Raw genomic sequence first — 56746 nt, forward strand, 5'->3', positions numbered from 1 at the left:
CAGAGCCAATGATCCCAAACGCATGTTCAATACCATGCATCTGCAAAACCTTAACAAAGGCCTCTTCCGTCGTCATCTTCATAGGGGTGTTCTCCAAGCAAGAGTGAGAAAACCGGGCACCGGGACCCGGGGGTTGATATGGTTTTGGCGTAAGGGTGCGACCTGCGTTAGGGCCAGACGCGTCTGCGGAATATGTCCAGTGCGATCTCAGGCAGACCGGATAGCATCCGCGATCAGTTCGACGCCGGGGCCTATGCGGTTGGTCGAAATTGAAGAGTACCCGAGGCGGTAGAAGTTCTGCGGCCTGTCGGGCCCCGAGAAAAACGGAGCACCCGGTTCGATATGAACACCCTGGTTCTGCAGCTTTAGCGCAAGCTGCGTTGTGTTGACGTGCTCGGGGGCCGACATCCACATTGATGAGCCGCCCATTACGCCCCGTCCAGCCACTGTGAGCCCGCTTTCTTCGATGGCTTTGTCCATCGCATCGCGCCGCTCTTGCAGGGCTTTCGACATACGTCGGATCTGCGCGTCGTAATGGCCCAATGACAGAAAATACGCTGCCGTGCGCTGAATATGACCCGGAGGGTGGCGCAGGACCAACGAGCGAAGAGCACGTGCTTCGCGGATGAAAGGCTCGGATCCGACCATGTATCCAAGCCGCAATCCCGGAAACAGCGACTTGGAAAAACTGCCGACGTAAATCACGCGCCCATCCCGATCCATGGACTTGAGTGCAGGTGAAGGTGCGCTGCGAAAGGCCATTTCGAATTCATAGTCGTCCTCGACAACCATTGCATCCAGATCGCGTGCCCGATCCAGTAGCTTGTTGCGGCGGTCGATCGGCATCGTCGCGGTTGTCGGGCTTTGATGGCTGGGGGTGGTAAAGATGACATCTGCTTCGTCGGGGATCGCTTCTGGTGGCAAGCCGTCGCGATCGACGCTCAGGGGGGTCACAGCGCAGTCCCAGTGGTTCAAAAGGCTTCGCAGCGCGTAGTAGCAGGGATCTTCGATTACGGCCGTGCGTTTGTGTGTCAGCAAGATGCGTGAGGCCAGCCAAAGCGCGTTCTGCGCGCCCAGGGTGATCAAGATCTCTTCGGGGCGGGCGACGATACCACGGCGCGGCAGGGTGTGGCGCGCGATGAATTCGATTAGCAACGGATCATCCTGATCCACGTAATCCCCTGTCAGCGAATCGAAGTCTTTGTGCCCCAATGCGCGAACCGCGCATAATCTCCAGTTGGCGTGATCAAACAGGGTTCGGTCGGCCTGACCGTAGATGAACGGATAGCGGTATTCGCGCCAATTGCTGGGTTTCGGCAGGACGTCGCTGTCCAGAAAGCGGCGCGCCAATGCCCTGTCCCAGTCGACAGATTCCGTGCCGCGCTGCACGGGCGAGTATTTGGGCGGAACCGGTGCGTTTTGCGAGACGTAATATCCTGACCGGCCCTTTGCCGTCAGATAATCATTTGCCAGCAACTCGGTATAGGCAAGCGTCACCGTGATGCGGCTGACACCCAGATGTGCGGCCAGCTTTCGCGAGGATGGCAGTTTTTCCCCCACGTGAAAGCGACCGGACAGAATGCCCTCGGCAATCATCTGCTGGATCTGGGCCTGCAACGTGCCCTGACCGTTGAGCTCAAGAAAGAATGTTTCGACCGATATCCCCATGCCTGCTTATAGGCTGGACTTAAGGCAGGGGCAATCTGGACTTACAGTGTCATGGAAAATTTTCCCAAGGTGGGTTGACCAGGGTCCTTTGTGAAACTACAAAACTAGAAATCTAGTTTAATGGAGGCAACTCATGTGGGAAACTGCTGCTGCCGGATTTTCCGCCATGGGTTCGGAAGCCCGGCTGAAAGTCCTCAAGACGCTAGTGCGGGCTGGTGAGGCCGGTCTGACCGTTGGCGAAATCCAGAACCGGACGGGGATTGCCCCGTCGACTTTGGCGCACCACCTGCGGTTTCTTGCAGCCGGAGGTGTGGTCGAGCAGGAAAAGATCGGTCGCACCACGATCAACCGGGCCTGTTATGACGAATTGAAGACGCTGGCGCAGTTCATTCTTAGCGAATGCTGCGCTGACGCGGTTGGAAAGGCGGCCAACGATGGCTGAATTGACGCAATCGCCCCGGCTGACCGCCAAAGGTGCACTTGAGATGATCAAGACACCCTGGGCATTGATTGTCGCCATTCTTGTGGCGGTGGCCGTTCTCGACCCCGGCAACATGCGCGAGGTTGCGAGTTTTGCAGTCAGGGCCTTGGCGCATACAGGACAATACATCCTGTTTGCCGTGCTTCTGTTGTCATATCTCAAGGCAACCGGGGCCGAGGTGATGGTGGCGCGCGCCTTTGAAGGGCGCGAGACCCGGATGATCTTTCTGGCCGCCCTGTTCGGCGGACTTGCACCATTTTGTTCTTGCGAAGTCATTCCCTTTATTGCGGGCTTGCTTGCACTCGGAGCGCCGCTGTCGGCCGTGATGGCGTTCTGGCTCAGCTCGCCATTGATCGACCCGCCGACGCTTTTGATTACGGCTGCTGCGCTGGGATGGCCCTTTGCCATCGGTAAAGCGGTTGCAGCCGTTGCGCTTGGCCTGTTCGGCGGGTTCGCGGTTCGGTTACTGATGCAGCAGGGGGCATTTGCCCAGCCCTTGCGCGAATACAAACCTGCCGGGTGTTGCGGATGTGGTCCGAAAGCGGATGACAAGCCGGTCTGGAAGTTCTGGCAAGAGCCCGAGCGTCGCGTTCGGTTTCGTTCGGAGTTCGTACACAACGGGCTGTTCCTGCTGAAGTGGCTGGCACTGGCCTATGTGCTCGAAGCTTTGTTGGTCAACTATGTGCCTGCGGACCTGATCGCTGGCGTCGTTGGCGGAGAAGGCGTGCTGCCGATCATCGTTGCCGCGCTGGTGGGGATGCCGGCCTATCTGAACTCTTACGTCGCGCCGCCGCTGCTGGCGGGTCTGATCGATCAGGGCATGACCGCGGGGGCTGCGATGTCGTTCATGGTTGCGGGTGCCGTCAGTTCCATACCGGCGATGGCCGCAGTCTGGTCATTGGTCAAACCGCGCGTGTTTGCGACTTACCTGAGCCTTGGTGTGGGGGGCGCAATAATCGCAGGCATCATCTTTCAGGTGGTATGAACGAAAAAGCCGCCCGGTGTCAGCATCGGGCGGCCTTGTTTTGTCTGAAATTTCGATCAACCGGATTCGCAGAGACGGGGCAGTTTGAACCGATACCGGGCTTCGCCGCTTTTGACGTAGATGCGTTTTTCCACGCAGGCCGTCGTTCCAACGGTTTGTGAAATCTGCGACTCGGTCGACGTAATCGACGTGGCCGATCCATCGGGCAGGCGAACCGAGGCTACGACGCCGTTCTTCAAGTCCCCGTTCACCGGGGTTGCGGACAGAACCGGTACGATCAGGAAAGCCTCGTGTTCGTGTTCGCCTTCGTCCCCCAGCAGAAACAAGGTGGTGACGATGGCGATCATGACAACACCACCCGCCAGACCCAGCCCCCATGTCCTGAGAAAGGCGTAGATCGTTACGGCGCGGTGCGGGCCGAAAATCGCAGAAAGAATGCTCAGCATGACAAGTCCGTCAAAAAAGCCCCAGCCGTTCCGACCGGGGCTGATTGTCTGTTACAGACGAGGATCATCCTCGTCTTCATCATCCGCCCCGCCTTTGGGCAGGTTGAAGAAACTGTCGGCGTCGATGATAGGCTCGTCGTCTTTTTCATCCGACCGATCATCGGACAGCGAGAAGGTTTCCAGACCTTCGATCGCGGTCGGGATTTTCGGCGCAGCGTCCATTTCCAGCGATTGCTCGGTCGAAACCAGCTTGCGACGCTCGTCATCGCTCATCACGCCGCCTTCGGCTGCTTTCTTGGCAGCGGCCTTCTGCACGATCGCATCCAGTTCGGACTGTTTGCACAGGCCCAAAGCAACCGGGTCGATCGGCTGCATGTTTGAGATGTTCCAGTGCGTGCGCTCGCGGATCGACTGGATGGTCGGCTTGGTGGTGCCAACCAGCTTGGCGATCTGGCCGTCGCTGAGTTCGGGGTGGAACTTGACCAGCCACAGGATCGAGTTCGGACGGTCCTGACGCTTGGACAGCGGGGTATACCGCGGGCCACGGCGCTTTTCTTCGCCGGATGCCGCCGGATTGAACTTGAGCTTCAGCTTGTGCAGCGGGTTTTTCTGCGCGGCGTCGATCTCATCCTGTGTCAGCTGGTTGTTTGCGATCGGGTCAAAGCCCTTTACGCCTGCGGCCACATCGCCATCGGCGATGCCCTGCACTTCCAGTTCGTGCATTCCTACGAAATCCGCGATCTGCTTAAAGCTGATCGTGGTGTTGTCCACCAGCCATACGGCGGTTGCCTTGGCCATAAGCGGTTTTGCCATCAGCCCGTCTCCTATACATACATCTTTCCCGTCGCCGGAATTCGGCGGCCCCTTGGTCTTGGGGCAGGTTTCCGTTGTCGGGGAACTTGGCCCGTATATAGTCGCCACGCAGCAAGAAGGGAAGAGGCGAATGCGCTGGGTCGTATTGTGGGTCTTCAGCGCGATGACAGCGCTGGCCGAAGGTGAAAAAGCAGGTGAGTTCGACTATTACGTCCTGTCGCTTAGCTGGTCGCCCAATTGGTGCGCCCGTGAAGGGGACGCGCGCGGGTCAGACCAATGTGACGACCGGCACGACCACGGATGGATCCTGCACGGGCTCTGGCCGCAATTTCATCAGGGCTGGCCATCCTTCTGCCGCTCGCCCGAGGCGCCGCCAACACGCCGCATGACGCGGGAAATGGAAGATATTCAGGGTAGTGCGGGCCTTGCATGGCATCAGTGGAAGAAACACGGCACCTGTTCGGGGCTATCTGCGCCCGACTATTTCGCCCTGTCCCGGCGTGCCTATGATGCTGTCGAACGCCCGCAGGTCTTCCGCAAACTGGACGCATCCGTCAAACTGCCGGCTTCGGTGGTCGAGGATGCGTTTTTGAAAGCCAATCCAGAGCTGGAGCGCGATATGATCACGGTCACCTGCAAACAGGGCTATATCGAAGAGGTCCGCCTATGCCTGTCGCGCGACCTTGATCCGGTGCCATGCGGCCGCGATGTGATCCGCGACTGCACTGCCAAGGACGCGCTGTTCGATCCGATTCGTTAAAGCTTTTTGTTCTGGCAGTCCCGCGCATAGTCCAGCGCCTTGGCGGTGCCTTTCAGATCAATCGCCATCACCACCTCGCCTGCGGGATTGTAAACCGTCATCGTCTTGTTCTGGGCAATCGCGGTGACGAAATTCCGGTCGGTAAAAAACACCGTCGCACCGGGCACTTTGCGTTCATTGAACCCGATAGCGGTTGCGTCAAAGCTCTTGCCGTCCAGTTCGAACCGGATGGGATAGCTTTTCCCCTGTTCAATATTGCCCCAGGCCTTGTTGTAAACGGCAAAATACCCGCGATTGTCCAACGCGTCATAGCCCAGCCGCACGACCGAGAGGTCCTGATAGACCGTCTGGATCAGGCACCCGTTCCCAAGCGCGGGGTCCATCATAATGTTCCAGCCTTCGACGAAGCCCTTGTCGACCAGTTCCTGCGACAGGGCAGCGGTTGCGGTGAAGGCGGCGAAGGTAAAGGCGAGAAGGCGGGTCAAGTTAAGCACTCCCAACTAAAAAATGTGGTTGGCTGTATCTAACTGTAACTCGGTTTCAGGCAAACAGTATTCTCTGAAACCTAGTCCAGATGCTTCAGCAGTCTCAAAGTACGACAGTTTTGCGCGGCAACTATGCTACAGTGATTGCGTTCAAGAATGTGAGAAACGCTATGACTGCCAACAAAGCGCAGGCGGATTACTGGAGTTCAGCTCCGGGACTTCAGTGGATCAGGTTCGAAGAAGAACTGGACGCTGTTTTTGAAGCGGTGGACCAAGAACTCATCCGGCGAGCGGGTGATATCCATGATGCGGATGTACTTGATGTTGGTTGCGGAACCGGCGCCACGAGCCGTGCTTTTGCGAAAAAGCTGACCCCAAATGGAACACTGACGGCGCTGGATATTTCCAAACCGCTCTTGGAGCACGCTCAAAAGAAAGCTGGAAAACTTACTGTAAAATCAAAGTATTTTTTGATGGACGCGCAACAAGGTGCGATCCCAAGCGCGCCATTTGATCTTGTGATTTCGCGCTTTGGCGTCATGTTCTTTTCCGATCCGAACGCTGCGTTTGCCAATATACGAAAGCACATGCGGGCGCGGGGGCGTTTGATTGTAGCGGCTTGGGCTCCAATGGCAATAAACCCTTGGTTCGATGCTCCGTGCAAAGCGGCAGTTTCACGTTTGGGTCCACCTGATCCTGCTGATCCCAACGCACCGGGACCGCTGGGTTTTCAGGATATCGATTACGTTGTCGATGTGTTGAAAAAAGCAGGATTCAGAAATGTGACAGGAGAAGTTTCGGCGATCACACTAAAACATCAAGGACCGCTCAAAAAAGTTGCTGACTTGGCTTCCAACATAGGACCAGCAGCGCGAATTCTAAAAAAGTATTGTGGAACGGATGCGGATGTCGCGGCAATACAAGAAGCCGTTATGGAAAAATTCAGGGTATTCGAGAAGCCGGAGGGCGTGGGTATTCCCGCAAAGTTAAACTTTTTTGAAGCAGTTAACCCTGGATAAGCTTACAAAAGACAGCCAGGAGACAGACACGTACAGCTGGTGTAACACCCCACGTCAGTCTACAATTCCTTACGCGCCCTGAGCGCCGCCGTGATCGTCCCGTCATCCAGATAATCCAACTCTCCGCCGATGGGCACGCCTTGCGCCAGTGAGGTCAGGCGCACCTGGCCTTCCAGCTGATCCGCGATGTAATGGGCGGTGGTCTGGCCGTCGACGGTGGCGTTCAGGGCAAGGATCACTTCGGTGATCCCTTCGGCCAGGACCCGATCCCTGAGGCGGGGAATGCGCAGCTCGTCCGGGCCGACCCCGTCCAGTGCAGACAGCGTGCCACCCAGCACGTGATAGCGGCCCTTGAAGACCCCTGACCGCTCCATCGCCCAGAGGTCGGCGACGTCTTCGACCACGCAGAGTTCGCCGGTCGCTCGGGCCTCGCTATTGCATATGTCACAGATATCCGTGGTGCCCACATTGCCGCAATTCAGGCATTCGCGGGCGGTGACGGCCACTTGCTGCATGGCGTCTGACAGGGGCGTCAGCAGCAGAGCGCGTTTGCGGATCAGGTGCAGCACCGCGCGGCGGGCCGAGCGCGGGCCCAGCCCCGGCAGTTTGGCCATCAGGTCGATCAGATTGTCGATTTCGCTGTTCGTGCCCATGGCCTGTCCTGCTTTGCGCCGGAGGAAGCCTCCGGCGGGAGTATTTGGGAAAAGATGAAGCTCAGAACGGTAGCTTGATGTCTTTGGGCAGGCCCATGCTTTCGGTCAGCTTGCCCATCTCTTCCTGTGAACGTTCGGCGGCTTTGGCCTGAGCGTCCTTGATGGCAGCCAGGATCAGGTCTTCGACCACTTCCTTGTCATCGCCGTTGAAGATGGACGGGTCGATGTCCAGCCCCTTGAGTTCACCCTTGGCTGTGGCCGTTGCCTTGACCAGCCCTGCACCGGATTCGCCGACAACCATCATGTTGTTCAGCTCTTCCTGCATTTCGGTCATCTTGGTTTGCAGGTCTTGTGCGGATTTCATCATCTTGGCCATGTCGCCCAGTCCGCCAAGCCCGCCGAGTCCTTTCAGCATCAGTCGTCTCCTGTGTTTCTGTTTGGTTCTAAATACGGACCGCAGGCAGGTGGCACAAGAGGTCTCCCGCCTGTCCAGATCAGAGCGTCGCGGACCGATCATTTATGCGCCTGCAATCCCTCCCTCAGTTGCATGGTGGAGGGGCGTGAGTATGCCGGTTTCTTGAAACTTGGACCCGCGGGCTCAGGGGCTAGTCCTCTTCGAACGGGTCCCATTCCTCTTCGACTTCGGGAAGGGCTTCGGTCACAACCTTGGCGGCGCGCTGTTCAGGTGTTTCGATCCGAATGATCTTTGCCTTGGGGAATTGCGTCAGCACGGCCTGAACCAGCGGGTGTTCTTCGGCCTCGGCTTTCAGGGCCAGTTCGGCCCGGTCCCGCACTTCCGCGATGGTCGCGGCATCCCCGTCCGAGACAATGGAGACGGCCCACCGATTGCCGGTCCAGCGTTGCAGGGCAGAGCCCAATCGCGACGCCAGATCCGACGGTGCCTGAGGTGTCTGGGTGAATTCGATCCGGCCAGGCTGGTACGACACAAGGCGCACGCCGCTTTCCACCTCGACAAGCAGTTTCACATCGCGGTTTGTGCGGATCAGTTCCACCACATGCCCGAAGGTTGGATAGCGGGCCAGGGCCGTCTGTGCATCCTGCGCCAGCGCGGCAACCGGTGCGCCACCCGCGCCGCGCGGGGGCGATGTATAGGCAGGCGGCGGGGTCGCGTTGGATTGCGTTGCCACAGTGGCCTGCCGGGACAGTGACATGCCCCCGCCCGGCCCGCCGGGAGGCGAAGGTGGGACGTCTTGCAGCCGTTTGATCAGCTCTTCGGGGCTGGGCAAATCGGCGACATGCGTCAGTCGGATAACAGCCATTTCGGCGGCCATCATCGCGTTGGGCGCGGCAGAGACTTCCTCCAGCGCCTTCAGCAGCATTTGCCACATCCGGGTCAGAACCCGCATCGGCAAGGCCTCGGCCATGTGCTGGCCCCGTGTGCGTTCGTCGGGGGAAACTGTCGGGTCTTCGGCCGCGTCAGGTGTGATCTTTACGACAGACACCCAATGCGTGATTTCGGCCAGATCGCGCAGCACGGCCAGAGGATCTGCACCTTCCGCATATTGACCGCTCAGTTCAGTGAGCGCCCCTGCCGCGTCACCACGCAGGATCATGTCCATCAGGTCCAGAACCCGTCCACGATCGGCCAGACCCAGCATCGCACGGACCTGATCCGCCGTCGTCTCACCGGCTCCGTGCGAGATTGCCTGATCCAGCAGTGAGGTCGCGTCGCGGGCCGATCCTTCTGCGGCGCGGGTGATCAACGCCAGCGCATCGTCGGCGATCTGCGCGCTCTCCGCCCCGGCGATCTTGCGCAGCAGGCCGATCATGTCTTCGGGCTCGATCCGGCGCAGGTCAAAGCGCTGACACCGCGACAGAACCGTGACCGGCACTTTGCGAATCTCGGTGGTCGCGAAGATGAATTTCACATGTGCGGGCGGTTCCTCGAGCGTCTTGAGCAGCGCGTTGAATGCGCTGGTCGAGAGCATGTGAACCTCGTCGATGATGTAGATCTTGTAGCGTGCACTGGCGGCGCGATAGCGGACACTGTCGATGATCTCGCGGATATCGTTGACGCCGGTACGGCTGGCCGCATCCATTTCCATCACATCGACATGGCGACCTTCCATGATTGCGACGCAATGCTCGCACTGACCGCAAGGCTCGGTTGTCGGCCCTCCGGTTCCATCCGGCCCGATGCAGTTCATGCCTTTGGCGATGATCCGCGCCGTGGTGGTTTTTCCCGTTCCGCGAATGCCGGTCATGATAAAGGCCTGCGCAATCCGGTCGGCCTCGAAGGCGTTTTTTAGGGTGCGCACCATAGCATCTTGACCCACCAGGTCGGCAAAGGTTTCCGGGCGGTATTTGCGGGCGAGAACCTGATAGGCGGGGCTGGGCGTGTCTGTCATGTCTTCTCGCTCGGATTCGGTGCTTCGGCACAGCGTAGTGGCGGCGGCAGTCCGCGTCCACTGTGGGGCGCGATGATTTTTTGTTTCAGAAACGGGCTGGTTTCCAACTAAACTGGTCCAGCGGATTTAATGACTCATTTCTTAAAGAGTATCTTGGGGGAGGACGCACTTCATGTCGCAGCTGGTCATTTTTGCTCTGCAGGTCGGAGGCGGAACGCTTGCCCTTACTTCAATGCCCGGGCGTGGCGGGGATTACGTCGGCGATCTGGATATGATTGCGGCTTGGAAACCGGGCCTTGTGATTTCAATGACGACGGATGTTGAAATGCTTCAGGATGGCGCGCAGCACTTTGGCAGCGACATCCAAAGCCGTGCCAGCCGGTGGGTTCACCTGCCGATCGAAGATTTTGGAGCACCGACGCAGGCGGTTCAGAAGGCCTGGCCAGAGGTCAGCGCCACGGCCCGACATGCGCTGTCGGGCGGTGGCCGGGTTCTTGTGCATTGCCGTGGGGGGTGCGGCAGATCCGGGATGATTGTTCTGCGACTGATGGTTGAATGCGGTGAACGCGCCAGCGACGCACTGGACCGCCTGCGGGCCGTGCGCCCCTGCGCTGTCGAAACCGATGCGCAGCTGGCCTGGGCGTCCCGGATCACCCCGGCACAGGTGGAAGTGGGATCAAGCTGACAGCTGCTGGGGTGCGTAGCCGGTTTTCCGGGGCCGGATCGTTGAAACCTCGATCATGGCGCAAGGCGGGTTCGCGACAATGCCCGAGGGCAGCGTGCTGAATGTAGGTCCGAAGATCAAATCGGCATAGGCATCAAGGTCCCGAATTGCCGTATCAGGGTGCGCCCCGCAGAAAACGCGAACGCTGTCGGATCGCGCTCGGATCGTTGCCATGCACCCTTCCGCGCAATGTGACAGCGCGCTGTTGCCTTCAAATTCGAAATCTTCGCTGGTGGCCGAAACCGCCTGCGCCATGGCTTCGGAAATCGAGCGGGCCAGTCGCGCCAAAGCCGGGCAGGTATTGCCCGTCCGCTGGCACACAGTTGCGCTGTATTCGTGTGACTTTGTCTTCCAGATCATCCTGCGCCCTCCGCGCGTGGTGGGCTGGATATTGGGGCAGGTGGGACAGCATCTCGCTGTCAGGACCTGCCCGGACACCCCGCCCGAGTTTCGGTTTCAGTTCCGATGGCAGGTCTCCTGACTTGCGGGTCATTGCTCTGCCGACCTTCCCAGCCCGTGGGCCAGTGGTATTTCGGCATTACTTACCGCTTACAGTTGCGGGGGCAGTCGCGGACTTGGTTGATATCTGTGTGACCAGACAAACCGCACCGTGTTCCCTTTTCATCCCGACCTCTTGTGGGGGCCGGAAACCATCACACAACCGCTAGCGCCTGATCGCGTTCCGAGTCAAGCCGATCTTTAGGCCGGACGTTTGGTCATGCTGGATGCGGTTTACCTTCCGGCTTAGTGTCGTCGGCATCGAAGGCAGGCAAACCGATTTTTTCAGCGAAAGCCGGGGATCATGTTGGATACGGAACAGACAGTGTTGATCGAAGATTTCCGCTTTCCGTCCGGGTCTGTGACCTTGTCGGCGCGGCTGTACCGGCCAGTGGGTGAGCCGGACACGGTTATCGTGCTGAACAGTGCCACGGGTGTGCCGCGTGACTATTATCAACACTTCGCACGATGGCTTGCTACCGAGCGGGGGATAGCTTGCCTGACCTATGACTATCGGGACTACGGGCTTTCTTTGGTCGGCCGCCTGAAAGACGCAACTGCAACTATGGCGGATTGGGCGTTGATCGATATGCCTGCGGCGCGGGCCGAGATGCGCAGGCGGTTTCCTAAGGCGCAGCAGTGGACCATCGGCCATTCGGTCGGTGCGATGCTGGGGCCAGTGCAGCCGGATATCGACCAGATCGACCGCATGATCGGTGTGTGTTCGGGGCTGGTGACTTTGAAAGATCACCCATGGCCCTATCGGGGGTTGGCAGGGCTGTTCTGGTATGGCCATGCACCGTTGATGGTACGGGCGCTTGGGTATCTGCCCGGCAAAGCAATCGGGTTTGGTTCGGACCTGCCCGCCTCGGTCTACTGGCAATGGCGCAAATGGTGTACAGCTCCTCTTAGCTACGTTCCCGAGATCGGGCAGAATTTGCCTGATGCGCATTGGGGCAGTTCTGGAACACCTGTGGATCTGTTCACCTTCGAAGATGACCAGATGGCTCCGCCCGAGGCAGTTTGGCGCCTTGCCGATCTGTACGGCCCCGAGGCCAGACGCCACCTTCTGAAGCCTGCCGAATTCGGACTGCCGGAAATAGGCCATATCGGAGCATTTGCCCGTCGCAATGCAGCGGTCTGGCCGCGCCTGATCGCCTGATCAGACGCGACGCAGGTTTTCCTAACACCTTGCGGTTATGGCCGTTTGCGAAGCTTCTTGTCCTGCATGACACCGCGCACCATCTTGCCGAACGCCTTGTCCCGCGCCCGCGATTGGGCAACGGTTTCCGAGTTTCGCTGATCTTCGCGCCGCAGCTTGCGCCAACGGTCCAGCCGGGTCGGGTCAAGTACGCCTTCGCCGATTGCGTTCTGCACGGCACAGCCGGGCTCGGTCTCGTGCTGACAATCCGAAAAGCGACAGCTTTGGCCAAGCTCCGTGATGTCCGAGAACACGTTGTCGATCCCGTCCTGAGCGTCCAGCAAACGCAATGCGCGCATTCCCGGCGTGTCGATCAGCCAGCCACCGTTACCCATCCTGTGCAACGCGCGCACCGTTGTCGTGTGTCTGCCCCGCGCGTCGTCTTCGCGAATTCCAGACGTGGCGAGGTTTTGATCCGTCATGGCGTTACTGAGCGTCGTTTTACCCACGCCCGACGACCCGACCAGCGCGCCGGTCTGGCCTTTGGGGCACCATGCCAGAACCTTTTCGACATCTGCCGGGTCCAGCGCATTGACCGCCAGCACCGACAGAAAAGGGTCCAGAGATTGCACTTGTCCCGAGAAACTGCCGGGGTCATCCGACTGGTCAGCTTTCGTCAGGACAACGACCGGATAACATCCGGCCTGATGCGCCAGCGCCAGATAACGTTCCAGTCGGGGAAGGTTGAAGTCCGCATTGCACGAGCTGACGATGAACAAAACATCGACATTGGCGGCAATCAGTTGGGTTGCGGCACCTGTACCGGCAGCTCTGCGTTGCAGCAGGCTGCGCCGGTCCAGAAGGTGGCGCACGCGGTATTCGGCGTCCGCAAGAACCCAATCCCCGACGGCATATGAACCGGTCGGATTATCCGGTGTCAGCAAAGGGATTTCACCATTCGGGCTCAGCCCGATCAGACGGTCCCGATGAACCGATGCGATACGAAAGGGCGTGTCAGAAGGAAAAGCCGCGTGTTGCGCGGCAAAGTGAGAGGACCATCCCAGGTCCGAAAGCGTATAAGACATTTATCTGCCTGTTTTCAGAAACAGCAATGCCAACGGATGGCAATCGCGCATCCGCAGGTCGTGTGTTCAGGCAGTCCGGTGATTCCGGTGAATCAGAACCAGTCTGCCCGAAGGGTTTTCACTACAATCATAAAGCCCTCCTGCGGCTGTGGTTCACGAAGTGAGAGGTTGGACATCGACCCAAGCGGGGCTCGTTGTGGCTGCTTCCTTCCGGACCTGACCAGGTTGGCGAGGCGCTCGCCCGCGCCAACCTCTCGAGTCCGGATATAGGGAAGGCATCGGGAAAAGACAACCCATCAGAGCGTCAGGCGAATGCGTTCAAATCCCCTGCCATCCGAGCCCAGCGACACGGGATCGAACCTGTGCAACTCATCCAGATATTTCAGGGCACCCGGACCTGTACGAAGAATTGTTGTCACGCCCCGTTGCGGCATCAGCGAGAACGGGTAGGGCTGCGTGGCGATTGGATCGGGCGGAAGGTGCTGCGCCAGGTAATCCTGCACAAGGTCCTTGATGCTCAGCGGTGGCAGGCTGATCAGATCAGACGTTGTCGCATGCGGAAAATGCCCGCCTCCGCTGGCGCGGTAATTGTTCAGCGCCATAACGAACATCTGCTCCGGTCGTACGGGACGGCCTGCATATGTCAGATCGCTGATCCGCTTTTGGTCGGGGCGGATTATTTTCCCCTGCGCATCGTAACGAGGCGGCCGCGTGGGATCGATCTGATAAGACAGTCCAAACACGATGTCGAAATTGTATCCGGCCCGTTCAGGGTTGATCAGCTCGGGTTCGGAACCGGGCTTTAACTGGTTGAATACGCTGGCCGACATCTCCAACCAGTCCAGCAAATGCGCGCCGCTGATCCGGATTGCACGCAACTCGTTGGGAAACACATGCAGATCCGCGACATGGCGCAAACATATTTCTCCGGCGGGTACCTCGGTATAATGGCGCGGGCCTGAGCGTCCGCCGGATTTGGCGGGCGAAACAACCGACAAAATCGGCAGATCGGCCAGGTCTGGTCCCTGCAAAAACGGGCGCAGTGCGGCGGCTTGCGCCGCAGCTACGAGGGTCAGCCCGCGATCCGGCGCACAGCAACTGAAATAGCTGTGCAATGTATCCGGGATATGTGCCACCGGTGCGGCAACGGATTGACGGGTCATACGATGTGCCACCTCACACAAGCCCGCAATTTCACTGTCTTCCCCGACGGCTGTGCCGTTGCTGATAACCGGTCGCAGTTCGACGCGGTAATCCCGGATTTGCACTTTGCCGTCCGGCCCGGCGGTCACGGCCAAATCGATAACCCCCAGGTAAGAGCCCGCTGATCCCGGCATGACAACGGGTGTTCCATGTACCAGCCCCGTCAGGTGATCGACCATCGGGGTATTGGCATGGCCCTCTCCTGGAAGTGTCAGGTGAGTGTGCCCGGCCACAATGGCATCGATGCCTTTGATCGCGGCCAAGGGTATCACGGCGTTTTCCATCCCTGCCACCGGTTCGTTGCCCCCAAGGCCGGAATGAGCAAGCGCCACGATGATATCACACCCCTCGTCGCGCAATGTCTGCGTCAGGGACTTTGCCGCAACCAGGATATCCTCGACGACGATATCGTCATCCAGATTATGCGCCTCCCAACAGGCCGTTTGCGGCGGAAGAACCGAGAAGATGCCGATGCGAACGGGAATGTCTTCACCGTTCAAAGATACAGTGCGGTCCAGAACGGTGTATCGCTGCCAGAGCTGTGGGCCGCGCGTGCGATACAGGTTGCTGCAAACGACCGGACAGGGGGCTTGCGTCAGGATGTTGCCCAATGACACCAGCCCGAACCCGAAATCATGGTTGCCCAGCCCGATCGCGTCATAATCCAGGGCTTCGAACGCCTTCATCATCGGATGGGCAGTGCCACTCTTTGCCGCCCAATCGCCCATTGGGGTTCCCTGCAACGAATCCCCGTTGTCAAACATCAGCACCAGCGCGTCCTTGGCCTCTTGTCGGGCAGCGCGGATCAGGCTGGCAGTGCGCGTTAATCCAACCGTCTGGTCTGGCGTGTCAGTGTAATAGTCAAAACCGGTGAGGTTCATATGCAGGTCGGTTGTGGCCAGAATGCGAATTTTCCCAATGTCACCAATGGGCTGTACCTGCGTCGAGGAGGGGATCTTCACTTTGAGTATTCTGCTATTGAATGTGTGTATTGATTAAATCCATCAAAATTCACTCTAGATGATTTTTCCGAGGCCACCATGCGGCTTTTCAGCGGCAGGGTGGTGGATTTTCTATCCCTGAATAGCCATTGCAACACGGGCTGAGACGTGGCAGCCCTGTGCGCAAGATCAAAAGGAAATCCAATGAAAAACGCAGAGCAGGTAACCTTCGGCGGTTCGGGCCTTGACCGGGCGGCGCAGTATCGCGGAGATGCGGACAAGCTGACCGAGGCGATGCACAACCCGGCCGCCCGCTGTATCTTGCTGTGGCGTGGAAAACTGCTGGTACAGGGTGAGGGGCTGGACCAGCTTGCCATGATCCCAATGACGCATCCGCTGATCAGCAATGGTCCCGGCGGCGTCATTGAATCCCCGGTGTTTTTGGGTCTGAGCGCCGACAGCGCCCCCGTGTTTGCCGTTGATATTTCCGCATGGACAGCCGAGGGGCTGGATCTGACCAGTCTGGGCGCCTTCGTGGACAAGTCCGAACAACAACACCCGGATTTACCGCAAGGCCACGTGTTTGCCGAACTGCGCCGGATCATGACACGGCTGTCGGCGCGCGACGCGGAACTGGCGGCCACGTCTAAGGCAATAATCGGCTGGCATGAAACACATCGCTATTGCGCCCGATGCGGTGCCGCCAGCGAGGTGTCGCAAGGGGGATGGCAGCGCAGTTGCCTGTCCTGTGGCGGGCAACACTTTCCGCGCACCGATCCGGTTGTGATCATGTTGATCACGCATGGTGACAGCGTGCTGATGGGCCGGTCTCCGGGCTGGCCTGACGGGATGTTCTCTTTGCTGGCGGGATTTGTTGAGCCCGGCGAAACGCTTGAGGCAGCAGTGCGCCGCGAAGTGATGGAAGAGGCGGGCGTGCCGGTGGGTGCGGTTTCGTACCTGTCCAGCCAGCCCTGGCCGTTCCCGGCCTCATTGATGTTTGGATGTGCGGGTGAGGCGCTGTCACGCGACATCGTGATCGACCCGGTCGAGATAGAAGAGGCGATGTGGGTCAGCAAATCTGAAATGATGCAGGCCTTTGCCGGTGATCATCCTAGGCTATTGCCAGCGCGCAAAGGGGCAATCGCTCATTTTCTGCTTCAGAACTGGCTTGCAGATACTCTGGACTGAGGGAACATTGGCTCAGCAATAAAACAGCAAAGGTCGTTATGCAGTTTTCAGCGCGCGAAGATATCGAGGCCCCCATCCAATCAGTGTTCGACATGGTGTCGGATTTCGAACGATTCGAGCGTATGGCAATGCGCCGTGGCATCGATGTGCGCCGTTTGGGCGGTGGCGCGGCGGTGACTGCCGGAACCGAGTGGAATACGGAGTTCAAACTGCGCGGAAAGCCGCGTCAGATGTCGGTGGTGATGACGGATTTTGACAGGCCTTCGCAAATGCGATTTGACGCTGCCAGCAAGGGTATCACCGGGTTCACGACCGTGGATTTTCTGGCCCTGTCCCCGCGCCGGACGCGCCTGAGCGTTGAAATGTCACTCGCCGCCAAGTCCCTTCCGGCACGGTTGCTGTTGCAATCCATGAAACTGGGGCAATCCAGATTTCGCAAGCAGTTCCAGGTGCGTCTCAGCGAATTCGCGCGCGAGTTGGAGCAGAGGCACCTGCATGGCGGGTAAGACACAAGATCGCGCACCAGGTGCGAGGGGGTCGGATCACCTGAGTTTCAAGTTTGCATCCGAATGCGATGCCGAAGGGATCGCTGGCGTCCTTCACGATCTGGTCTTGGCTGGCAAGCGGCGCAAAGCCCACGATGTCGATTTTGCCTTAAGGCACTATATTCGCCACCCGGATCAATTGCGGTGTACAATCGCCACGGACCCGAATGGTCACGTGCTTGGGTTCCAATCCCTGAAATATGCGGTCGAAAACAACCCCTACGGCGTGTCAGTGGGGTGGGGCGTGATTGGAACCCATATCCGACCATCAGCCGCCCGGCTTGGGATCGGGCGTGCACTTTTCGCGCACACTCTGGACGCGGCCCTTGCGCATGGTCTCCCTGCTATTGATGCAACAATTGGTGCAGGCAATACCGAAGGTCTGGCCTATTACGAAGCCATGGGTTTCCGGACGTACCGCACACAAGATGGGTCTGTGTCAAAGGTCTACCGGATTAACCGCTAGAGAGCGACCATTCCAGGCGTAGCGGCGCGAAGAGTGAACGGGCCACCGGCATTGCCAAACAGCTTCGAAAAAACGGGCAACAACGAAACAAACCCAAAGGAATGCCGTCGCGAACCGTGATTATCCACGCGGATGTGCTGCCGGATAGACGCCCAGAACCTCGACATTTGTCGTGAAATGCTCAAGCTCGTCCATGGCCAGCTGCACGTTGCGGTCTTCGGGATGCCCGACAATATCCGCGTAAAACTGCGTCGCAGTGAAGGAGCCGTCGACCATATAGCTTTCCAGCTTGGTCATGTTGATCCCGTTGGTGGCAAAGCCGCCCATCGCTTTGTAAAGCGCGGCAGGGATGTTGCGCACCTGAAACACAAAGCTGGTGATCATCCCGTGATCGCCCCGGCGGGACAAATCCGTTTCGCGCGACATGACAAGAAAGCGGGTCGTGTTGTCGTCATTATCCTCGATATGGCGGGCCAGAACGTTCAGGTTATAAATCTCACCGGCCAGCTCGCTGGCCAGCGCGGCTGAATGCGGATTGCCTTCTTCGGCCACTTCGCGGGCGGCGCGGGCGTTATCGGGGCTGACGCGGCCGCGAATGCCGTGTTCCTTCAGGAAACCCGCACATTGCGGCAGCAGTACCAGATGCGAATGCGCCTCGGTTATGTCTTCCAGTTTTGCACCCGGCACGGCAAGAAGGTTGATATGAACCCGGACAAAGGCCTCATCGATGATATGCAGCCCGCTGTGGGGTAACAGCCGGTGAATATCGGCCACCCGCCCATAGGTCGTGTTCTCGACCGGAAGCATTGCCAGATCCGCAGCACCCGAGCGGACCGATTCGATCACATCCTCGAAAGTGCGGCAGGGCAGGGCTTCCATATCTGGCCGAGCGTTGCGGCAGGCCTCGTGACTGTAGGCGCCGGGTTCCCCCTGAAAAGCAATGCGATTGGTCATTTGGTCGATTCCATGCAACAAGTTCGCGATTTGGTCGTTTCGTCGCGGTGTCTATACCTTGCCTCTCGCAAGGGGAAGCCTTAGACAGCTGCCCAGACAGCTGAAATGGACTCGCGATCAATGTTCGACACGATGACAGTAACCAAGGCCGCCGCAGGCCTGTTCGGCACATTCCTGGTGCTGCTTCTGGCCAAGTGGGGGGCGGATGTCCTCTATTCTTCCGGTGGCCATGGCTCGGCTGAGGCCGCCTACATTATCGAAACCGAAAGCTCAGGCGAAAGCGCCGACGGTGAAGAAGTGGTCTTTGAAGACCTGCTGGCCGCCGCAGACGTCGAGAGCGGCGCAAAAGTGTTCCGCAAATGCACCGCGTGCCACAAGCTGGAAGACGGCGCAAACGGCACCGGCCCTTACCTGTACGGTGTGGTTAATCGCCCCGTCGCCTCGGCCAACGGCTTCACCGGTTACTCGGCCGGTATGCAGGCGCATGGCGGCAACTGGACACCCGAAGCGCTGGATGCCTTCCTGACCAAGCCCGGCGGCTATATCTCGGGCACATCGATGAGCTTTGCCGGCCTGAAAAAGCCGCAGGATCGCGCCGACGTGATTGCCTATCTGCAGACAATCGGCAACTGATTGCCTGACCGATCAGAACCATTCAAAGCCGCTGCCGCAACGCAGCGGCTTTTTTGTCTGAAGAAACCTTCACAAAGTGCTCACGCATTCTAAACTTGAATCTGCACGTGCTGGCACTTTAGCTAGCGGTTACGACATTGACGGTGACAATGACCGAGAGGATGAGCAATATGATATCCCTGATGCCTGCTGCACGTGATCTTGAGGTAAGGCCATGGGTTGGCATTTTGGGGCTCTGCGCCGCTCTGATTGCTCCGCATGCAGCACAGGCGCTGGATGAAGGCGTCACCCGCAGTCACGGGTATTCGTATTTCGGAAATCTGGATTACCCGGCGGATTATTCGCATCTGAATTATGTGAATCCCAACGCCCCCAAGGGTGGCGAGCTTTCGCTGGCAGCCTCTGGAACGTTCGATTCTCTCAACCCCTATTCACGCAAAGGGCGCGCCGGTGCGCTGACCACATTGCAATATGACCGTCTGTTTGAAAGTACCGAAGACAGTGTCGGGCAGTATTACGGCGTAGTTGCGGAAAGTCTGGAATATGACGAAGGGCGCAATTTCGTCATTTTCCATTTGCGCCCCGAAGCAACTTTTTGGGATGGCACGCCTGTCACGGCGGAAGATGTTGTCTACAGCCACCGTTTGTTCATCGAACAGGGCCTGCCGTCTTATGCGCAGGCCGTTGGCCGTATGGTGACAGGAGCCGAGGCGTTGGATGACCATACCGTAAAATTTACCTTCAATCCCGAAGTCACCCGCCGCAGCCTGATCGAAACCGTCGGCTCAACTCCTGTTTTCTCAAAAGCATGGTTCGAGGCGGATGAGACACGGCGGCTGGATGAACCGCGGCTGGAAGTGGCGGTGGGCTCTGGCCCCTACAAGCTCGACAGCTACGACATCAATCGCCGCATCGTTTACAAACGCCGGGACGATTATTGGGGCAAGGACCTGCCTTTCAATGTCGGGCGCAACAACTTCGATACAATCCGGGTTGAGTATTTCGCCGATCAGACGGCAGCGTTCGAGGGTTTTAAGGCGGGTGAATACACATTCCGGATCGAAAGTGACCCTAAGCTTTGGGCGACCGGGTATGATTTCCCAAAGCTGGATGAAGGCACAGTTATTCGGGATGAGATCGCGGATGGCAGCCCGCCGACACCTTCGGGCTTTGTCTTCAACCTTGGAAAGCCGCAATTTGCCGACAAGAATGTCCGCAAGGCCCTGGCCCTGGCCTTCAATTTCGAATGGACGAACGAGTCATTGTTGTTCGGCCTTAACACGCCGCGGAATTCTTTCACGCAAGGAACCCCGATCGAGGCGCAAGGCCTGCCCGAAGGGACGGAGCTGGCGTTCCTGCAGGCGCTTGGCGACGTCGTTCCCGAAGATGTCCTGACGGAACCCGCTGTTGTGGCGCACGAATCAAACCCTGCACGCCTGAATGACCGAAAAAACCTGCGCAAAGCTGCCAACATGCTGGACGAGGCAGGCTGGTCCGTCGGTGAAGGCAATATTCGTCGCAATGTCGAAGGGCAGACTTTGAAGGTGAATATTCCATATCCTTCAAACCTGCCGACCTCGACTGCAACGATGATCGAAACCTATGTCCAGAACCTGCAATCCATCGGGGTGGATGCCTCGACCGAGAAAGTGGATCCGGCGCAATACACGTTGCGCAGCCGCGAGCGGGATTATGACATGGTCTATTCCACGCGCTACGGATCGTTCTTGTCTACCGGGGGCGGTCTGAGCCAGATGTACGGATCGGAAGAAGCGGCCTTTAGCCTGTTCAATCCGGCAGGTCTGGCCAGTCCCTTGGTCGACGCAATCATCGAAGCGTCCTTTGAGACTGACAATCAGGCCGATCAGGACACGGCGTTGATGGCTTTGGATCGCGCCTTGCGGTACGAGTTTTTCGTAATCCCCGTGGGATACATCGCAGAATACTGGACAGCATATTACGATATGTACGAATACCCGGAAAACCTGCCGCCCTATTCGCTGGGTTATCTTGATCTGTGGTGGATCAATCCGGAAAAACAGGCTGCGTTGAAAGCGAAAGGCGCGCTGCGATAACATGGGCGCCTATATACTAAGACGCTTATTGCTGATCATTCCGACCCTTCTGGGTATCATGATCGTCAACTTCACGCTGGTCCAGTTCGTACCTGGCGGGCCGGTCGAACAGATCATCGCGCAAATCGAAGGTCAGGGTGACGTGTTCGCCGGGTTCGCCGGTGGGGGCGACGCCGGAGCGGGTTCCGAACCGGCGGGCGGTGTCTTCGACGACAAATATGTCGGCGCACGCGGCCTTCCGCCCGAGTTTATTGCTGAGCTGGAAAAAGAATTCGGCTTCGACAAGCCCCCGCTTGAACGGTTCCTGATCATGATGGGCAACTATCTGACGTTTGATTTCGGCGAGAGTTATTTCCGCTCGATCAGTGTGATCGACCTGGTGCTAGAAAAGATGCCGGTCTCGATCTCGCTGGGGCTGTGGTCGACCCTGATTGCCTATCTGGTCTCGATCCCGCTGGGTATTCGAAAGGCGGTCAAGGATGGATCGCAATTCGATACCTGGACAAGCGGGGCGATTATTGTGGCCTATGCTATTCCGGGCTTTCTGTTTGCGATCCTGCTGCTGGTGCTTTTTGCTGGCGGGTCATACTGGCAAATCTTCCCGCTGCGCGGCCTGACGTCGGACAATTGGGATAGCCTGAGTTTCTTTGGCAAGATCACGGATTATTTCTGGCACATAGCACTGCCGACGATTGCGCTGACGATATCTGCCTTTGCGACGCTGACCCTGCTGACCAAGAACTCGTTTCTGGATGAGATCAAGAAACAGTATGTCATGACCGCCCGTGCCAAAGGGCTGAGCGAGCGCAAGGTTCTCTATGGTCATGTCTTCCGCAACGCGATGCTGATCGTGATTGCAGGGTTCCCGGCCGTGTTCATCGGGGTGTTTTTTGGCGGGTCGATCATCATCGAGACGATCTTCTCGCTGGATGGTTTGGGCCGATTGGGGTTCGAGGCCGCCGTGGCCCGCGATTACCCGGTGATCTTCGGCACGCTGTTCATCTTCGGTCTGATGGGGCTGGTCGTTGGCATCATCAGCGACCTGATGTATGTGCTGGTCGACCCGCGCATCGATTTTGAAAAGCGGGAGGGGTAAATGGCTTTTTCCCCGCTAAACCAGCGCCGCTGGAGCAATTTCCGCCGCAACAGACGGGCCTTCTGGTCGCTGATCATCTTCGCGGTATTGTTCGGCCTGTCGTTGTTTGCCGAGTTCATCGCCAACGACAAACCCATCCTTGTAAAGTATCGGGGAGAGTACTTTACGCCGGTTTTCAACTTCTATGCCGAAACCGAATTTGGCGGTGATTTCCAGACCGAAGCGATCTATCGCGACCCCGAGGTTCAGTGCCTTATCGACAGCGGTGGATTGGAAGACTGTTTCGACGATCCCGAAGGCATCATCGAACAGATCGACGCCGGTACATTCCAGGCCGAGGGTTTTGAACGCGGCTGGTCGCTCTGGCCGTTGATCCCCTATTCCTTCAATACCTCGGTGGATCGGCCCGGCGCGGCGCCCCTGCCGCCCAACGGCCAGAACCTGCTGGGTACCGATGATACCAAGCGCGACGTGCTGGCCCGCGTGATTTACGGCTTTCGCCTTTCGATCCTGTTCACGCTGCTTGTGACGGGCGCGGCAAGCCTTATCGGGATTTTCGCGGGCGCCATACAAGGGTTCTTTGGTGGGTGGCTGGACCTGATCTTTCAGCGGATCATCGAGATCTGGTCCGCAACCCCGTCGCTTTATGTCATCATCATCATGTTTGCGGTGCTGGGGCGAAGTTTCTGGTTGCTGGTCGCGCTGATGATCCTGTTCAGCTGGACCGGGCTGGTTGGTGTGGTGCGCGCCGAGTTCCTGCGGGCGCGGAACCTTGAATATGTGCGCGCCGCGCGGGCGCTGGGCGTGGGCAACATGACGATCATGTTCCGCCATATGCTGCCCAATGCGATGGTGGCCACGCTGACCTTCATGCCGTTCATCGTCACCGGAACCATCGGCGGGCTGGCTTCGCTGGATTATCTGGGCTTTGGCCTGCCATCCTCGGCCCCCTCGCTGGGAGAGCTGACCTTGCAGGCCAAGCAGAACCTGCAGGCCCCATGGCTGGCCTTCACCGCCTTCTTCACCTTTGCCATCATGCTGTCGCTGCTGGTCTTCATATTCGAAGGCGTGCGCGATGCGTTTGATCCCAGAAAGACCTTCTCATGAGCTTGCTGGATGTGAAAAACCTCAAGGTCTCGTTCCGTCAGGATGGGCAGATCAACGCGGCGGTCAAAGGCGTGTCCTTCACCGTGGACCGCGGGGAAACCGTCGCGCTGGTGGGTGAATCCGGATCAGGAAAATCCGTGACGGCGTTATCGACCGTTTCCCTGCTGGGCGACAGCGCGTTGGTCGAAGGCTCGGTCACCTATGACGGGCAAGAGATGATTGGCGCCTCGGAACAACGTCTGATGGATGTGCGGGGCAACGACATCAGCTTTATCTTTCAAGAGCCGATGACATCGCTGAACCCTTTGCACACGATCCAGAAACAGATGGCTGAATCGCTGGCCCTGCATCAGGGTGTGGCTGGTGATGTGGCACGGGACAGGATTGTCGAATTGCTGACCAAGGTCGGTATCCGCGATCCTCAAGACCGGCTGGACAGCTATCCGCATCAGTTGTCGGGCGGTCAGCGGCAGCGGGTGATGATCGCCATGGCCCTTGCCAACAAACCGGACATCCTGATCGCGGATGAGCCGACAACGGCACTGGATGTGACCATTCAGGCGCAGATCCTCGAGCTGCTGGCTGAATTGCAGAAATCGGAAAACATGGGGATGCTGTTTATCACTCATGATCTGGGCATCGTGCGCCGCATCGCCGACCGGGTCTGTGTGATGAAAGACGGCGAGATTGTCGAGACCGGCGTGACGGCCGAGATATTCGAAAACCCGCAGCACCCCTATACCCGCAAACTACTGGCGGCAGAACCGTCGGGTCAGCCTGAACCCGTTGCCACAGATGCGGAAGAGGTCGCACGCACCGACCACCTTAAGGTCTGGTTCCCGATCCAGCGCGGGTTTCTGAAGCGTACGGTTGGATATGTGAAAGCGGTGAACGACGCGACCCTCAGCGTGCGCGCGGGTGAGACGTTGGGGATTGTTGGCGAAAGCGGGTCGGGCAAGACCACACTGGCACTGGCCATAATGCGGCTGATTGCGTCCGAGGGTGGCATCACCTTTCGCGATCAGGACGTGCGCAAATGGTCCACGCGGGAACTGCGCCGGTTGCGCAAGGACATGCAGATCGTGTTTCAGGACCCGTTTGGCAGCCTCAGCCCGCGGATGACCTGCCAGCAGATCATTGCGGAAGGTCTGGCCATTCACAAAGTCGACCCGGACCGCGCGCCACGCGAACTTGTGGCCGAGGTGATGACCGAAGTGGGGCTTGATCCGGCAACGATGGATCGATACCCGCACGAGTTTTCCGGCGGTCAGCGTCAGCGCATCGCCATTGCCCGCGCGATGGTTCTGCGGCCCAAACTGCTGGTCTTGGACGAGCCAACCAGCGCGCTGGATATGACCGTTCAGGTTCAGATCGTCGATCTGCTGCGCAATCTGCAACAGAAATACGGGCTGGCCTATCTGTTCATCAGCCATGACCTGAAAGTGGTCCGGGCCATGTCGCATAACGTGATTGTCATGCGAAACGGCGATGTGGTCGAAATGGGCACGGCCGAGGATTTGTTCGAAAATGCCCAGACCGACTATACCCGCGAATTGATCGCAGCGGCGGGCTGAGAACAGCCCGCCCGGTGTCGCGCGTCAGGCGCTGGCCTTTTCCCGCGCCGATGACTGGGGCACAGGCCCGCGCAGTTCCTCGTAGTGATCAAAGCTCAGCTTGACCCACCCGGTCCCGCGCGTGGCGCTGGCAAGGGTTCGGTGCAGCTCGTCCTCGGCAACGGCGGGCAATTGGGCATTGAATATCTCCCAGCCCGTTGCATTCGGGTTGCCCTCAAATCCCAGAACCTGCCCCTGAAGGGTGCTGATCGTTGGTACGAGATCGCCCACAAAAGCCGAGGGCAGGTGTATCTCGGCGCTCAGGATCGGTTGCAGGACGACAGGTTTGGCCTGTGGCAATGCCTCTCGCACGGCGTTCTTGCCTGCGGTCCGGAAGGCATAATCCGAACTGTCCACATTGTGGTGTTTGCCATCGCTCAGGGTCACTTTGACATCAACTACGGGAAAGCCTTCGGGGCCTTGTTCCAATGCGTCCTTGGCCCCGTGTTCCACAGACGGGATGTAGTTCTTGGGAACGGCACCGCCCTTGACCACCTCATCGAACTGGAACCCCGATCCGCGCGGCAAAGGCGCGACCGAAATCACCACATCTGCAAATTGCCCCGCGCCGCCGGACTGTTTGCGATGGCGATGGCGATGCTCAACCGTTGCGCGGATGGTTTCGCGATAGGCGGTTTCCACCTGTTCCGCCTCGATCTCGATCCCGAAATCCTCGGCCAGCTTGGCGGTCACGCGGCGCATATGCTGCGGACCTTGCGAGCCGAGGATCGAATGGCCGCTCATCTCATCCTGTTGCAGGTGCAGGCCCGGATCGATTTCGGCCAGACGGCTCAGGGCGTTTGACAGGCGCACATCGTCCCGCTCATGCGCGGGCGAGACGACCTGACGATGCGCAACCGGATGAGAGGACGCCCATTCCGGCAGTTCCGTCGCAGAGGAACTGTCATAAATGTATCCGGGGTTGAGGTGATCGGATTTGACCGCCAGTCCGATCTGCCCGGCCTCCAGCGTGGCGATCTGGGTCTTGGCGTCCAGTGTTGTCAGGTTGCCGACGGTTTCACCGCCCAACGCCTCATGCGCTTTTACCCCGTCCCCAAGGCCGCGCAGAACGATGATCTTTCCGATATGCTTTTTGACATCCGCAAATCCCGCGATGGCACGGGCGCTTTCGGCGGCCTCGTCCCGTCCGGCGGCGATATCAAACTCGGGGGCCTCATGACGCAGCGCTTTCATCAGGCGCGTCAGCCCGTTGCCGTGGCTTGCGGCGCCCAGACAGGCGGGGATCAACTGATGATTCTGCAAAACCTGCGCGGCCAGCTCATAAACCTCATCGCTTGGGGGCTGTTTGTCTTCGATCAGCTGTTCCAGCAGGTGGTCATCGAAATCGGAAAGTGTTTCAAGCAACTCGGTCCGGGCTTCCTGCTCGCGATCCTCGACAGATTTAGGCAGCTCTATCAGGGCCGACGGCTGGCCCTCCTGATACTTCCACGCCCGCTCCGAGATCAGATCGACCGCGCCGATGATCGTGTCCCCCTCGCGGATCGGGACCTGACGCAGGGCGATGTGATGTGTGCAATAGGTTTGCAGCGCCGCGATGATGTCGCGGATGCGGCCATTGGGGTTGTCCATGCGGTTGATGAAAAGAAAACAGGGAATGCCCGCCTCTTCCACCAGCCGAAGATAAGGCGCGCACAGCACGGCGGCATTTGGATCGGGCGGTACCACGATAACGGCTGCATCCGAGATTGCCATGGCAGGCCCGACATAAGCGAGGGAATCGCCACCCCCATCCACATCGATCGCGCACCAGGGCTCGTCCAGGTAAGAAAAACCGTGCAAGTGCACGGTTCCGGAAACATCGAATGTGGTCGGGCGCCCGTCGAGGCGGCTGATGGCCTCGACCAGGGTAGATTTGCCCGACTGGCTGGGCCCGAGGACGGTGAATACGCGCATGAGTGTTGTCCCTCTTTCAGGTTGCAGAATGGCTGCACGAAAAGGGCCGTCCGACGCAGTCGCGTCAGCTAGGACTGTCTGTAATTTGCCCGCCTCAGGCCGCAGGGCGAAACATCACCCCACAGCTTGAGTGTGGAAAAAACCGCAGGCGTGCGTCAAGCCCCCGATGTGTTTTGTACTCAACGGGCTGAATGTTGCCCGAAAAAAAGGTCAGATCGCCGAGCTGTGCCCGGCTTTGCTGAGGTCGTATGCGTCGAAGCTGCGGGCAACCATCCGGGTCAGCGCCCTCGCCTCGGGGGGGATGAACAGCCCTTCCTCGCTGATTTGCAGCAGCCCGTCGAATGAGGCGTTGGCGGCACGATACATCTCATTCAGCGCTGCGGCCGAGATATCGTGATCGCGCAGGATTTCAGCCGAATCGATCCGGAAATCGCACATCAGCGCTTCGATCAGACGGGCGCGCAGAATATCCTGACCTTTGAACAGGTGCCCGCGGGATGTCGAAAACTGCCCGTTGCGGATGGCTTTTGTATGGGCGGATGTGGCCGGGGCATTCTGCGCATAGCCTTGTGGAAAGCGCGAGATCGAGCTGGCCCCGACACCGATCAACACATCGGCCTGATCGTCGGTATAACCCTGGAAGTTCCGCTTCAGACGACCCGCGCGCAGGGCCTGGGTCAGCCCGTCATCCTGCGTGGCAAAATGGTCGATGCCGATCTCGGCGTAGTTGTCCCACAGGAACAGGCGGCGGGCGGTGTCGAACAGTTCCAGCCGTTGTTCGGGCGTTGGCAGTGCGTCCGACGGGATCAGCTGCTGCCGTTTGGCCATCCACGGCACATGGGCGTACCCATAAAGCGCCACGCGGTCCGGGCTGAGCGACAAAAGCTTCTGCACGCTTTCCGTCATCCGGGCCTTGGTCTGATGGGGCAGCCCGTAAAGGATATCCGCGTTCAGGCTGGCAATGCCACGTGCGCGGATCATGTCGATCGCGTCGCGCGTTGTATCGTAGCTTTGAATGCGGCCAATGGTTTTCTGGATTTCATCGTCGAAATCCTGCACTCCAATCGAGGCGCGGTTCATGCCTGCCTCTGCCAGCGCATCCAGACGCGCCTCGTCAATCTCGTTCGGATCGATTTCAACCGAAAACTCGGCGTCCGGCCCCATGGGGACGATCCCCAGAATGTGCTGTGCCAGATCGCGCATCAGCTGGGCATTCAGCAACGTTGGCGTACCGCCGCCCCAGTGCAGGCGCGACAGGACCACACCCGCGGGCAGGCGCGCCGCCAGCAGGTCCAGCTCGGCTTTCAGAACATCCACATAGGCAATCACCGGATTGTCGGTTTGTGTGCCTTGCGTTCTGCAGGCGCAAAACCAGCACAGCCTGCGGCAGAACGGGACGTGGATATAAAGGGATATGGCGCTGCCGGGTTTGATTCCCGAAATCCAGTCGCCAAACATGTCCGCCCCCACGTCATTGTTGAAATGGGGCGCTGTGGGATAGCTTGTGTAACGCGGTACTTTCGCGTCAAAAAGTCCAAGCTTTGCCAATTGTGGTTTCACTATCATGACGATACCCTTAGGGGGCAGGCGACTTAGGTGCTTTGACGGAGATCAAGTGGAAACGCAGATGACAATAAAAGCACAGTTCGATCACTCAAATTGCGAAGACTGCCCGATACGACATCGCGCGGTCTGTGCCCGCTGTGACGCGGACGAGCTGGAAGCGCTTGACGGCATTAAATATTACCGCAGTTTCGAGGCGGGTCAGACCATCATCTGGTCGGGTGACCAGATGAATTTCGTCGGCTCGGTCGTATCGGGGATCGCTTCGCTGACGCAAACCATGGAAGACGGGCGCACCCAGATGGTCGGCCTGCTTCTGCCCAGCGATTTCGTCGGTCGCCCGGGGCGCGACGTTGCGCCTTACGATGTGCAGGCGACAACGGATGTCGTGATGTGCTGTTTCCGCAAGAAACCATTCGAAGAGCTGATGGACGAAACGCCTCACATCGCGCATCGCCTGCTGCAGATGACATTGGACGAGCTTGACGCCGCCCGCGAATGGATGCTGGTTCTGGGTCGCAAGACAGCGCGCGAAAAGATTGCCAGCCTGATTTCGATCATTGCCCGGCGGGATGCGTCGATTGGTCAAAAGGGCCTGTCAGGACCGATCGTGTTCGATCTGCCCCTGACCCGAGAAGCCATGGCGGATTATCTGGGACTTACGCTTGAGACGGTCAGCCGCCAGATTTCAGCTCTGAAAAAGGACGGTTTGATCTTACTGGAAGGCAAACGTCACGTGACCATCCCCGATCTTGGGCGACTCATGGAAGAAGCAGGCGACGATTCCGATGGCGGGTTTCTGGTCTGACCAGTCTTTCGTTCGGCAGAGTTCGCTTACCGCGACCAGCCGGTCGGTTCACGTACTAACATAGGAGTGTGGCATGGGGTTCAGCAGTCTGTTGGCAATGCTGTTCATTGGCGCAATCGCCGGATGGCTTTCGGGAAAGATCATGGAAGGCCGTGGGTTCGGCCTGATCGGCAACATCATCGTCGGCATCGTAGGCGCGTTCCTGTCGGGCATGATCTTTCCGGCGCTTGGTTTTTCCGTTGGAGGGGGCCTGTTCTCGTCGATCCTTTTCGCGACAATTGGGGCGGTGATCCTGTTGTTCCTGATCGGCCTCATCCGCCGGGGGTGAAAAAAGCCGCCTGTCGAGGCGGCTTTTTAACTTGATTGGGTCAGTGCGCCAGGAACACCGGAACCGAGGATTGTTCCAGCATGTTCCGGGTCGCCCCTCCCAGAATGGCTTCGCGAAAGCGGGAATGGCCATAAGCGCCCATCACGATCATGTCCGATTCGGTATCCGTCGCGTGGCGATTAAGGATATCCGAGACTCGGGTCATGGTCTTGCTGAGCACGTCGATCTCGCATTTGACACCATGACGGGCCAGCATCTGGGACAGCATCCCACCCGGGTCTGACCGGTCCGGCCCATGCTGTGGCGGGTCGATGACCACAATACGGACGATCTCGGCCTGTTTGAGGAAGGGCAGGGCCCGCCGGATGGCGCACATGGCCTCGACGCTTTCGTTCCAGGCGATCATGATGTTGCCCGGGGCTTTCAACGGCGCGCCGCTGTCGGGAACTACAAGAACCGGGCAATGTCCTTCGAACATGGCCGCTTCGATAATGGGTTCGGCCTCGGCCCCGCGACCTTCACCATACGGATGTGGCAGGATCACAAGGTCGGAAAACCGGGCCCGGTGCGCGACGTGGCGCCCGATATCGGCAATTTGTGCAACGCCGTGTTCGGCGGACCAACGCACACCGGATTTGCCGAGATAGTCATTGGCAAAGGCCAGCAAATCCTTTGCCTCGGCATTGGCCCGGTTCAGCGTTTCCTGAACGATCAAAGCATTGGCACCCGCATAATAGTAACCTGTCTGACTGCGATCGACGCCCAGACACAGGACTTCGGCATGGGCATCCTGAGCCTCGGCCAGGGCCACAATCTGCGCCAAAGCAGCCTGTGCAGTCTGCGTTTCGGTCATGACTGTGAGAAGAGATTTGTACGCCATTTTGACCTCATGTTTCGGGCAATTGGTCTCATGTGACCTGTTAGCCCTTTTCTACTACCATGCGTGTCATAGAAAACGCTGGACTGTCTTGATACAGATCAAAGCAATGAAGGTGGCCGTGCTTCAGAACGGCAGCCAGTCAAATGGGTTTCGCGCGTCACAAGAATCAAAAACGTGCGGAGCATGGCAAAGGGACGCAATATGTCGAATTACATCAAGCTGATCGTGCTTGGTCTGATCGCGCTGTTTGCAGCGATCGGAACCAATTATGCACGCGATTTGGCGTATCAGGTACATGCGCTGCTGGTGATGCTCATCGCCGGTGGCCTGTTCATCTGGACGCTTCGAAACACTGACGAGCCAGATATTCAGATCGACCGCTCGGGCGAATACATGGATGGCGTGATCCGCTATGGCGTGATCGCAACCGCCTTTTGGGGCGTGATTGGGTTCCTTGCAGGGACCTTTATCGCGTTTCAGCTGGCGTTTCCGGTGCTGAACTTCGAATGGGCGCAGGGTTATCTGAACTTTGGTCGTCTGCGTCCGTTGCACACCTCGGCAGTCATTTTTGCCTTTGGCGGCAACGCACTGATCGCAACCTCGTTCTACGTGGTTCAGCGTACCAGCGCGGCGCGGCTTTGGGGCGGCAACCTCGCGTGGTTCGTGTTCTGGGGCTATCAGCTGTTCATCGTGCTGGCCGCGACCGGCTATGTGCTGGGCGGAACGCAGTCCAAGGAATATGCCGAACCTGAATGGTATGTCGATCTGTGGCTGACCATTGTCTGGGTCGCCTATCTGGCTGTCTACCTGGGTACGATCATCAAGCGGAAAGAACCCCACATCTATGTGGCCAACTGGTTCTATCTGGCCTTTATCGTCACCGTCGCCATGCTGCATCTGGTCAACAACATGACCATCCCGGTCAGCATCTGGGGTTCGAAATCGGTCATCGTCTGGTCGGGCGTGCAGGATGCCATGATCCAGTGGTGGTATGGCCACAACGCTGTGGGCTTCTTCCTGACCGCGGGTTTCCTTGGCATGATGTACTATTTCATCCCGAAACAGGCCGAACGCCCGGTGTTTTCGTACAAGCTGTCGATCATCCACTTCTGGGCGCTGATCTTCCTGTATATCTGGGCCGGTCCACACCACCTGCACTATACCGCGCTGCCTGACTGGGCGTCGACGCTGGGCATGGTGTTCTCGGTGATCCTGTGGATGCCGTCCTGGGGTGGTATGATCAACGGTCTGATGACCCTGTCGGGGGCCTGGGACAAGCTGCGCACCGATCCGATCATCCGCATGATGGTCATCTCGGTCGGCTTCTACGGCATGTCCACCTTTGAAGGTCCGATGATGTCGATCCGTGCTGTGAACAGTCTCAGCCACTACACCGACTGGACCATTGGTCACGTGCATTCTGGCGCGCTGGGCTGGAACGGCATGATCACCTTTGGTGCACTGTACTTCCTGGTGCCTGTCCTGTGGAAACGCGAGCGTCTGTACTCGCTGCAAATGGTAAGCTGGCACTTCTGGCTCGCCACGATCGGCATCGTGCTTTATGCCGCGTCGATGTGGGTCACCGGTATCATGGAAGGCCTGATGTGGCGTGAAGTGGATGCAAACGGCTTCCTGGTGAACTCGTTCGCTGACACCGTGGCCGCCAAGTTCCCGATGTATGTGGTGCGTGCTCTGGGTGGCGTGATGTTCGTCGCTGGCGCCGTGATCATGTGCTACAACCTGTGGATGACTGTGCGGAAAGCGCCGGCCAAAGAGGCCAGCCTGACCGTCGCGGTCCCGGCTGAATAGAGGGAGGGCCGGAGCAATGGCAATTCTCGACAAACATAAGATCCTCGAGACCAACGCGACCCTCCTGCTGATCTTCAGCTTTCTGGTCGTGACCATCGGTGGCCTGGTGCAGATCACCCCGCTGTTCTATCTTGAGAACACCATCGAGAAGGTGGAGGGCATGCGCCCTTACACCCCTCTCGAAATGGCAGGGCGTGAGATCTACATCCGCGAAGGCTGCTATGTCTGCCACAGCCAGATGATCCGCCCGATGCGGGACGAGGTCGAGCGCTATGGCCACTACTCGCTGGCGGCTGAATCGATGTATGACCACCCGTTCCAGTGGGGATCAAAGCGTACCGGACCTGATCTGGCGCGTGTCGGTGGCCGCTATTCTGATCAGTGGCAGATGGACCACCTGCGCGACCCTCAGTCTGTGGTGCCTGAATCGGTGATGCCGAAATACGGCTTCCTCGAACATCGCAAGATCGACGGCAAGTATATCGGTGACATCATGGCGACCAATGCGGTTGTCGGCACCCCATATACCGAGGAGATGCTGGAAAACGCGGTTGCCGATTTCAGCGCGCAGGCCGATCCTGACAGTGACTACGACGGTCTGCTGGAGCGGTACGGTGACAAGGTCAACGTGCGCAACTTCGATGGTCAGCCTGAACTGACCGAAGCCGATGCGCTGATCGCCTATCTGCAAATGCTGGGTACGCTGGTCGATTTCTCGACCTTTACCCCGGATGCAAGCCGTTAACAGGAGGGTGTGATGGAAGAATACACACTTCTTCGACAGTTCGCGGATAGCTGGATGCTGCTTGTGTTGTTTGTCTTCTTCGTTGGCATCGTGATCTGGGTTTTCCGCCCCGGTGCCAGCAAGGAATACAAGGACACCGCCAACATCCCCTTCCGGCACCAAGACAAACCCGCCACACCCAAGGAGGCGCGGCAATGAGCAAGACACCTGATAAACAGCCGGGCGATCCTAATACAACCGGGCACAGCTGGGACGGAATCGAGGAATTCGACAACCCCATGCCGCGCTGGTGGCTATGGACCTTCTACGCCACCATCTTCTGGGGCGTGATCTATACGATCATGTTTCCGGCCTGGCCCCTGGTCCATGGCGCGACAGCCGGTGTGCTGGGATGGTCAACCCGTGAAAACGTACAGCAGGACATGGTTGCCTTCGAAGAGGCAAACGCGCCCTGGAACGCCAAGCTGGTGGAAACTTCGCTGGAAGACATCTCTAAGGATGCAGAGCTTCAGCAATATGCCGTGAACTCGGGCGGTGCGGTGTTCCGGACCTGGTGCGCACAATGCCATGGTTCGGGTGCGCAGGGTGCGCCGGGTTTCCCGAACCTGCTGGATGATGCCTGGCTGTGGGGCGGAACGCTGGACGACATCGTCTACACCGTCAGCTACGGTGTCCGGAACGAAGAAAGCGACGATGCGCGCTATTCCGAGATGCCGGCATTTGGCGAAATCCTCGAACACGACGAAATCACGCAGGTGGTCCAGTACGTCATGTCGCTGAGCAATGCCCAGACCGACGATGCGGCAGCGCAGGCAGGCAAAGTTGTCTTCGAAGACAACTGCGCGGCCTGCCACGGCGAGGATGGCACAGGTGATATCTTCCAGGGTGCGCCGAACCTGACTGACGCGATCTGGCTTTACGGTGGCAGCGAAGAAACGCTGACGGAAACCGTAACTTACAGCCGCTTTGGCGTCATGCCGAACTGGGATACCCGCCTGACCGAGGCGCAGATTCGCGCCGTATCTGCCTATGTCCACCAGTTGGGTGGCGGTCAGTAAGATCTAAAGAACACCTTCGGGCGGTTCGCCGCCCGAAGGCTGGGGCACCGGCTGTTCCATCTGTTCGCGCGTTTCCTGAACAGCCGGTGCTTTTTTCCCACAATAAGGCCACTTAAACCTGTGGTCCAGATTCAGGTTTACTGTTCCTTGCGTCAAAAGTTGCTCGGATCCACCTCGCGCGGGTTTTTAATCCACCAATGACCTTCCGGCAGCCAACGGCGTTTGCGGTGACCCGGCTTTGGCGCATCGCGAATATGCGGCGCATTGATCCGGGTTGCGGTCATGAAAGATCTGGCAAAAACGGTCAGCATGGTTGGTCTCCTCTGCAAGGGTATCTCTGCAATAAAGATTGACCTTTGCGGTGCTGAATGCGACTCAAATACCATTCCATAGTGTAAGTCAGGATTACATATGAACTGGTTGTCGCTTCCCCCGTTGGCCGCGCTGAGGGCGTTTGCGGCATTTGCTGAAAAGCGCAACGTCGTCGAAGCTGGGGCTGCGTTAAACGTAAGCCATGCGGCAATTAGCCAGCAGTTGCGTGTACTTGAGAAACACCTGGGTGCTGCCTTGCTGGATCGAACGGGCAAGGCCCTGACCCTGACCGCCGATGGCGAGCACCTGGCCCGAGCCCTGCAACTGGGGTTTGGCGCGATCGAGGTGGCAGTGGGGGATTTGGCGCGGTCTGGTCAGGATCGCCCGGTCCACGTGTCGCTGACATCTTCTTTTGCAGCCTCATGGCTGATGCCGCGCCTACCTGCCTTTCGCGAAACCCACCCCGAGGTGAACCTGATCCTCGATCCTACTGCGGAAATTGTCGAACTGCGACCGGGTGGGATCGATATTGCCATTCGGTACGGCCCCGGCGGTTGGACCGGTGTGCAATCTGAAATGCTGTTGCAGTCGCCCGTGGTCATCGTCGCCGCCCCGAAACTGCTGGGGGAAAAGACATCATGGACTCCGACCGAGCTGGCCCGGCTGCCCTGGCTTGAGGAAATCGGAACCACCGAGGCGACGACCTGGTTGGCCGAACATGGTGCTGGTCCCGAACGCGGCGCCGGGCGCACCGAGTTGCCGGGAAACCTGGTACTGGACGGGCTGAGGGCCGGGCAGGGGGTCACTGTCACAGTGCGACATTTCGTCGAGCCGGACATCAAGGCCGGTCGTATTGTCGAGCTTTATGCAGAGCCGGATACGCGCGGTTACCATATTGTGACGCCAAATTCGGCACTTAGACCCGCAGTAAAGACATTTGTGACGTGGTTGAGGCGTCAGGCACGGGAAATGTGATAAAAGGTGTCTGTACGATGCGCGTTTTGACCCATGTCAAAGTTGCTATGCGCGTGATCTGGAAGAACACACACTCAGAAGAGCCAGTACCGGAGCCAGCCTGTGAGCGATTCCAACCCCACCCCCAGCCTATACGCCGCACGAGAACCGATCTTTCCAAGACGCGTTTCCGGGCCATTTCGGAACCTGAAATGGATCATCCTTATCGTGACACTGGGCATTTACTATGTAACGCCCTGGATCAGATGGGATCGTGGCCCCAGCCTGCCGGATCAGGCCGTGCTGCTGGATCTGGCAAACCGGCGCTTCTATTTCTTCTGGATCGAAATCTGGCCGCACGAGTTCTATTTCGTGGCGGGCCTGCTGATCATGGCGGGGCTGGGTCTGTTCCTGTTCACATCTGCGCTGGGGCGGGTCTGGTGCGGGTATGCCTGCCCGCAAACGGTCTGGACTGACCTTTTCATTCTGGTCGAGCGCTGGATCGAAGGCGACAGGAACGCCCGTTTGCGCCTGCATCGTCAGGAAAAGCTGGATTTCCGCAAGGCACGGCTCCGGGTGACGAAATGGGTGACCTGGTTCCTGATCGGTCTGGCCACCGGCGGCGCCTGGGTGTTTTATTTTGCGGATGCGCCGACGCTGCTCCGCGATCTTGTGACGGGTAACGCGCATCCCATCGCTTACACGACGATGCTGGTTCTGACTGGTACGACCTTCTTCTTCGGCGGGTTCGCCCGCGAACAGATTTGTATCTACGCGTGTCCTTGGCCGCGCATTCAGGCCGCGATGATGGACGAAGACACGCTGGTCGTGGGATACCGCGAATGGCGTGGTGAGCCGCGCGGCAAAGGCAAGCGGACAGCTGATTCCGAGTTGGGGGATTGTATCGACTGCATGGCCTGCGTGAATGTCTGCCCTGTTGGGATCGATATCCGGGATGGTCAGCAGCTTGAATGTATCACCTGTGCCCTGTGTATCGACGCGTGTGATGACATGATGGCCAAGATCGGCAAACCGCGCGGGCTGATCGACTATATGGCGCTCAGCGACGAGCCGCGCGAACGCTCGGGCCAGCCGCCCAAGAATGTCTGGAAACACATCTTCCGGCCCCGTACGATCCTGTACACCTCGTTGTGGTCACTGGTGGGGTTTGCGCTGCTGTTCGCCCTGTTCATTCGCTCTGACATCGATCTGACCGTAGCGCCCGTGCGCAACCCGACCTTTGTCACCCTGTCGGATGGCACCATTCGGAACACCTATGACGTCAGACTGCGCAACAAGCACGGTGAGGACCGCCTGTTCAAATTGTCTCTGGCGGGCGATCCGTCGATGCGACTGGAAATTGAGGGAACCAAGATCGATACTGTGAATGTCACGGCGGATACGGCACAATTGACCCGTGTATATATCGTGGCATCCCGTGACAGCGGTCCGGCGGCAGCAGAAGCGACACCTGTACGGATCTGGGTCGAAGACCTCAGCAGCGGCGAACGCGCTTACAAAGACACCACGTTCAACGGACGGGGGAACTGATCATGGCCGAACGTAAATTCACCGGAAAGCACGCTCTGGCGGTGTTTGTCGGTGCCTTTGGCGTGATCATCGCGGTGAACCTCGTGCTGGCTTATAATGCGGTGAAAACGTTTCCCGGGCTGGAGGTCAAGAATTCCTACGTTGCCAGCCAGGAGTTCAACGATCGCCTGAAAGAGCAGCAGGCATTGGGCTGGACGGTTCGCGCAGAAACCAAAGGTGGTCTTCTGATCCTGCATATTACGGACGCGACCGGCGCGCCGGTTCAGGTCAGCGAATTGCAGGCGGTGGTTGGCCGCGCGACCCATGTGCGGGACGATTTCGCACCGGATTTCACCTTTGACGGCGCGGCCTATGCCACGCCTGCCACGCTGGGCAAGGGCAACTGGAACATCCGGTTGGTCGCGCGTGACGGCAGTGGTGCCGAGTTTTCGCAGCGCGTTCCGCTGTATGTGAAAGGGTAGCCGATGACGGCGCAGCTTTCATCCGGTACGGCGGCCTGTCCGGGGTGTCTGGCAACCCCGGCAGAGCCCGCGCGCCCGATTCCGGACGATGTGCAGATCGCCTTGTCGCTGCCGGGCATCCACTGCTCGGCCTGTATCGCGACGGTCGAACGCGAACTGAACGCCCATCCCGGTGTCGAAGACGCGCGCGTCAACCTGACTTTGAAACGGGCGATGATCAAAGCCGCGCCGGATACCCGCGCGGCCGATCTGATCCCGGTGCTTGAACGGGCAGGTTTCGAAGCGCATGAGCTTGACCCCGGCGCTTTGTCGGCAACACAGGCGGACAAGGCGGGACGTGACCTGCTGATGCGACTGGCCGTCGCCGGGTTTGCATCCATGAACGTGATGCTGTTGTCGGTGTCGGTTTGGTCCGGTGCAACAGACGCGACGCGCGACATGTTCCACTGGATTTCCGCTGCAATCGCGCTGCCTGCCATTGCCTTCTCGGCTCAACCGTTCTTTGCCAACGCCTGGAGCGCCCTGCGGGTGCGGCGGCTGAACATGGATGTGCCGATCACGCTGGCGATCCTGCTGGCGCTGGTCACATCCCTGTGGGAGACCGCGCTGAGCGGAGAGCACGCCTATTTCGATGCCGCGCTGACCCTGACATTCTTCCTGCTGGCGGGCCGGTATCTGGACTACCGCACCCGCGCCGCAGCCCGATCCGCCGCAGAAGAGCTTACCGCTCTGGAAGTGCCGCGCGCGATCCGCATCGTGGACGGGGTGGAGGCCGAAGTTGCGGTGGCCGATCTGAAGGTCGGTGATCTGATCCTTGTGCGCCCCGGTGGCCGAATGCCGGTGGACGGTCAGATCGTGTCTGGTCAGTCCGAACTGGACCGCTCGCTGTTGACGGGGGAAACCTTGCCGGTATTTGCCGAAGCCGGCCAGCTGGTCAGCGCGGGCGAGGTCAACCTGACAGGTCCGCTGACCCTGCGCGCCACAGCAGTGGGTCAGGATACGTCGCTGCACCGGATGGCGGATCTGGTGGCCATCGCAGAATCGGGGCGGTCCCGCTATACCTCGCTGGCCGACAAGGCCGCCAAGCTTTATGCGCCCGGTGTCCACATCCTTTCGGCGCTCAGCTTTGTGGGGTGGTACATCTATTCGGGCGATTTGCGCACCGCTCTGAACATTGCCGCGGCGGTTCTGATCATCACCTGTCCCTGCGCCTTGGGTCTGGCTGTTCCGGCAGTGACCACCGCTGCCTCGGGCCGGTTGTTCCGCAAGGGTATGCTGATCAAGCACGCAACCGCGCTCGAACGGTTGTCCGAGACCGACACCGTGGTGTTCGACAAGACGGGCACGCTGACCTCGGGTGCGCCGGAACTGGTCAATCTTGGCGATCACACCCGCGCACAGGTCGAGGTTGCGCTGGCCCTGGCCGAGGCCTCTGCGCATCCCTTGTCGGTATCATTGGCCAAAGCCGCGCGACAGGCCGGGATCAAACCTGCAAATGTTCGGGACATAACCGAAGTGCCGGGATACGGCACCGAAGGGGAATACCGCGGTCAACCTGTTCGTTTGGGCCGGGCCGCATGGGTTGGCGCACAGCAGGGCGCGGAAACGTCCGCCTGGCTTGCAATTGGCGACGATGCGCCCCTAGCATTCCGTTTCTCGGACGCGCTGCGTCCGGGCGCGGACGAGGCAGTGGAAGCGTTGCGCGCGTCAGGCAAGCACGTGCTGCTGATCTCAGGGGATTCGATGGGTGCCGTGCAATCATTGGCCGAGAAGCTGGGAATAACGGATTGGGTCGCCGAGGCTTTGCCGCAGGACAAAGCACAGCGCATTCAGGACCTCAGGGGCCAGGGCCGCAAAGTTCTGATGGTGGGGGACGGCCTGAACGATACGGCTGCTTTGGCGGCGGCACATGTGTCGATCTCTCCGGCCTCGGCGCTGGATGCGGCGCGGGTTGCCTCGGACATCGTTCTTCTGGGCAATGACCTTCTGCCCATCGCGGATGCCTGCGATACGGCCATCAAGGCCACCCGTCGCATCCGCGAGAACTTTCAGATCGCAACCGTTTACAACGTGATTGCCGTTCCGCTGGCCGTGATCGGACTGGCGACACCGCTGATCGCGGCCTTGGCGATGTCGACCTCGTCGATTACCGTATCGCTGAACGCATTGCGGCTGAGGTAACCCTGATGGAAGTGCTTGCCTATCTGATCCCGATTTCCCTGTTTCTGGGGGGCGTTGGTCTGGTCGCCTTTATCTATACCGTTCGTTCCAATCAGTACGAAGACCCCGATGGCGATGCGCGCCGCATCCTGAGTGACGAGTGGGACGACAAACCCAAACCCTGACCAATCGCCCGATACGCGCAGAGTTCATCCAAGCGCCCTTGAAATTGCCGCAATGCCCGGCTATGTCCGGCCCATCCGCAAGCAGAGAGAACACGCCAAATGGCCACCACCAACCCGATCCAGTTCATTCAGCAAGTCCGTGCCGAAGTTTCCAAGGTCGTCTGGCCGACCCGGCGCGAAGTGCTGTTGACCACGGTCATGGTCTTCATCATGGCGGCGCTGACAGCTGTGTTTTTTGCTTTGGTCGATCTGGGTATCCGGGGCGGCCTTCAGCTGATTCTGGGCGCTTTCGGCTAAGCCGGTTCAGGCGGGGGCAAATACGACTGCCCCTTGCACCTCGCGCGATGTCAGAGTAGGTGACGCATATTCGGAATGGGCGTGTGGCGATTCGGGTCACGCGCCGCTTTTTATTCCGGATGACGTGACAGGATTTAAATGACGGGTGTGTCCGCAATATGTGATGCCCCGAAGACAAACAAGGACGACAGGTTCATGGCGAAACGGTGGTACTCGGTCAGCGTTCTTTCGAATTTCGAAAAGAAGATCGCAGAGCAGATCCGCACGTCGGTGGCTGAACAGGGCCTTGAGAACGATATCGACGAAGTTCTGGTGCCCACCGAAGAGGTGATCGAAGTGCGCCGGGGCAAGAAGGTCACCACCGAACGCCGCTTTATGCCGGGTTACGTGCTGGTGCATATGGAAATGTCGGATCAGGGCTATCACCTGATCAACTCGATCAACCGCGTCACCGGTTTTCTGGGTCCGCAGGGCCGCCCGATGCCGATGCGCGACGCCGAGGTGAACCAGATCCTCAACCGCGTTCAGGAAGGCGAAGAAGCGCCCAAGTTGATGATCACCTTCGAGATCGGCGAGAAGGTCAAGGTCAACGACGGCCCGTTCGAGGATTTCGACGGCATGGTCGAAGGCGTGGACGACGAAGCGCAGAAGCTGAAAGTATCGGTCTCGATCTTTGGCCGCGAAACCCCAGTTGAGCTGGACTTTACTCAGGTCACGAAGCAGAGCTAAGCGCGCTTCCAGAGAAATTCGAAACGCCGCGATGTGAAAGCATAGCGGCGTTTTCGTATCTGTGCCGCAGAAAGCACAACGATCTACCTGCGCCAAAGTATCGACACAATTTGTTGATTATTTCCAGAACGGCGACAATTGAGGGATTACTAGAAAATGACAGCTTTTGCGCAAGATGTGTTGGCCGTCAAAAGCAAAGAAGCACCCAATGTTTCCAGTCTTCTTGTCGAAGTTGCTCGACGGACCGGGAGAAGTCCATTTTCGCTGGCCTTTGACTTTTTCAAGCTTCGCAAGAAACGCGGAAAGCTGAGGTTTTACGAGTACTTTCTTTACGAGCTTTATGATCGGGAGCGTTGGTCTGATATTGAGCGTGAGGAGTTCGTTTCATCTCATGTCCACTGGCCGCTTGTAAATGCTTGCAACAACAGTCAATGGCAGGCCCTCACCGAAGACAAATGGTTGTCTGCGTGTTTCCTCGAACACAACAGGCTGCCCGTGCCGAAAACTTTGGCTGTCTTTGATCGCAGCGCGCGCCAGTTCGGTGGAACGCCAAAACTGACAAACGCCGAAGACTTGAAGTCCTTCTTTTCGACCCACGGGTCATGCTCGGTTTTCGCGAAACCTATCGTCGGGATGTGGAGCGCAGGTGCCATGCGCATTTCGGGGCACACTGATACGCATGTCATTCTGGACGGGCAGGAACCTCAAACCTACGAGGACTTCGCAAATTCGACACTTGGTGAAATCCCCTACATCTTTCAGGACTGTCTGAAACCACATGGTTTTTTTGACGGTATTACCGACGCTATTGCGACCGTGCGCAGTTTGAACATTATCGACGACAATCAACTTTCCGTTCCGTTTACAATGCTAAAGCTGCCCCTTGCGGGGAATGTTGCGGACAACTTCTGGCGGCCCGGCAACCTTCTTTGCAACCTGAACCCGGAAACCGGCGAGGTTAAGGCCATAGCCTCAGTTGAAGACGGTCGCCGAGTTGAACTTAGCTCTCTGCCGGAATGCGACCGCACTCTTATTGGTGAAAAACTGCCATTCTGGGCTGAACTGAAAAAGCTGAACCAAGAAATCGCTTTGTTGCACGCAGAAAATCACTTTGGATCAACGGATATCGCTCTTACAGAGAATGGCCCGGTTGTGGTTGAAGTGAACAATGGCTGCGCTTTTGAACTTGTGCAAATTGCGACTGGTAAAGGGTTTCTCGACGAAAAAATGAAAGAGTTCTTTAGCAAACACAATGTGAAATTCTAGAATATTGGCGAATGCGGCCTTCAACGTTGTCGGATAAGTTCCACTCGCACGTGATTTCAGGGCTCGTATTCTTGTGTCAGGTCATTGTGATAAGCCAGAGGGGCGTACAGCCAGTAATAGTTCGCCCCAAAGAACGCCCAGCAAGCTTTTGCTGACCAGAACGCAGTGCCTTTTGTAGGCCGGGTTCTTTTTTGATTTTGGAAGCGTAACACCGCGGTGCATTTGGCACCGCGGCGGTTTAGTTTAAGACGCGGAGTCCCGACGCCGTTTCGCGTTTGGGCTTACTGCGACTGAACCATGGCTGCGCGCAAAAGCTGCGGGCGGTCGGTCTGGGACGGCAGGAAGACCGCCTGCGACCCGGCATCCAGCGCCGAAAGGCTTGCATCATACCATTGCATCGCAAGATCGCGGCGCGCCTGAACACCAAAGCCTTCGCGCAGATGGTGACCGACCAGTTCTCCGTATGCGGGTTCACCCATGGCAACCAGCATCAGCGCAGACCCAACTGCGGTATCCATGTTGTCCTGACGATATCCCATCGCAAGGCAGACCTTGCTGGTTGCGGCAAGATCAGCAGGGCTAAGACCCGAATCCAAGGCAAGCTTGCGCACCTGGGTTTCAGCCTCTGATTTCGAGTTGATAGACAGCGCATCAACTTGCGGTGCCAACATGTCGCCAAAGGCGGCGCACTGGTCTGCGACCTGATCGGGTGTAAGACCCTGAATGCCCTGCATCAGCTCTTCGCCCTGTGCCATCGCATAACTGCGGGCAAGGCAGAACTGCTCGCTGAGCGCAAAGTCAGGATCGGACATGTTAGACAGGGTCGTATAGCCGCCATTGGTCGACGTTTGCAGCATGACCCCGCTGCACCGATTGGCCAGCGACGGGCCTCCGGTTCCGCCGGAAAACAGGCTCGGCAGGCTGGCTGTCGTGGTTTCAGTGGCGCTTGTTGCGGGTTCGGCCTGTTGAGGCGTGATAACCGGGATGGCCGGTGCTTGGGTCTGAGGTGCCGCCGCCAAGGCAGAGCCGGTTTGCACCTGTTGGCGATAGGCCATCAAGAGCGGTTGACCCGAAAGCTGGGTTGCCGCCTGCCCACCGCTTGTCGCCCAGTAATAGGCCTGCATCAGAAAGTCATACTGATAGGGCTGGAAGTCATAGCCATTCACAGGATAGCCCATGGACACCTGGTAGCGTTCGATCGCCGACCGGGTTCCATGCCCGACCTGCCCATCGACACGCCCGGCGTTATAGCCGAAATAGTTGAGCGCGGTCTGTGTCTGCGCCCCTTGCGAGGTCGATGGAATGCCCGACCGGTAGGTCTGGCTCGAAGACCGGGACTTTTTCTTTTGCTGGTCTTTGCCGATCGCGTATCCGACGACCCCGCCAACGACAGCACCGCCGATGAAGTCGCCCGCATCGGCCCGCGCGGTCTGGGGGACGGACACCGCAAAAGACAGCGCGGCGATTAGCATAGTGAATAAACGAATAATCATGACGAACCTCCGAACAAATTTGTTCTGACCAAGTATAGCACAGCCGCAGCATGGCGCGGTTATTTATGCGGCGCAAGGAACGAAGCTACAGCAGTCTTTCAATCGGGTGCCGGGTTAGCTCCGGTTTTTTCAAGCAAATTAAACCCTTAATATGGCGCGATACCTAGTGTTTCAGGCCGACTGGTTTTTCCTGGCTTTGACCGGAATGATCAGCACTTTCCCGCCCTGGCGCGTCAACGCCGGTGTTCATCGACTTGGAACTCGATTCGGTGATCCCGAATTGAAAGGCAGGCCACTTGCCAACCCCCATGATCCCCTGTAAACGCCGCCCCATCGTCTTCGGGCGAGATTCTCTCGTGGGAGGTTACCGGGGTCGCGATCCCAGGCCGGACCACGCAACAAAATCCGGGTGAGACGCGTTTCACCCTAGTTGAAAGGAAAACCAAATGGCCAAGAAGCTTGCTGGTACAATGAAACTGCAGGTTCCTGCAGGTCAGGCGAACCCGTCGCCGCCAGTTGGTCCGGCGCTGGGTCAGCGCGGCATCAACATCATGGAATTCTGCAAGGCGTTCAACGCCAAGACCGCAGATATGGAGCCCGGCGCGCCGTGCCCGACCGTGATCACCTACTATCAGGACAAGTCCTTCACCATGGACATCAAGACGCCGCCCGCGTCTTACTACCTGAAAAAAGCTGCTGGTCTTAAGCCGGTCGGTAAGCGTAACCGCCCCCGCGGCGCGGAAAACCCAGGTCGCGAGACCGTGGCAACCGTGACCTCCAAGCAGGTTCGTGAAATCGCCGAAGCCAAAATGAAAGATCTGAACGCCAACGACGTCGAAGGCGCAATGCAGATCATCCTGGGCTCGGCCCGCTCCATGGGCATCGAGGTGAAGTAAGATGGCAAAACTCGGTAAACGTACCCGCGCTGCGCGCGAAGCCGTCGCTGGCAAGGAAAACCTGTCGGTGGACGAAGCTGTTGCCCTGGTCAAAGCCAATGCAACGTCGAAATTCGACGAGACCATCGAAATCGCGATGAACCTGGGCGTTGACACCCGTCACGCAGACCAGATGGTGCGCGGCGTTGTCGGCCTGCCGAACGGCACAGGCAAAGACATGCGCGTTGCTGTCTTCGCACGTGGCGCGAAGGCTGACGAAGCGAAAGAAGCAGGCGCGGATATCGTTGGTGCAGAAGACCTGATGGAAACCATTCAGGGCGGCTCCATCGAATTCGATCGCTGCATTGCAACCCCGGACATGATGCCGATCGTCGGTCGTCTGGGTAAGGTTCTGGGCCCCCGTAACCTGATGCCGAACCCCAAGGTTGGCACTGTGACCATGGACGTGAAAGCAGCCGTGGAAGCAGCCAAAGGCGGTGAAGTTCAGTTCAAGGCGGAAAAAGGCGGCGTTGTGCACGCAGGCGTTGGCAAAGCGTCGTTTGACGAAGCCAAGCTGGTTGAAAACATTCGCGCTTTCGTCTCGGCTGTTGCACGGGCCAAGCCGTCGGGCGCCAAGGGCACCTACATGAAGAAAATCGCGCTGAGCTCGACCATGGGCCCTGGTGTGACCGTTGATGTGGCAGAAGCTTCGGGCGAATAAGCCTGACCTACGCCTAAGCAATGTTGCGGGCGGTCCCTTCGGACCGCCCATTTTTTTAGCTGAACTGCAACGCTGTGTGATTGGCTGTATCGCCGGTCAGGGTGAAGAAGCTCCGGTCTTCAATGGGCACCCATTTTCCTGTGCCCTTGTCCAGAGGCTCGGACGCGATGACCCTGCCGCCGTGGTCCAGCCCTTCCCCGAAATACAGGGACGGGCTGCGCTGGTCGCTGGAATACCGAAACGCATACAGGCACTGCCCATCTGAAAAGGCGACGGCCATGCGATCCGGTTGCGTCCGATGACCGTCAAGCGCATCGATCTGACGCAGAGTTGCGACAACAGCGTCCTGCGGCGCATCATCCAGCCCGTTCGCCAGCAGGAGAAGAAACAGAAGCTCTGAATCCGTCGACCCGCGCCGCGCTGCATAAAGTTCGTCCGGCAGTGAGGATTCAAGCCGTCTTCGCAAACGCCCGAACTCGCCAATCTGGCCATTATGCATGAAGGACCATTTGCCAAACGTGAAAGGGTGGCAGTTTGCGCGCGACACTTCGCCGAACGTCGAAGCGCGGACATGGGCCAGAAACAGCGAGGATTTTATCATCCTGCAAAGATCGACCAGGTTACCATCCGACCACGCGGGCAGGACATCCCTGTACAGGCCGGGGCGATCCTGGTCTGCGTACCAGGCCATACCGAAGCCATCGCCATTGACGGCAAGTTTAGCTTCGGCCGCGTGCTGGCTTTGCTCCAGCAAGGAATGCTGGGGCCGGATGACGATGTTTTCAAGCGGTATACTTGGTCCGCAATAGGCGGCAATTCTGCACATTTGTTCTGATTCTTCTTGTTTCTGAGAAAAATTGTCGGGTTATAGTCTTGAACTTGGAACAATGTCACGAACTATTTTGCCGTCAGCCCTGAAATTCGACCAAATCAATTGCTCGTCACCGCACTTTATCTTGTGGTTCTGGTCATCCCTTGTTGCGTCTGATTAATCCCAATTTACCTCTTGGAAACCCCGGCCATCTGTCCTAAGTAGACCTGCGGAATAAAGCGTGCGATTCGTCGTGCGCTTTATTTTGTTTCGTCCAAGACGGTGGGTGGTGCCATATGGCCCCTTAATTCCCTGCCTGAGACGGGTAAGACCAAAGAATTCTGAGGGTCCCACCCTCGGGCGAGTTTTGGCCAATCCCGTAACAACGGACCTGAACGCCGGGGCGCAAGCCGCGGCAAATATGAGCCGGGGTGAGAACTCACCCCTAACTTGGAGAGAACTGTGGATAGAGCCCAGAAAGAGAAAGTGGTCGAGGAACTCGGCCAAATCTTCGAAAGCTCTGGCGTCGTAGTGGTTGCCCACTACGCCGGTCTGACAGTTGCCGAGATGCAGGACCTTCGCGCACGTGCCCGTGACGCGGGTGGCTCCGTGCGTGTTGCCAAGAACAGGCTCGCCAAAATCGCCCTCGAGGGTAAGCCGTGTGCAAGCATGGCCGACCTGCTGACAGGGATGACCGTTCTGACCTATTCCGAGGACCCCGTGGCAGCTGCCAAGGTGGCCGAGGACTTCGCCAAGGATAACAAGAAATTTGAAATCCTCGGCGGTGCAATGGGCGAGAACGCTCTGGACCGCAAAGGCGTTGAAGCCGTTTCGAAAATGCCGTCTCGCGAGGAGCTTATTGCTTCGATCGTGGGCTGCATTGGCGCACCTGCTTCGAACATCGCCGGCGCGATTGGCGCACCTGCAAGCAATATCGCAAGCATCCTTTCCACCATCGAAGAGAAGGCGGAAGCTGCGTAAGCGGTTGGCACTGAATGATCTGCGTAGGGTACCTACCCTGACGTTGGAACACACATTGTAAACGGAAAGAGCTGATAAAATGGCTGATCTGAAAGCACTCGCAGAAAGCATCGTGGGTCTGACCCTGCTGGAAGCACAAGAACTGAAAACCATCCTCAAAGACGAATACGGCATCGAGCCCGCAGCTGGCGGCGCCGTAATGGTCGCAGCAGCTGGTGGCGACGCCGGTGGCGCAGCTGAGGAAGAAAAAACCGAATTCGACGTCGTTCTGAAGAACGCCGGCGCTTCGAAAATCAACGTGATCAAAGAAGTTCGCGGCATCACCGGTCTGGGCCTGAAAGAAGCCAAGGAACTGGTCGAAGCCGGCGGCAAGATCAAAGAAGGCGTGTCGAAAGACGAAGCCGAAGACGTCAAAGCCAAGCTGGAAGCAGCTGGCGCCGAAGTCGAGCTGGCCTAAGCCTGGTCTCAGGCGCATCGCTGATGCGCCGAAAATTTTGGCTGGATCCGGAGAAATCCGGGTCCAGCCGAACCTGTCTTAGAAAGGGCCTCACGGACTGGGGCGTTTTCTAAGACACGGTTTTCGGATCGGGAGGCCGCCTTCGGGACGGTGGCCACGAATTGATCCGGACGTGTTGTCTCGATTGTGCAAGATGCCGGGGCCCGACGGTGTCTTTGCCCGCTGAGAACATCGAAAGGTGACATCTGACATGGCTCAAACGTTCCTTGGCCAGAAACGTCTTCGTAAATATTACGGCAAAATCCGCGAAGTACTGGAGATGCCGAACCTCATTGAGGTACAGAAATCTTCTTATGATCTTTTCCTGCGCTCCGGCGATGCAGAACAGCCCACAGACGGCGAAGGCATCAAAGGCGTGTTCCAATCGGTTTTCCCGATCAAGGATTTCAACGAAACCTCTGTTTTGGAGTTCGTGAAATACGATCTGGAGAAACCCAAATACGACGTCGAAGAGTGCATGCAGCGCGACATGACCTACAGCGCACCGCTGAAGGTTACCCTGCGCCTGATCGTGTTCGATGTTGATGAGGACACCGGCGCGAAATCGGTAAAAGACATCAAGGAACAGGATGTCTTCATGGGCGACATGCCCCTGATGACCCCGAACGGCACCTTTGTCGTCAACGGCACCGAGCGTGTGATCGTCTCCCAGATGCACCGCTCGCCCGGTGTGTTCTTTGACCACGACAAGGGTAAAACCCATTCCTCGGGCAAGCTGCTGTTTGCCTGCCGCATCATCCCGTATCGCGGCAGCTGGCTGGACTTCGAGTTTGATGCCAAGGATATCGTGTTCGCCCGTATCGACCGCCGCCGCAAACTGCCTGTGACAACCCTGCTTTATGCGCTGGGTCTGGATCAGGAAGCGATCATGGACGCGTATTACAAAACCGTGTCCTACAAGCTGGACAAGAAGAAGGGCTGGGTCACGCCGTTCTTCCCCGAGCGTGTTCGCGGCACCCGTCCGACGTATGACCTGATCGACGCGAAATCAGGTGAGGTGATTGCCGAGGCAGGCAAAAAAGTCACCCCGCGCGCGGTCAAGAAGCTGATCGACGAGGGCACCGTCACAGAACTGCTGGTTCCGTTCGATCACATCGTTGGCAAGTTTGTCGCCAAGGACATCATCAACGAAGAAAACGGCGCGATCTATGTCGAAGCCGGTGACGAACTGACGCTGGAATATGACAAGGATGGCGACCTGATCGGCGGTACCGCGAAGGAACTGATCGACGCGGGCATCACCGATATTCCGGTTCTCGACATCGATAACGTCAATGTCGGACCCTACATGCGCAACACCATGGCGCAGGACAAGAACATGAACCGCGAAAGCGCGCTCATGGATATCTACCGCGTCATGCGTCCGGGTGAACCGCCCACCGTCGAAGCGGCGTCGGCCCTGTTCGACACCCTGTTCTTCGACAGCGAGCGGTATGACCTGTCCGCCGTTGGCCGCGTGAAGATGAACATGCGCCTGGCACTGGACGCGCCGGATACCCTGCGTACCCTGCGCCGCGAAGACATCGTGGCCTGCGTCAAGGCTCTGGTCGAACTGCGCGACGGCAAAGGCGACGTGGACGATATCGACCACCTCGGCAACCGTCGTGTGCGTTCGGTCGGTGAACTGATGGAAAACCAGTACCGCGTCGGTCTGCTGCGCATGGAGCGCGCGATCAAAGAGCGTATGTCGTCGGTCGAGATCGACACCGTCATGCCGCAGGACCTGATCAACGCGAAACCGGCTGCTGCTGCTGTGCGTGAATTCTTCGGCTCGTCGCAGCTGTCGCAGTTCATGGACCAGACCAACCCGCTGTCGGAAGTCACCCACAAACGCCGTCTTTCGGCGCTTGGCCCCGGTGGTCTGACGCGTGAGCGTGCGGGCTTTGAAGTGCGCGACGTGCACCCGACCCACTATGGCCGGATGTGCCCGATTGAAACGCCGGAAGGCCCGAACATCGGTCTGATCAACTCGCTGGCCACCTTCGCCCGCGTGAACAAGTATGGCTTCATCGAAACACCTTACCGCGTCGTCAAGGACGCCGAGGTGACCGATGAGGTTCACTACATGTCCGCGACCGAGGAAATGCGTCACACCGTGGCGCAGGCGAACGCGACGCTGGACAAGAACGGCAAGTTCATCAACGATCTGGTTTCGACCCGTCAGGCAGGCGACTACACCCTTGCCCCGCGCGAGAATGTGGACCTGATCGACGTGTCGCCGAAACAGCTGGTTTCGGTCGCGGCTTCGCTGATTCCGTTCCTTGAAAATGACGACGCCAACCGCGCTCTGATGGGCTCGAACATGCAACGTCAGGCGGTTCCGCTGCTGCGGGCCGAGGCACCGCTGGTCGGTACCGGGATCGAGGAGAAGGTCGCAATCGACTCAGGCGCTGCGATTCAGGCGAAACGCGCCGGCATCATCGACCAGGTCGATGCCCAGCGTATCGTTATCCGTGCCACCGAGGATCTGGAACTGGGTGACGCTGGCGTTGACATCTATCGTCTGCGTAAGTTCCAGCGCTCGAACCAGAACACCTGCATCAACCAGCGTCCGCTGATCAAGGTGGGTGACACCGTCCAGAAGGGCGAGGTCATTGCCGACGGTCCGTCGACCGATATGGGTGAACTGGCCTTGGGTAAGAACGTGGTCGTCGCGTTCATGCCGTGGAACGGTTACAACTACGAAGACTCGATCCTGATCTCGGAACGTATCGCGCGTGACGACGTCTTTACCTCGGTCCATATCGAGGAATTCGAAGTCGCCGCCCGTGACACCAAGCTGGGCCCGGAAGAGATCACCCGCGACATCCCCAACGTCGGTGAAGAAGCGCTGCGCAACCTCGACGAGGCGGGCATCGTTTACATCGGCGCGGATGTTGAGCCGGGCGATATTCTGGTCGGCAAGATCACTCCGAAGGGCGAAAGCCCGATGACCCCGGAAGAAAAGCTGCTGCGCGCCATCTTTGGTGAAAAAGCATCTGATGTGCGCGACACCTCGTTGCGCGTGAAGCCGGGCGATTACGGTACGGTCGTCGAGGTTCGCGTCTTCAACCGTCACGGTGTCGAGAAAGACGAGCGTGCGCTGCAGATCGAGCGTGAGGAAGTCGAACGTCTGGCCCGTGACCGGGACGACGAGCTGGCGATCCTTGACCGCAACATCTATGCGCGTCTGCAAGGTCTGATCCTGGGTAAAACCGCTGTCAAAGGCCCGAAAGGTGTCAAGGCAGGGTCGGTGATCACCGAGGATCTGCTGGACACCCTGACCCGTGGTCAATGGTGGCAGCTGGCGCTGGAAGACGAGCAGGACGCACAGATCGTCGAGGCCCTGAACGAGCAATACGAAGTGCAAAAGCGCGCTCTGGATGCCCGTTTCGAGGATAAGGTCGAGAAAGTCCGCCGTGGCGACGACCTGCCGCCGGGTGTGATGAAGATGGTCAAAGTCTTCATCGCCGTGAAGCGCAAGCTGCAGCCGGGCGACAAGATGGCCGGTCGTCACGGGAACAAAGGTGTGATCTCCAAGGTTGTTCCGATGGAAGACATGCCGTTCCTGGCCGATGGGACCCCGGTCGACTTCTGTCTGAACCCGCTGGGTGTGCCTTCGCGTATGAACGTCGGTCAGATCCTTGAAACCCACATGGGTTGGGCCGCGCGCGGTCTGGGTCTGAACATCGATGAAGCTCTGGGTGAATACCGCCGTTCCGGCGACCTGACCCCGGTGCGCGAGGCGATGAAGCTGGCCTATGGCGAAGATGTCTACGAAGAAGGCATCACTGGCATGGACGAGGAAACGCTGATTGAGGCAGCGGGCAACGTGACCCGCGGTGTTCCGATCGCAACCCCGGTCTTTGACGGTGCCAAAGAGGCTGACGTCAACGACGCACTGGTGCGTGCGGGCTTCTCGGAAAGCGGTCAGTCGGTTCTGTTCGACGGTCGTACGGGTGAGCAATTTGCACGTCCGGTGACCGTGGGCATCAAGTACCTGCTGAAACTGCACCACCTGGTGGACGACAAGATCCACGCGCGTTCGACCGGGCCCTACAGCCTGGTTACCCAGCAGCCGCTGGGTGGTAAGGCGCAGTTCGGTGGTCAGCGCTTTGGTGAGATGGAAGTCTGGGCTCTGGAAGCTTACGGCGCCGCCTACACTCTGCAGGAGATGCTCACCGTGAAATCGGATGACGTCGCCGGCCGGACCAAGGTCTATGAGTCGATCGTCAAGGGCGAGGATAACTTTGAAGCGGGCGTACCGGAATCGTTCAACGTTCTGGTGAAAGAAGTCCGCGGCCTCGGCCTGAATATGGAACTCCTGGATGCGGAGGTCGATGAGTGACGAAGGGATGCCGGGCTGAAGCCCGGCCTACCATCTGATCCGGCGTAGGCCGGGCTTCAGCCCGGCACTGCGTGACCCCCGCACCCTCTAACTCTGAGGTAAAGAGATGAACCAGGAAATCACCAACAACCCGTTCAACCCGCTGACGCCCCCGAAGGTCTTTGACGAAATCAAAGTCTCGCTGGCGTCGCCCGAACGGATTCTGTCTTGGTCCTATGGCGAGATCAAGAAACCCGAAACCATCAACTACCGGACGTTCAAGCCCGAACGTGACGGTCTGTTCTGCGCGCGTATCTTTGGCCCGATCAAAGATTACGAATGTCTGTGCGGCAAATATAAGCGGATGAAGTATCGCGGCGTTGTCTGCGAGAAATGCGGTGTGGAAGTCACCCTGCAGAAAGTCCGCCGCGAGCGTATGGGCCACATCGAACTGGCCGCGCCCGTTGCACATATCTGGTTCCTGAAATCGCTGCCGTCCCGCATCGGTCTGATGCTGGACATGACGCTGCGCGATCTGGAACGCGTTCTGTACTTTGAAAACTATGTCGTCATCGAGCCCGGTCTGACCGACCTGACCTACGGCCAGATGCTGACCGAAGAAGAGTATATGGATGCGCAGGATGCCTTTGGCATGGACGCGTTCACCGCCAATATCGGTGCCGAAGCCATCCGTGAGATGCTGGCCCAGATCGATCTGGAAGCCGAAGCCGAACAGCTGCGCGCTGATCTGGCCGAAGCCACAGGCGAGTTGAAGCCCAAGAAGATCATCAAGCGTCTGAAGGTTGTTGAATCCTTCCTCGAGTCGGGCAACCGGCCTGAATGGATGGTCATGACCGTGATCCCGGTCATCCCGCCGGAACTGCGTCCGCTGGTTCCGCTGGATGGTGGCCGTTTCGCGACGTCGGATCTGAACGATCTCTATCGCCGCGTGATCAACCGGAACAACCGTCTGAAGCGTCTGATCGAATTGCGCGCGCCTGACATCATCGTCCGCAACGAAAAGCGGATGTTGCAGGAATCCGTGGATGCTCTGTTTGACAACGGCCGTCGTGGCCGGGTGATCACCGGCGCCAACAAGCGTCCGCTGAAATCGCTGTCGGACATGCTGAAAGGCAAGCAGGGTCGCTTCCGTCAGAACCTTCTGGGGAAACGCGTCGACTTCTCGGGCCGTTCGGTCATCGTGACCGGTCCGGAGCTTAAGCTGCACCAGTGTGGTCTGCCCAAGAAGATGGCGCTGGAGCTGTTCAAGCCGTTCATCTACTCGCGCCTTGAAGCCAAAGGTCTGTCTTCGACCGTGAAACAGGCGAAGAAACTGGTCGAGAAAGAGCGTCCCGAAGTTTGGGATATCCTCGACGAGGTGATCCGTGAACACCCTGTCATGCTGAACCGTGCGCCGACGCTGCACCGTCTTGGCATTCAGGCGTTCGAACCGGTCCTGATCGAAGGCAAAGCGATCCAGCTGCACCCGCTGGTCTGTTCGGCCTTCAACGCCGACTTCGACGGCGACCAGATGGCCGTTCACGTCCCGCTGAGCCTTGAGGCACAGCTGGAAGCCCGTGTTCTGATGATGTCGACGAACAACGTTCTGTCGCCTGCAAACGGCGCGCCGATCATCGTTCCGTCGCAGGACATGATCCTGGGTCTGTACTATGTGTCGCTGGAACGTGCGGGCATGCCGGGCGAAGGCAAGGTCTTTGGTTCGATCGACGAAGTTCAGCACGCGCTGGATGCGGGTGAGGTGCATTTGCACACCAAAATCACCGCGCGGATCACGCAGATCGACGAAGAAGGCAACGAAGTTCAGAAGCGCTATGAAACCACTCCGGGCCGTCTGCGTCTGGGTGCCCTGCTGCCGATGAACAACAAGGCACCGTTCGATCTGGTCAACCGCCTGCTGCGGAAGAAAGAAGTGCAGCAGGTTATCGACACCGTCTACCGCTACTGCGGTCAGAAAGAGTCGGTTATCTTCTGTGACCAGATCATGTCGATGGGCTTCAAAGAAGCGTTCAGGGCGGGCATCTCGTTCGGCAAGGACGACATGGTCATTCCAGACGACAAATGGGGCATCGTTGATGACACCCGCGATCAGGTGAAAGACTTCGAACAGCAGTACATGGACGGCCTGATCACTCAGGGCGAAAAGTACAACAAGGTTGTCGATGCCTGGTCGAAGTGTAACGACCGTGTGACCGAGGCGATGATGAGCACCATCTCGAACGTCGCCAAGGCCGAAGACGGGTCTGACATGGAACCGAACTCGGTCTACATGATGGCCCACTCCGGTGCGCGGGGCTCGGTCACTCAGATGAAACAGCTGGGCGGTATGCGCGGCCTGATGGCCAAGCCGAACGGTGACATCATCGAGACGCCGATCATCTCGAACTTCAAGGAAGGTCTGACCGTTCTTGAATACTTCAACTCGACCCACGGTGCCCGTAAGGGTCTGTCGGATACCGCTCTGAAGACGGCGAACTCGGGTTACCTGACCCGTCGTCTGGTGGACGTGGCGCAGGACTGCATCGTTCGTGAGATCGATTGTGGCACCGAACGCGCAATCACGGCCGAAGCCGCAGTCAACGACGGTGAGGTTGTCGCCTCGCTGGCCGAGCGTATCCTGGGCCGTGTGGCGGCTGACGATATCCTGCGTCCGGGTACGGATGAGGTGCTTGTTGCGGCTGGTCAGCTGATCGACGAACGTATGGCAGACACCATCGACGAAGCGGGCGTTCAGTCGACCCGCATCCGCTCACCTCTGACCTGCGAGTCTGAGGAAGGCGTCTGTGCCACCTGCTACGGTCGTGACCTTGCTCGCGGTACCATGGTGAACACGGGTGAGGCTGTCGGCATCATCGCCGCCCAGTCCATCGGTGAACCCGGTACACAGCTGACGATGCGGACCTTCCACATCGGTGGTGTTGCGCAAGGTGGTCAGCAGTCGTTCCAGGAAGCCAGCCAGGCTGGCGTCGTATCCTTCGAGAACCCGCAGATCCTGGTCAATGCCGCAGGCGAAAGCCTTGTCATGGGCCGCAACATGAAGCTGGTGATCAAGGACGATCACGGCGAAGAGCGCGCCAGCCACAAGCTGGGCTACGGCTCCAAGCTGTTCGTCAAGGAAGGCACCAAGGTGGCCCGCGGCGACAAGCTGTTCGAATGGGATCCCTACACCCTGCCGATCATCGCCGAGAAAGCCGGTACCACCAAATACGTCGATCTGGTTTCGGGCCTTGCCGTCCGTGACGAGACCGACGAAGCAACCGGCATGACCCAGAAGATCGTGATCGACTGGCGCGCCGCCCCCCGTGGCAGCGACCTCAAGCCCGAGATCATTCTGGTCGGTGACGATGGCGAACCGGTCCGCAACGATGCGGGCAACCCGGTTCACTATCCGATGTCGGTGGATGCGATCCTGTCGGTCGAAGATGGCCAGAAGATCGAAGCCGGTGACGTTGTTGCGCGTATTCCGCGTGAAGGTGCCAAGACCAAGGACATCACCGGTGGTCTGCCGCGTGTGGCCGAACTGTTCGAAGCCCGCCGTCCGAAAGATCACGCGATCATCGCAGAAGCTGATGGTTACGTGCGCTTTGGCCGCGACTACAAGAACAAGCGCCGCATCAGCATCGAACCGGCTGACGAGTCGCTGGAACCCATCGAGTACATGGTACCCAAGGGCAAGCACATCCCTGTTGTCGAAGGCGACTTCGTTCAGAAGGGCGACTACATCATGGACGGTAACCCGGCCCCGCATGACATCCTGTCCATCATGGGTGTCGAGGCGCTGGCGAACTACATGATCGACGAAGTGCAGGACGTGTATCGTCTGCAAGGCGTGAAGATCAACGACAAGCACATCGAAGTCATCGTGCGCCAGATGCTGCAGAAGTGGGAGATCCTGGATTCAGGCGACACCACCCTGCTGAAAGGCGAACATGTCGACAAGCAGGAGTTCGACGCAGCCAACGAAAAGACCATCGCCCGCGGTGGTCGTCCGGCACAGGGCGAGCCGATCCTTCTGGGGATCACCAAGGCCTCGTTGCAGACGCGTTCGTTCATCTCGGCGGCGTCGTTCCAGGAAACCACCCGCGTACTGACCGAAGCGTCCGTGCAGGGCAAAAAGGACAAGCTGGTCGGCCTGAAAGAGAACGTCATCGTTGGTCGCCTGATCCCCGCCGGTACCGGTGGGGCCACGCAGGCCGTCCGCCACATCGCGCAGTCGCGCGACAATGTGGTGATCGAAGCCCGCCGGGAAGAGGCCGAAGCGGCCGCTGCCCTGGCTGCGCCGATCATGGATGATGATCTGGTCGGGGATGAGCTGGACGTTCTGGTGGAAACACCCGAAAGCCGCGAGTAATCGCCCGATTGACAAGTTAAGAAAGGCCCCGCGATTTCGCGGGGCCTTTCGTTTTTGCAGGGCTGAAACGCGCGCCACGCTTAGTGGGGTTCCAGGCTACTGGAATATCGCGCTCGCCGCATGAGACCTGCAATAACAGCAGGGTTTTTCTGATTTAGCCTAAACTGTGCTACCATCCGCCTTGAATTCACACAGGTGATGGGGGTGGATGATGAGAGCTGTCACAAAGCTGTCGCGCGTATTTTCGGTTTTTGGTCTGGGCCTGATGGCCGCCTGCACGGACTATGCCTATGTGGGGATGCCACCGGGCCAGCCATCGCGTGAGATCGTGATCCCGAACGGCACGACGCGCCTGATCCCGATCTCCGGATCGATCGTCGGGTTGGCTTATGATGAGCCGCGACGGCGGATCTTCCTGCGCAATCTTCCCGGCACCCAACTACAGGAGTTGGACCGAAATGGCCGTGTCCTGCGTACCTTTGCGGCACAGCGGGTTCCGGCCGGATGCGGTGGCATCACACCTGACGAGTTTCCCATCAAGGAATGCGGGTTGGCCATTCGGGGAAGCGACGGGCATTTGTTCCTCGACCATCCGAACGGGGTGATGATCGCGGAACTGACCCGCGACGGGCAATTTGTGCGCAACATAACCCTCAGCCAGCCACAGGGGCCGATTGGCGGGCTGGCCTTTGATGAAACGACCGG

The 56746-nt window shown here is 58.5% G+C and carries 52 protein-coding genes, 1 other RNA gene and 1 riboswitch (1 of these 54 cut by a window edge); of the genes, 35 read left to right on the plus strand and 18 right to left on the minus strand.

Annotation, left to right across the window (positions count from 1 at the left end; translation table 11 throughout):
- Window positions 1-207: 207 nt before the first annotated feature.
- Window positions 208-1668, minus strand: coding sequence for a MocR-like pyridoxine biosynthesis transcription factor PdxR (gene pdxR / locus ACR0M3_RS16900; protein WP_267363605.1), 1461 nt, complete (start codon window positions 1666-1668; stop codon window positions 208-210).
- Window positions 1669-1801: 133 nt separating this feature from the next.
- Between pdxR and ACR0M3_RS16905 the strand changes: the two genes are divergently transcribed.
- Window positions 1802-2110: an ArsR/SmtB family transcription factor gene (locus tag ACR0M3_RS16905; protein ID WP_209507696.1), complete on the plus strand. Its 309-nt coding sequence runs from the start codon at window positions 1802-1804 to the stop codon at window positions 2108-2110.
- On the plus strand, window positions 2103-3134 hold the full coding sequence (locus tag ACR0M3_RS16910) for a permease (protein ID WP_480774309.1): 1032 nt from the start codon (window positions 2103-2105) through the stop codon (window positions 3132-3134). Before ACR0M3_RS16905 ends, ACR0M3_RS16910 begins: the two co-directional genes overlap by 8 nt.
- Window positions 3135-3190: 56 nt before the next feature.
- Here ACR0M3_RS16910 and ACR0M3_RS16915 read toward each other — a convergent pair whose 3' ends face one another.
- A complete protein-coding gene (locus tag ACR0M3_RS16915; RefSeq protein WP_267363610.1) occupies window positions 3191-3580 on the minus strand; it encodes a hypothetical protein in 390 nt (129 codons plus the stop codon).
- Window positions 3581-3631: 51 nt separating this feature from the next.
- Window positions 3632-4393 (minus strand): DUF1013 domain-containing protein, encoded by a 762-nt coding sequence (locus ACR0M3_RS16920; protein ID WP_480547361.1) that lies wholly within the window; start codon window positions 4391-4393, stop codon window positions 3632-3634.
- A gap of 130 nt (window positions 4394-4523) precedes the next feature.
- On the opposite strand from ACR0M3_RS16920, the gene ACR0M3_RS16925 reads away from it, so the two are divergent.
- The gene (locus tag ACR0M3_RS16925; protein WP_480488860.1) at window positions 4524-5153 is read left to right on the plus strand and encodes a ribonuclease T2 family protein; all 630 of its coding nucleotides are present in this window, start codon (window positions 4524-4526) and stop codon (window positions 5151-5153) included.
- On the opposite strand, the gene ACR0M3_RS16930 is transcribed toward ACR0M3_RS16925, so the two are convergent.
- Complete coding sequence (locus tag ACR0M3_RS16930) at window positions 5150-5638, minus strand: hypothetical protein (protein WP_480555816.1); 489 nt, start codon at window positions 5636-5638, stop codon at window positions 5150-5152. The two genes, ACR0M3_RS16925 and ACR0M3_RS16930, sit on opposite strands and share 4 nt — an antisense overlap.
- A 170-nt stretch (window positions 5639-5808) precedes the next feature.
- Here ACR0M3_RS16930 and ACR0M3_RS16935 point away from each other — a divergent pair, with 170 nt between their 5' ends.
- Window positions 5809-6657 carry a class I SAM-dependent methyltransferase gene (locus tag ACR0M3_RS16935; protein WP_480623704.1) on the plus strand — a complete coding sequence of 283 codons (849 nt, stop codon included), beginning with the start codon at window positions 5809-5811 and terminating at the stop codon, window positions 6655-6657.
- Window positions 6658-6716: 59 nt separating this feature from the next.
- On the opposite strand, the gene recR is transcribed toward ACR0M3_RS16935, so the two are convergent.
- From recR to ACR0M3_RS16950, 3 genes are all read right to left on the minus strand, one after another.
- Complete coding sequence (gene recR / locus ACR0M3_RS16940; protein WP_480588744.1) at window positions 6717-7310, minus strand: recombination mediator RecR; 594 nt, start codon at window positions 7308-7310, stop codon at window positions 6717-6719.
- Between the two features lie 61 nt (window positions 7311-7371).
- Window positions 7372-7725 (minus strand): YbaB/EbfC family nucleoid-associated protein, encoded by a 354-nt coding sequence (locus ACR0M3_RS16945; RefSeq protein WP_209507712.1) that lies wholly within the window; start codon window positions 7723-7725, stop codon window positions 7372-7374.
- 190 nt (window positions 7726-7915) lie between these two features.
- Window positions 7916-9679 carry a DNA polymerase III subunit gamma/tau gene (locus ACR0M3_RS16950; protein WP_480900831.1) on the minus strand — a complete coding sequence of 588 codons (1764 nt, stop codon included), beginning with the start codon at window positions 9677-9679 and terminating at the stop codon, window positions 7916-7918.
- Window positions 9680-9851: 172 nt separating this feature from the next.
- Between ACR0M3_RS16950 and ACR0M3_RS16955 the strand changes: the two genes are divergently transcribed.
- On the plus strand, window positions 9852-10364 hold the full coding sequence (locus ACR0M3_RS16955; RefSeq protein WP_480488864.1) for a protein-tyrosine phosphatase family protein: 513 nt from the start codon (window positions 9852-9854) through the stop codon (window positions 10362-10364).
- Here the strand turns inward: ACR0M3_RS16955 and ACR0M3_RS16960 are convergent.
- Complete coding sequence (locus tag ACR0M3_RS16960; protein ID WP_480484675.1) at window positions 10356-10763, minus strand: hypothetical protein; 408 nt, start codon at window positions 10761-10763, stop codon at window positions 10356-10358. The two genes, ACR0M3_RS16955 and ACR0M3_RS16960, sit on opposite strands and share 9 nt — an antisense overlap.
- Window positions 10764-10853: 90 nt before the next feature.
- Window positions 10854-11072, minus strand: a riboswitch (cobalamin riboswitch).
- A 133-nt stretch (window positions 11073-11205) separates the two neighbouring features.
- On the opposite strand from ACR0M3_RS16960, the gene ACR0M3_RS16965 reads away from it, so the two are divergent.
- Window positions 11206-12063 carry an alpha/beta hydrolase family protein gene (locus ACR0M3_RS16965; RefSeq protein ID WP_480911817.1) on the plus strand — a complete coding sequence of 286 codons (858 nt, stop codon included), beginning with the start codon at window positions 11206-11208 and terminating at the stop codon, window positions 12061-12063.
- A 35-nt stretch (window positions 12064-12098) separates the two neighbouring features.
- Here the strand turns inward: ACR0M3_RS16965 and rsgA are convergent, their stop codons facing one another.
- The 3 genes from rsgA to ACR0M3_RS16980 form a co-directional block, all read right to left on the minus strand.
- Window positions 12099-13127: a ribosome small subunit-dependent GTPase A gene (gene rsgA, locus ACR0M3_RS16970; RefSeq protein WP_480911819.1), complete on the minus strand. Its 1029-nt coding sequence runs from the start codon at window positions 13125-13127 to the stop codon at window positions 12099-12101.
- A gap of 158 nt (window positions 13128-13285) precedes the next feature.
- Window positions 13286-13384, minus strand: an RNA gene (gene ffs, locus ACR0M3_RS16975) — signal recognition particle sRNA small type.
- 39 nt (window positions 13385-13423) lie between these two features.
- Complete coding sequence (locus ACR0M3_RS16980) at window positions 13424-15292, minus strand: bifunctional 2',3'-cyclic-nucleotide 2'-phosphodiesterase/3'-nucleotidase (RefSeq protein ID WP_480911822.1); 1869 nt, start codon at window positions 15290-15292, stop codon at window positions 13424-13426.
- A gap of 183 nt (window positions 15293-15475) precedes the next feature.
- Here ACR0M3_RS16980 and nudC point away from each other — a divergent pair, with 183 nt between their 5' ends.
- From nudC to ACR0M3_RS16995, 3 genes are read left to right on the plus strand one after another with little or no spacing between them, the layout of a single operon-like run.
- The gene (gene nudC, locus ACR0M3_RS16985) at window positions 15476-16459 is read left to right on the plus strand and encodes an NAD(+) diphosphatase (RefSeq protein WP_480588751.1); all 984 of its coding nucleotides are present in this window, start codon (window positions 15476-15478) and stop codon (window positions 16457-16459) included.
- A 38-nt stretch (window positions 16460-16497) separates the two neighbouring features.
- Window positions 16498-16965, plus strand: coding sequence for an SRPBCC family protein (locus ACR0M3_RS16990; protein ID WP_267363541.1), 468 nt, complete (start codon window positions 16498-16500; stop codon window positions 16963-16965).
- A complete protein-coding gene (locus ACR0M3_RS16995; protein ID WP_480911825.1) occupies window positions 16955-17470 on the plus strand; it encodes an N-acetyltransferase family protein in 516 nt (171 codons plus the stop codon). Before ACR0M3_RS16990 ends, ACR0M3_RS16995 begins: the two co-directional genes overlap by 11 nt.
- Before the next feature lie 120 nt (window positions 17471-17590).
- Here ACR0M3_RS16995 and ACR0M3_RS17000 read toward each other — a convergent pair whose 3' ends face one another.
- A complete protein-coding gene (locus ACR0M3_RS17000; RefSeq protein WP_267363539.1) occupies window positions 17591-18424 on the minus strand; it encodes a prephenate dehydratase in 834 nt (277 codons plus the stop codon).
- A 120-nt stretch (window positions 18425-18544) separates the two neighbouring features.
- Here ACR0M3_RS17000 and ACR0M3_RS17005 point away from each other — a divergent pair, with 120 nt between their 5' ends.
- From ACR0M3_RS17005 to ACR0M3_RS17025, 5 genes are all read left to right on the plus strand, one after another.
- Entirely contained in the window at window positions 18545-19057 is a 513-nt protein-coding gene (locus tag ACR0M3_RS17005) for a c-type cytochrome (RefSeq protein WP_480538875.1), read from the plus strand.
- 170 nt (window positions 19058-19227) lie between these two features.
- Window positions 19228-21132, plus strand: coding sequence for an extracellular solute-binding protein (locus tag ACR0M3_RS17010; RefSeq protein WP_480911828.1), 1905 nt, complete (start codon window positions 19228-19230; stop codon window positions 21130-21132).
- A 1-nt stretch (window position 21133) separates the two neighbouring features.
- The gene (locus ACR0M3_RS17015) at window positions 21134-22228 is read left to right on the plus strand and encodes a microcin C ABC transporter permease YejB (RefSeq protein ID WP_209507735.1); all 1095 of its coding nucleotides are present in this window, start codon (window positions 21134-21136) and stop codon (window positions 22226-22228) included.
- On the plus strand, window positions 22229-23335 hold the full coding sequence (locus tag ACR0M3_RS17020) for an ABC transporter permease (RefSeq protein ID WP_480488877.1): 1107 nt from the start codon (window positions 22229-22231) through the stop codon (window positions 23333-23335). It begins immediately after the preceding gene.
- Window positions 23332-24909: an ABC transporter ATP-binding protein gene (locus ACR0M3_RS17025; protein ID WP_480911831.1), complete on the plus strand. Its 1578-nt coding sequence runs from the start codon at window positions 23332-23334 to the stop codon at window positions 24907-24909. Before ACR0M3_RS17020 ends, ACR0M3_RS17025 begins: the two co-directional genes overlap by 4 nt.
- Before the next feature lie 24 nt (window positions 24910-24933).
- Here ACR0M3_RS17025 and ACR0M3_RS17030 read toward each other — a convergent pair whose 3' ends face one another.
- Both ACR0M3_RS17030 and hemN read right to left on the minus strand, forming a co-directional pair.
- Window positions 24934-26862 carry an elongation factor G gene (locus ACR0M3_RS17030; RefSeq protein WP_480774316.1) on the minus strand — a complete coding sequence of 643 codons (1929 nt, stop codon included), beginning with the start codon at window positions 26860-26862 and terminating at the stop codon, window positions 24934-24936.
- 210 nt (window positions 26863-27072) lie between these two features.
- On the minus strand, window positions 27073-28428 hold the full coding sequence (gene hemN / locus ACR0M3_RS17035) for an oxygen-independent coproporphyrinogen III oxidase (protein ID WP_480911834.1): 1356 nt from the start codon (window positions 28426-28428) through the stop codon (window positions 27073-27075).
- Between the two features lie 61 nt (window positions 28429-28489).
- On the opposite strand from hemN, the gene fnrL reads away from it, so the two are divergent.
- The gene (gene fnrL, locus ACR0M3_RS17040) at window positions 28490-29233 is read left to right on the plus strand and encodes a transcriptional regulator FnrL (RefSeq protein ID WP_267363531.1); all 744 of its coding nucleotides are present in this window, start codon (window positions 28490-28492) and stop codon (window positions 29231-29233) included.
- A gap of 73 nt (window positions 29234-29306) precedes the next feature.
- Complete coding sequence (locus tag ACR0M3_RS17045; protein ID WP_209598278.1) at window positions 29307-29561, plus strand: GlsB/YeaQ/YmgE family stress response membrane protein; 255 nt, start codon at window positions 29307-29309, stop codon at window positions 29559-29561.
- A gap of 40 nt (window positions 29562-29601) precedes the next feature.
- Here ACR0M3_RS17045 and ACR0M3_RS17050 read toward each other — a convergent pair whose 3' ends face one another.
- A complete protein-coding gene (locus tag ACR0M3_RS17050; protein ID WP_480508576.1) occupies window positions 29602-30441 on the minus strand; it encodes a universal stress protein in 840 nt (279 codons plus the stop codon).
- A gap of 201 nt (window positions 30442-30642) precedes the next feature.
- Here ACR0M3_RS17050 and ccoN point away from each other — a divergent pair, with 201 nt between their 5' ends.
- Genes ccoN through ccoP form a run of 4 tightly spaced genes read left to right on the plus strand, consistent with a single transcriptional unit; the run spans window position 30643 to window position 34053 of the window.
- Window positions 30643-32250, plus strand: coding sequence for a cytochrome-c oxidase, cbb3-type subunit I (gene ccoN / locus ACR0M3_RS17055; protein WP_480508578.1), 1608 nt, complete (start codon window positions 30643-30645; stop codon window positions 32248-32250).
- Between the two features lie 16 nt (window positions 32251-32266).
- Window positions 32267-32995 (plus strand): cytochrome-c oxidase, cbb3-type subunit II, encoded by a 729-nt coding sequence (ccoO, locus tag ACR0M3_RS17060; RefSeq protein WP_209507754.1) that lies wholly within the window; start codon window positions 32267-32269, stop codon window positions 32993-32995.
- A 12-nt stretch (window positions 32996-33007) separates the two neighbouring features.
- A complete protein-coding gene (locus ACR0M3_RS17065; protein WP_267363526.1) occupies window positions 33008-33193 on the plus strand; it encodes a cbb3-type cytochrome c oxidase subunit 3 in 186 nt (61 codons plus the stop codon).
- Window positions 33190-34053: a cytochrome-c oxidase, cbb3-type subunit III gene (gene ccoP, locus ACR0M3_RS17070; RefSeq protein ID WP_480484689.1), complete on the plus strand. Its 864-nt coding sequence runs from the start codon at window positions 33190-33192 to the stop codon at window positions 34051-34053. Before ACR0M3_RS17065 ends, ccoP begins: the two co-directional genes overlap by 4 nt.
- Window positions 34054-34205: 152 nt before the next feature.
- Here the strand turns inward: ccoP and ACR0M3_RS17075 are convergent, their stop codons facing one another.
- A complete protein-coding gene (locus ACR0M3_RS17075; protein ID WP_480484690.1) occupies window positions 34206-34364 on the minus strand; it encodes a hypothetical protein in 159 nt (52 codons plus the stop codon).
- 100 nt (window positions 34365-34464) lie between these two features.
- Between ACR0M3_RS17075 and ACR0M3_RS17080 the strand changes: the two genes are divergently transcribed.
- From ACR0M3_RS17080 to ACR0M3_RS17115, 8 genes are all read left to right on the plus strand, one after another.
- On the plus strand, window positions 34465-35340 hold the full coding sequence (locus ACR0M3_RS17080; protein ID WP_480538843.1) for a LysR family transcriptional regulator: 876 nt from the start codon (window positions 34465-34467) through the stop codon (window positions 35338-35340).
- A 102-nt stretch (window positions 35341-35442) separates the two neighbouring features.
- A complete protein-coding gene (gene ccoG / locus ACR0M3_RS17085) occupies window positions 35443-36870 on the plus strand; it encodes a cytochrome c oxidase accessory protein CcoG (RefSeq protein WP_267363520.1) in 1428 nt (475 codons plus the stop codon).
- Between the two features lie 2 nt (window positions 36871-36872).
- Complete coding sequence (locus ACR0M3_RS17090; protein ID WP_209507766.1) at window positions 36873-37331, plus strand: FixH family protein; 459 nt, start codon at window positions 36873-36875, stop codon at window positions 37329-37331.
- A gap of 3 nt (window positions 37332-37334) precedes the next feature.
- Window positions 37335-39512, plus strand: a complete 2178-nt coding sequence (locus ACR0M3_RS17095; protein WP_480911837.1) for a heavy metal translocating P-type ATPase — start codon at window positions 37335-37337, stop codon at window positions 39510-39512.
- A gap of 5 nt (window positions 39513-39517) precedes the next feature.
- Window positions 39518-39676: a cbb3-type cytochrome oxidase assembly protein CcoS gene (ccoS, locus tag ACR0M3_RS17100; protein WP_209507770.1), complete on the plus strand. Its 159-nt coding sequence runs from the start codon at window positions 39518-39520 to the stop codon at window positions 39674-39676.
- A 99-nt stretch (window positions 39677-39775) separates the two neighbouring features.
- Window positions 39776-39973, plus strand: coding sequence for a preprotein translocase subunit SecE (secE, locus tag ACR0M3_RS17105; RefSeq protein WP_170427365.1), 198 nt, complete (start codon window positions 39776-39778; stop codon window positions 39971-39973).
- Between the two features lie 195 nt (window positions 39974-40168).
- Window positions 40169-40702: a transcription termination/antitermination protein NusG gene (gene nusG / locus ACR0M3_RS17110; protein WP_209507773.1), complete on the plus strand. Its 534-nt coding sequence runs from the start codon at window positions 40169-40171 to the stop codon at window positions 40700-40702.
- A gap of 156 nt (window positions 40703-40858) precedes the next feature.
- Window positions 40859-41968 carry a sugar-transfer associated ATP-grasp domain-containing protein gene (locus ACR0M3_RS17115; protein WP_480560548.1) on the plus strand — a complete coding sequence of 370 codons (1110 nt, stop codon included), beginning with the start codon at window positions 40859-40861 and terminating at the stop codon, window positions 41966-41968.
- Window positions 41969-42249: 281 nt separating this feature from the next.
- Here the strand turns inward: ACR0M3_RS17115 and ACR0M3_RS17120 are convergent, their stop codons facing one another.
- A complete protein-coding gene (locus ACR0M3_RS17120) occupies window positions 42250-43461 on the minus strand; it encodes a peptidoglycan-binding domain-containing protein (RefSeq protein WP_480774320.1) in 1212 nt (403 codons plus the stop codon).
- A 446-nt stretch (window positions 43462-43907) separates the two neighbouring features.
- Between ACR0M3_RS17120 and rplK the strand changes: the two genes are divergently transcribed.
- Window positions 43908-44357 carry a 50S ribosomal protein L11 gene (rplK, locus tag ACR0M3_RS17125; RefSeq protein WP_010440985.1) on the plus strand — a complete coding sequence of 150 codons (450 nt, stop codon included), beginning with the start codon at window positions 43908-43910 and terminating at the stop codon, window positions 44355-44357.
- Window position 44358: 1 nt separating this feature from the next.
- Entirely contained in the window at window positions 44359-45057 is a 699-nt protein-coding gene (rplA, locus tag ACR0M3_RS17130; protein WP_480484697.1) for a 50S ribosomal protein L1, read from the plus strand.
- Window positions 45058-45112: 55 nt separating this feature from the next.
- Here rplA and ACR0M3_RS17135 read toward each other — a convergent pair whose 3' ends face one another.
- Window positions 45113-45883, minus strand: coding sequence for a class II glutamine amidotransferase (locus ACR0M3_RS17135; protein WP_480911839.1), 771 nt, complete (start codon window positions 45881-45883; stop codon window positions 45113-45115).
- Window positions 45884-46330: 447 nt separating this feature from the next.
- On the opposite strand from ACR0M3_RS17135, the gene rplJ reads away from it, so the two are divergent.
- From rplJ to ACR0M3_RS17160, 5 genes are all read left to right on the plus strand, one after another.
- On the plus strand, window positions 46331-46849 hold the full coding sequence (rplJ, locus tag ACR0M3_RS17140; protein WP_209507785.1) for a 50S ribosomal protein L10: 519 nt from the start codon (window positions 46331-46333) through the stop codon (window positions 46847-46849).
- Between the two features lie 79 nt (window positions 46850-46928).
- On the plus strand, window positions 46929-47306 hold the full coding sequence (gene rplL, locus ACR0M3_RS17145) for a 50S ribosomal protein L7/L12 (protein ID WP_209507787.1): 378 nt from the start codon (window positions 46929-46931) through the stop codon (window positions 47304-47306).
- Window positions 47307-47556: 250 nt separating this feature from the next.
- Window positions 47557-51693, plus strand: coding sequence for a DNA-directed RNA polymerase subunit beta (gene rpoB / locus ACR0M3_RS17150; protein ID WP_267365333.1), 4137 nt, complete (start codon window positions 47557-47559; stop codon window positions 51691-51693).
- Between the two features lie 106 nt (window positions 51694-51799).
- Entirely contained in the window at window positions 51800-56041 is a 4242-nt protein-coding gene (gene rpoC, locus ACR0M3_RS17155; protein WP_480488900.1) for a DNA-directed RNA polymerase subunit beta', read from the plus strand.
- A gap of 211 nt (window positions 56042-56252) precedes the next feature.
- Window positions 56253-56746 carry the 5' portion of an SdiA-regulated/phytase-like domain-containing protein gene (locus tag ACR0M3_RS17160; protein ID WP_209598267.1) on the plus strand. The gene runs 286 nt beyond the window's last position, so the window shows 494 of its 780 coding nt (coding positions 1-494); the start codon lies at window positions 56253-56255; its stop codon lies off the right edge, out of view.

The sequence above is a fragment of the Ruegeria sp. O5 genome (assembly GCF_056535105.1).

Bases quoted from the DNA above. Each gene is read 5' to 3' on its own strand.
- pdxR (WP_267363605.1), bottom strand. From the start codon at position 1,668: ATGGGGATATCGGTCGAAACATTCTTTCTTGAGCTCAACGGTCAGGGC.
- ACR0M3_RS16905 (WP_209507696.1), top strand. From the start codon at position 1,802: ATGTGGGAAACTGCTGCTGCCGGATTTTCCGCCATGGGTTCGGAAGCC.
- ACR0M3_RS16910 (WP_480774309.1), top strand. From the start codon at position 2,103: ATGGCTGAATTGACGCAATCGCCCCGGCTGACCGCCAAAGGTGCACTT.
- ACR0M3_RS16915 (WP_267363610.1), bottom strand. From the start codon at position 3,580: ATGCTGAGCATTCTTTCTGCGATTTTCGGCCCGCACCGCGCCGTAACG.
- ACR0M3_RS16920 (WP_480547361.1), bottom strand. From the start codon at position 4,393: ATGGCAAAACCGCTTATGGCCAAGGCAACCGCCGTATGGCTGGTGGAC.
- ACR0M3_RS16925 (WP_480488860.1), top strand. From the start codon at position 4,524: ATGCGCTGGGTCGTATTGTGGGTCTTCAGCGCGATGACAGCGCTGGCC.
- ACR0M3_RS16935 (WP_480623704.1), top strand. From the start codon at position 5,809: ATGACTGCCAACAAAGCGCAGGCGGATTACTGGAGTTCAGCTCCGGGA.
- recR (WP_480588744.1), bottom strand. From the start codon at position 7,310: ATGGGCACGAACAGCGAAATCGACAATCTGATCGACCTGATGGCCAAA.
- ACR0M3_RS16945 (WP_209507712.1), bottom strand. From the start codon at position 7,725: ATGCTGAAAGGACTCGGCGGGCTTGGCGGACTGGGCGACATGGCCAAG.
- ACR0M3_RS16950 (WP_480900831.1), bottom strand. From the start codon at position 9,679: ATGACAGACACGCCCAGCCCCGCCTATCAGGTTCTCGCCCGCAAATAC.
- ACR0M3_RS16955 (WP_480488864.1), top strand. From the start codon at position 9,852: ATGTCGCAGCTGGTCATTTTTGCTCTGCAGGTCGGAGGCGGAACGCTT.
- ACR0M3_RS16960 (WP_480484675.1), bottom strand. From the start codon at position 10,763: ATGATCTGGAAGACAAAGTCACACGAATACAGCGCAACTGTGTGCCAG.
- ACR0M3_RS16965 (WP_480911817.1), top strand. From the start codon at position 11,206: ATGTTGGATACGGAACAGACAGTGTTGATCGAAGATTTCCGCTTTCCG.
- rsgA (WP_480911819.1), bottom strand. From the start codon at position 13,127: ATGTCTTATACGCTTTCGGACCTGGGATGGTCCTCTCACTTTGCCGCG.
- nudC (WP_480588751.1), top strand. From the start codon at position 15,476: ATGAAAAACGCAGAGCAGGTAACCTTCGGCGGTTCGGGCCTTGACCGG.
- ACR0M3_RS16990 (WP_267363541.1), top strand. From the start codon at position 16,498: ATGCAGTTTTCAGCGCGCGAAGATATCGAGGCCCCCATCCAATCAGTG.
- ACR0M3_RS16995 (WP_480911825.1), top strand. From the start codon at position 16,955: ATGGCGGGTAAGACACAAGATCGCGCACCAGGTGCGAGGGGGTCGGAT.
- ACR0M3_RS17000 (WP_267363539.1), bottom strand. From the start codon at position 18,424: ATGACCAATCGCATTGCTTTTCAGGGGGAACCCGGCGCCTACAGTCAC.
- ACR0M3_RS17005 (WP_480538875.1), top strand. From the start codon at position 18,545: ATGTTCGACACGATGACAGTAACCAAGGCCGCCGCAGGCCTGTTCGGC.
- ACR0M3_RS17010 (WP_480911828.1), top strand. From the start codon at position 19,228: ATGATATCCCTGATGCCTGCTGCACGTGATCTTGAGGTAAGGCCATGG.
- ACR0M3_RS17015 (WP_209507735.1), top strand. From the start codon at position 21,134: ATGGGCGCCTATATACTAAGACGCTTATTGCTGATCATTCCGACCCTT.
- ACR0M3_RS17020 (WP_480488877.1), top strand. From the start codon at position 22,229: ATGGCTTTTTCCCCGCTAAACCAGCGCCGCTGGAGCAATTTCCGCCGC.
- ACR0M3_RS17025 (WP_480911831.1), top strand. From the start codon at position 23,332: ATGAGCTTGCTGGATGTGAAAAACCTCAAGGTCTCGTTCCGTCAGGAT.
- ACR0M3_RS17030 (WP_480774316.1), bottom strand. From the start codon at position 26,862: ATGCGCGTATTCACCGTCCTCGGGCCCAGCCAGTCGGGCAAATCTACC.
- hemN (WP_480911834.1), bottom strand. From the start codon at position 28,428: ATGATAGTGAAACCACAATTGGCAAAGCTTGGACTTTTTGACGCGAAA.
- fnrL (WP_267363531.1), top strand. From the start codon at position 28,490: ATGACAATAAAAGCACAGTTCGATCACTCAAATTGCGAAGACTGCCCG.
- ACR0M3_RS17045 (WP_209598278.1), top strand. From the start codon at position 29,307: ATGGGGTTCAGCAGTCTGTTGGCAATGCTGTTCATTGGCGCAATCGCC.
- ACR0M3_RS17050 (WP_480508576.1), bottom strand. From the start codon at position 30,441: ATGGCGTACAAATCTCTTCTCACAGTCATGACCGAAACGCAGACTGCA.
- ccoN (WP_480508578.1), top strand. From the start codon at position 30,643: ATGTCGAATTACATCAAGCTGATCGTGCTTGGTCTGATCGCGCTGTTT.
- ccoO (WP_209507754.1), top strand. From the start codon at position 32,267: ATGGCAATTCTCGACAAACATAAGATCCTCGAGACCAACGCGACCCTC.
- ACR0M3_RS17065 (WP_267363526.1), top strand. From the start codon at position 33,008: ATGGAAGAATACACACTTCTTCGACAGTTCGCGGATAGCTGGATGCTG.
- ccoP (WP_480484689.1), top strand. From the start codon at position 33,190: ATGAGCAAGACACCTGATAAACAGCCGGGCGATCCTAATACAACCGGG.
- ACR0M3_RS17075 (WP_480484690.1), bottom strand. From the start codon at position 34,364: ATGCTGACCGTTTTTGCCAGATCTTTCATGACCGCAACCCGGATCAAT.
- ACR0M3_RS17080 (WP_480538843.1), top strand. From the start codon at position 34,465: ATGAACTGGTTGTCGCTTCCCCCGTTGGCCGCGCTGAGGGCGTTTGCG.
- ACR0M3_RS17090 (WP_209507766.1), top strand. From the start codon at position 36,873: ATGGCCGAACGTAAATTCACCGGAAAGCACGCTCTGGCGGTGTTTGTC.
- ACR0M3_RS17095 (WP_480911837.1), top strand. From the start codon at position 37,335: ATGACGGCGCAGCTTTCATCCGGTACGGCGGCCTGTCCGGGGTGTCTG.
- ccoS (WP_209507770.1), top strand. From the start codon at position 39,518: ATGGAAGTGCTTGCCTATCTGATCCCGATTTCCCTGTTTCTGGGGGGC.
- secE (WP_170427365.1), top strand. From the start codon at position 39,776: ATGGCCACCACCAACCCGATCCAGTTCATTCAGCAAGTCCGTGCCGAA.
- nusG (WP_209507773.1), top strand. From the start codon at position 40,169: ATGGCGAAACGGTGGTACTCGGTCAGCGTTCTTTCGAATTTCGAAAAG.
- ACR0M3_RS17115 (WP_480560548.1), top strand. From the start codon at position 40,859: ATGACAGCTTTTGCGCAAGATGTGTTGGCCGTCAAAAGCAAAGAAGCA.
- ACR0M3_RS17120 (WP_480774320.1), bottom strand. From the start codon at position 43,461: ATGATTATTCGTTTATTCACTATGCTAATCGCCGCGCTGTCTTTTGCG.
- rplK (WP_010440985.1), top strand. From the start codon at position 43,908: ATGGCCAAGAAGCTTGCTGGTACAATGAAACTGCAGGTTCCTGCAGGT.
- rplA (WP_480484697.1), top strand. From the start codon at position 44,359: ATGGCAAAACTCGGTAAACGTACCCGCGCTGCGCGCGAAGCCGTCGCT.
- ACR0M3_RS17135 (WP_480911839.1), bottom strand. From the start codon at position 45,883: ATGTGCAGAATTGCCGCCTATTGCGGACCAAGTATACCGCTTGAAAAC.
- rplL (WP_209507787.1), top strand. From the start codon at position 46,929: ATGGCTGATCTGAAAGCACTCGCAGAAAGCATCGTGGGTCTGACCCTG.
- rpoB (WP_267365333.1), top strand. From the start codon at position 47,557: ATGGCTCAAACGTTCCTTGGCCAGAAACGTCTTCGTAAATATTACGGC.
- rpoC (WP_480488900.1), top strand. From the start codon at position 51,800: ATGAACCAGGAAATCACCAACAACCCGTTCAACCCGCTGACGCCCCCG.